General features: G+C 69.8%; 41 protein-coding genes and 3 tRNA genes (2 of these 44 only partly in view). 21 read left to right on the plus strand and 23 right to left on the minus strand.

The features are described from left to right. Window positions 1-787, plus strand: partial view of a glycoside hydrolase family 9 protein gene (locus FHT37_RS03220; RefSeq protein ID WP_183478820.1) — the 3' end only. It extends 1,385 nt beyond the left edge of the window; the window shows 787 of its 2,172 coding nt (coding positions 1,386-2,172); its start codon lies beyond the left edge, outside the window; its stop codon occupies window positions 785-787. A gap of 86 nt (window positions 788-873) precedes the next feature. On the opposite strand, the gene FHT37_RS03225 is transcribed toward FHT37_RS03220, so the two are convergent. Both FHT37_RS03225 and FHT37_RS03230 read right to left on the minus strand, forming a co-directional pair. Continuing rightward, complete coding sequence (locus FHT37_RS03225) at window positions 874-2,580, minus strand: jacalin-like lectin (RefSeq protein WP_183478822.1); 1,707 nt, start codon at window positions 2,578-2,580, stop codon at window positions 874-876. A gap of 42 nt (window positions 2,581-2,622) precedes the next feature. Further along, a complete protein-coding gene (locus FHT37_RS03230) occupies window positions 2,623-2,982 on the minus strand; it encodes a hypothetical protein (protein ID WP_183478824.1) in 360 nt (119 codons plus the stop codon). 58 nt (window positions 2,983-3,040) lie between these two features. Here FHT37_RS03230 and FHT37_RS03235 point away from each other — a divergent pair, with 58 nt between their 5' ends. The 6 genes from FHT37_RS03235 to FHT37_RS03260 all read left to right on the plus strand — a co-directional run bounded on the left by FHT37_RS03235 (window position 3,041) and on the right by FHT37_RS03260 (window position 12,932). After that, window positions 3,041-6,061 carry a two-component regulator propeller domain-containing protein gene (locus FHT37_RS03235; protein WP_183478826.1) on the plus strand — a complete coding sequence of 1,007 codons (3,021 nt, stop codon included), beginning with the start codon at window positions 3,041-3,043 and terminating at the stop codon, window positions 6,059-6,061. A gap of 101 nt (window positions 6,062-6,162) precedes the next feature. Beyond that, complete coding sequence (locus FHT37_RS03240; RefSeq protein ID WP_183478828.1) at window positions 6,163-6,546, plus strand: hypothetical protein; 384 nt, start codon at window positions 6,163-6,165, stop codon at window positions 6,544-6,546. Between the two features lie 77 nt (window positions 6,547-6,623). Beyond that, a complete protein-coding gene (locus FHT37_RS03245; protein ID WP_183478830.1) occupies window positions 6,624-7,856 on the plus strand; it encodes a TolC family protein in 1,233 nt (410 codons plus the stop codon). Then, complete coding sequence (locus tag FHT37_RS03250; protein WP_183478832.1) at window positions 7,853-9,400, plus strand: efflux RND transporter periplasmic adaptor subunit; 1,548 nt, start codon at window positions 7,853-7,855, stop codon at window positions 9,398-9,400. The genes FHT37_RS03245 and FHT37_RS03250 overlap by 4 nt, the downstream gene beginning before the upstream one ends. Then, entirely contained in the window at window positions 9,397-12,582 is a 3,186-nt protein-coding gene (locus FHT37_RS03255; protein ID WP_183478834.1) for an efflux RND transporter permease subunit, read from the plus strand. Before FHT37_RS03250 ends, FHT37_RS03255 begins: the two co-directional genes overlap by 4 nt. Before the next feature lie 11 nt (window positions 12,583-12,593). Further along, window positions 12,594-12,932: a copper-binding protein gene (locus FHT37_RS03260; protein WP_147242277.1), complete on the plus strand. Its 339-nt coding sequence runs from the start codon at window positions 12,594-12,596 to the stop codon at window positions 12,930-12,932. Window positions 12,933-13,148: 216 nt separating this feature from the next. Here FHT37_RS03260 and FHT37_RS03265 read toward each other — a convergent pair. From FHT37_RS03265 to FHT37_RS25770, 3 genes are all read right to left on the minus strand, one after another. Continuing rightward, window positions 13,149-13,224 (minus strand) — tRNA-Ala (locus tag FHT37_RS03265). A 91-nt stretch (window positions 13,225-13,315) separates the two neighbouring features. Beyond that, a complete protein-coding gene (locus FHT37_RS03270; RefSeq protein ID WP_183478836.1) occupies window positions 13,316-14,725 on the minus strand; it encodes a hypothetical protein in 1,410 nt (469 codons plus the stop codon). Window positions 14,726-14,857: 132 nt separating this feature from the next. Further along, entirely contained in the window at window positions 14,858-16,006 is a 1,149-nt protein-coding gene (locus FHT37_RS25770) for an NlpC/P60 family protein (RefSeq protein WP_409072688.1), read from the minus strand. Between the two features lie 248 nt (window positions 16,007-16,254). On the opposite strand from FHT37_RS25770, the gene FHT37_RS03280 reads away from it, so the two are divergent. After that, entirely contained in the window at window positions 16,255-18,195 is a 1,941-nt protein-coding gene (locus FHT37_RS03280; protein WP_310739710.1) for a propionate--CoA ligase, read from the plus strand. A gap of 79 nt (window positions 18,196-18,274) precedes the next feature. On the opposite strand, the gene FHT37_RS03285 is transcribed toward FHT37_RS03280, so the two are convergent. After that, a complete protein-coding gene (locus FHT37_RS03285; RefSeq protein WP_147241259.1) occupies window positions 18,275-19,123 on the minus strand; it encodes an HAD family hydrolase in 849 nt (282 codons plus the stop codon). Window positions 19,124-19,203: 80 nt separating this feature from the next. On the opposite strand from FHT37_RS03285, the gene mdtD reads away from it, so the two are divergent. After that, window positions 19,204-20,667, plus strand: coding sequence for a multidrug transporter subunit MdtD (gene mdtD / locus FHT37_RS03290; protein WP_183478841.1), 1,464 nt, complete (start codon window positions 19,204-19,206; stop codon window positions 20,665-20,667). A gap of 83 nt (window positions 20,668-20,750) precedes the next feature. On the opposite strand, the gene FHT37_RS03295 is transcribed toward mdtD, so the two are convergent. The 3 genes from FHT37_RS03295 to FHT37_RS03305 all read right to left on the minus strand — a co-directional run bounded on the left by FHT37_RS03295 (window position 20,751) and on the right by FHT37_RS03305 (window position 23,858). Further along, window positions 20,751-22,475: a PhoH family protein gene (locus tag FHT37_RS03295; RefSeq protein ID WP_183478843.1), complete on the minus strand. Its 1,725-nt coding sequence runs from the start codon at window positions 22,473-22,475 to the stop codon at window positions 20,751-20,753. A gap of 372 nt (window positions 22,476-22,847) precedes the next feature. Beyond that, window positions 22,848-23,327 carry a peroxiredoxin gene (locus FHT37_RS03300; protein ID WP_091723931.1) on the minus strand — a complete coding sequence of 160 codons (480 nt, stop codon included), beginning with the start codon at window positions 23,325-23,327 and terminating at the stop codon, window positions 22,848-22,850. 156 nt (window positions 23,328-23,483) lie between these two features. After that, complete coding sequence (locus FHT37_RS03305) at window positions 23,484-23,858, minus strand: Mth938-like domain-containing protein (protein WP_091723934.1); 375 nt, start codon at window positions 23,856-23,858, stop codon at window positions 23,484-23,486. 116 nt (window positions 23,859-23,974) lie between these two features. Between FHT37_RS03305 and FHT37_RS03310 the strand changes: the two genes are divergently transcribed. Genes FHT37_RS03310 through moaD form a run of 5 tightly spaced genes read left to right on the plus strand, consistent with a single transcriptional unit; the run spans window position 23,975 to window position 29,527 of the window. Next, window positions 23,975-25,201 (plus strand): pyridoxal phosphate-dependent aminotransferase, encoded by a 1,227-nt coding sequence (locus FHT37_RS03310; RefSeq protein ID WP_091723937.1) that lies wholly within the window; start codon window positions 23,975-23,977, stop codon window positions 25,199-25,201. A gap of 29 nt (window positions 25,202-25,230) precedes the next feature. Then, window positions 25,231-26,541, plus strand: a complete 1,311-nt coding sequence (locus tag FHT37_RS03315; RefSeq protein WP_091725148.1) for a homoserine dehydrogenase — start codon at window positions 25,231-25,233, stop codon at window positions 26,539-26,541. Then, a complete protein-coding gene (gene thrC / locus FHT37_RS03320; RefSeq protein ID WP_183478845.1) occupies window positions 26,538-27,947 on the plus strand; it encodes a threonine synthase in 1,410 nt (469 codons plus the stop codon). Before FHT37_RS03315 ends, thrC begins: the two co-directional genes overlap by 4 nt. Continuing rightward, window positions 27,940-29,223, plus strand: coding sequence for a gephyrin-like molybdotransferase Glp (gene glp, locus FHT37_RS03325; protein WP_255488624.1), 1,284 nt, complete (start codon window positions 27,940-27,942; stop codon window positions 29,221-29,223). The genes thrC and glp overlap by 8 nt, the downstream gene beginning before the upstream one ends. A 52-nt stretch (window positions 29,224-29,275) precedes the next feature. Further along, window positions 29,276-29,527 carry a molybdopterin converting factor subunit 1 gene (moaD, locus tag FHT37_RS03330; RefSeq protein WP_091723943.1) on the plus strand — a complete coding sequence of 84 codons (252 nt, stop codon included), beginning with the start codon at window positions 29,276-29,278 and terminating at the stop codon, window positions 29,525-29,527. Between the two features lie 7 nt (window positions 29,528-29,534). Here moaD and FHT37_RS03335 read toward each other — a convergent pair whose 3' ends face one another. The 3 genes from FHT37_RS03335 to FHT37_RS03345 all read right to left on the minus strand — a co-directional run bounded on the left by FHT37_RS03335 (window position 29,535) and on the right by FHT37_RS03345 (window position 33,365). Next, window positions 29,535-31,181, minus strand: coding sequence for an FAD-dependent oxidoreductase (locus FHT37_RS03335; protein ID WP_183478847.1), 1,647 nt, complete (start codon window positions 31,179-31,181; stop codon window positions 29,535-29,537). Next, window positions 31,163-32,689: a polyamine aminopropyltransferase gene (locus FHT37_RS03340; protein WP_255489563.1), complete on the minus strand. Its 1,527-nt coding sequence runs from the start codon at window positions 32,687-32,689 to the stop codon at window positions 31,163-31,165. The genes FHT37_RS03335 and FHT37_RS03340 overlap by 19 nt, the downstream gene beginning before the upstream one ends. 169 nt (window positions 32,690-32,858) lie before the next feature. Next, entirely contained in the window at window positions 32,859-33,365 is a 507-nt protein-coding gene (locus FHT37_RS03345; protein ID WP_091723949.1) for a GNAT family N-acetyltransferase, read from the minus strand. Window positions 33,366-33,608: 243 nt separating this feature from the next. Here FHT37_RS03345 and FHT37_RS03350 point away from each other — a divergent pair, with 243 nt between their 5' ends. Beyond that, window positions 33,609-35,546 carry a diguanylate cyclase domain-containing protein gene (locus tag FHT37_RS03350; RefSeq protein ID WP_183478851.1) on the plus strand — a complete coding sequence of 646 codons (1,938 nt, stop codon included), beginning with the start codon at window positions 33,609-33,611 and terminating at the stop codon, window positions 35,544-35,546. A gap of 29 nt (window positions 35,547-35,575) precedes the next feature. Here FHT37_RS03350 and FHT37_RS03355 read toward each other — a convergent pair whose 3' ends face one another. Further along, window positions 35,576-36,436 (minus strand): metallophosphoesterase, encoded by an 861-nt coding sequence (locus FHT37_RS03355; protein WP_183478853.1) that lies wholly within the window; start codon window positions 36,434-36,436, stop codon window positions 35,576-35,578. Window positions 36,437-36,685: 249 nt separating this feature from the next. On the opposite strand from FHT37_RS03355, the gene FHT37_RS03360 reads away from it, so the two are divergent. From FHT37_RS03360 to FHT37_RS03375, 4 genes are read left to right on the plus strand one after another with little or no spacing between them, the layout of a single operon-like run. After that, window positions 36,686-38,794, plus strand: coding sequence for a type VI secretion system Vgr family protein (locus FHT37_RS03360; RefSeq protein ID WP_183478855.1), 2,109 nt, complete (start codon window positions 36,686-36,688; stop codon window positions 38,792-38,794). Between the two features lie 13 nt (window positions 38,795-38,807). Then, complete coding sequence (locus FHT37_RS03365) at window positions 38,808-40,349, plus strand: hypothetical protein (RefSeq protein ID WP_183478857.1); 1,542 nt, start codon at window positions 38,808-38,810, stop codon at window positions 40,347-40,349. Beyond that, window positions 40,346-44,467 (plus strand): RHS repeat-associated core domain-containing protein, encoded by a 4,122-nt coding sequence (locus FHT37_RS03370; RefSeq protein WP_183478859.1) that lies wholly within the window; start codon window positions 40,346-40,348, stop codon window positions 44,465-44,467. The genes FHT37_RS03365 and FHT37_RS03370 overlap by 4 nt, the downstream gene beginning before the upstream one ends. 43 nt (window positions 44,468-44,510) lie before the next feature. Beyond that, the gene (locus FHT37_RS03375; RefSeq protein ID WP_183478861.1) at window positions 44,511-44,966 is read left to right on the plus strand and encodes a hypothetical protein; all 456 of its coding nucleotides are present in this window, start codon (window positions 44,511-44,513) and stop codon (window positions 44,964-44,966) included. A 41-nt stretch (window positions 44,967-45,007) separates the two neighbouring features. On the opposite strand, the gene FHT37_RS03380 is transcribed toward FHT37_RS03375, so the two are convergent. Then, window positions 45,008-45,084: transfer RNA gene (locus FHT37_RS03380), tRNA-Arg, on the minus strand. 172 nt (window positions 45,085-45,256) lie between these two features. Further along, a complete protein-coding gene (locus FHT37_RS03385) occupies window positions 45,257-47,242 on the minus strand; it encodes an OPT family oligopeptide transporter (RefSeq protein ID WP_183478863.1) in 1,986 nt (661 codons plus the stop codon). A 346-nt stretch (window positions 47,243-47,588) separates the two neighbouring features. Here FHT37_RS03385 and FHT37_RS03390 point away from each other — a divergent pair, with 346 nt between their 5' ends. Continuing rightward, complete coding sequence (locus tag FHT37_RS03390) at window positions 47,589-49,064, plus strand: bifunctional diguanylate cyclase/phosphodiesterase (protein ID WP_183478865.1); 1,476 nt, start codon at window positions 47,589-47,591, stop codon at window positions 49,062-49,064. 87 nt (window positions 49,065-49,151) lie between these two features. On the opposite strand, the gene FHT37_RS03395 is transcribed toward FHT37_RS03390, so the two are convergent. From FHT37_RS03395 to FHT37_RS03405, 3 genes are all read right to left on the minus strand, one after another. Next, window positions 49,152-49,228 (minus strand) — tRNA-Pro (locus FHT37_RS03395). Between the two features lie 82 nt (window positions 49,229-49,310). Further along, the gene (locus tag FHT37_RS03400; protein ID WP_183478867.1) at window positions 49,311-50,393 is read right to left on the minus strand and encodes a phosphotransferase family protein; all 1,083 of its coding nucleotides are present in this window, start codon (window positions 50,391-50,393) and stop codon (window positions 49,311-49,313) included. Window positions 50,394-50,463: 70 nt separating this feature from the next. Beyond that, entirely contained in the window at window positions 50,464-51,168 is a 705-nt protein-coding gene (locus FHT37_RS03405; protein ID WP_091723982.1) for a Crp/Fnr family transcriptional regulator, read from the minus strand. A 237-nt stretch (window positions 51,169-51,405) separates the two neighbouring features. On the opposite strand from FHT37_RS03405, the gene FHT37_RS03410 reads away from it, so the two are divergent. Next, window positions 51,406-53,499: a hypothetical protein gene (locus FHT37_RS03410; RefSeq protein WP_183478869.1), complete on the plus strand. Its 2,094-nt coding sequence runs from the start codon at window positions 51,406-51,408 to the stop codon at window positions 53,497-53,499. Between the two features lie 34 nt (window positions 53,500-53,533). Here the strand turns inward: FHT37_RS03410 and FHT37_RS03415 are convergent, their stop codons facing one another. From FHT37_RS03415 to lptF, 5 genes are all read right to left on the minus strand, one after another. Then, window positions 53,534-54,703 (minus strand): pyridoxal phosphate-dependent aminotransferase, encoded by a 1,170-nt coding sequence (locus FHT37_RS03415; RefSeq protein ID WP_183478871.1) that lies wholly within the window; start codon window positions 54,701-54,703, stop codon window positions 53,534-53,536. A 97-nt stretch (window positions 54,704-54,800) separates the two neighbouring features. Then, window positions 54,801-55,745, minus strand: a complete 945-nt coding sequence (locus FHT37_RS03420; protein WP_091723991.1) for a CysB family HTH-type transcriptional regulator — start codon at window positions 55,743-55,745, stop codon at window positions 54,801-54,803. Between the two features lie 19 nt (window positions 55,746-55,764). Further along, window positions 55,765-56,190 (minus strand): sirohydrochlorin chelatase, encoded by a 426-nt coding sequence (locus FHT37_RS03425; RefSeq protein WP_091723994.1) that lies wholly within the window; start codon window positions 56,188-56,190, stop codon window positions 55,765-55,767. Between the two features lie 88 nt (window positions 56,191-56,278). Then, window positions 56,279-57,442, minus strand: a complete 1,164-nt coding sequence (gene lptG, locus FHT37_RS03430; RefSeq protein WP_183478873.1) for an LPS export ABC transporter permease LptG — start codon at window positions 57,440-57,442, stop codon at window positions 56,279-56,281. Then, window positions 57,439-57,671: the 3' end of an LPS export ABC transporter permease LptF gene (gene lptF / locus FHT37_RS03435; RefSeq protein WP_091723999.1), read on the minus strand. Its footprint extends 967 nt past the window's final position; only the last 233 of its 1,200 coding nucleotides appear in the window; the start codon falls outside the window, past its right edge; it ends in the stop codon at window positions 57,439-57,441. The genes lptG and lptF overlap by 4 nt, the downstream gene beginning before the upstream one ends.

The raw sequence follows: 57,671 nt of genomic DNA on the forward strand, positions 1-57,671 counted from the left end.
GGCGATCAAGCTGTTCGCCGCCACCGGCGACGCCACCTACCGCAGCTACGTCGACACGCATTACACCGAGGCGCCGATGTTCTCGCAGTGGTACGTGTCGGCCTTCAATGCCGGCAACGCGCGCAACCTGCTGTACTACGCCTCGCTGCCCGGCGCGACGGCGGACGTCGCCACGGCGATCCGCACCCGCTTCCTCGACCTGTGGGGCCGCAGCGATTACGGCGGCTGGGGCGCCATCGACGCGCAGACCGATCCCTACCGCGCGTACATCTCGTCCTACACCTGGGGCAGCAACGGGGTGAAGGCCAACGCCGGCACGTTGTTCACGGAGGAGGGCTACTACGGCATCAGCCGCCACACCGCCGACCAGGTGGCCACCGCCGCGGCCGACTACCTGCATTACCTGCATGGCGTGAACCCGCTGGGCAAGGCCTACCTGACCAACATGACCAGCTTTGGCGCCGAGAACTCGGTGAACCAGATCTTCCACATGTGGTTCGCCGACGGCAGCGCGAAGTGGGATGACGCCAGGACCTCGACCTACGGGCCGGCGCCCGGCTACCTCGTGGGCGGGCCCAACTACAACCAGTGGGACTGGGACTCGCGCTGCCCCGGCATTTCTTCGGCCTGCGGTTCGAGCCGGCCGACGCCGCCCTACGGCCAGCCGCCGCAGAAGTCCTACCTGGACTTCAATACCGGCTGGCCGTTGAACTCCTGGCCCATCAGCGAGCCGTCCAACGGCTACCAGACGGCCTACATCCGGCTGCTGGCCCGCTTCGTGAAGTAAGGCGCCCGAGCGCCTCACGCGGCCACGTGCCCTCGGGCCGTGGCCGCGTGCCTCGTCGTGGCGAGGCGCTCGAGCGCCCCGGGCGCTCAGGGCTTCTGTTTCCAGAGTTGGTTGCTGGCGCCCTGGTAGCGGCTGGCCTTGATGGCGCTGCCCGCCGTGCCGGTGCCATCCACCGCCTGGTCGGGCGCGGTGCGCAGCGTGAAGCGGCCACTCGTGGCATCGAAGCTGAAGCGCTGGTTGGCGCTGCCGGTGCACTGCGCCACCACGAGGGCGGCGCCGTCGGCATAGCCGCCGCCGTTGTCCAGGCAGAAGTGCGGGTCGAGCATGCTGCGCACCAGGCCCGTGGTGGCGTCGTAGTTCCAGGTCTGGCTGACGCTGCCGCTGCAGCTGGACTGCAGCACGGCGTTGCCGTCCGCGGCCCGCGACTGGTTCAGGTCCATGCACAGGCCCGACTGGACGTTCACCAGGCGCGTGGCCGCGGCCTTGGCGCCGGTGTTCGAGACCACCGGCGCGTATACCGCGCCCAGCTTGTCCACCTCATCGCCATCGCGACCGTGGAAGCCGACGATGGCCCAGCCCGACGGCGCGGTGAAGGTGGTGCAGCTGCCGCTCGTGCTGCCACCGGCCAGCGTGCGGTGCACGCTGGTGGTGAAGGCGGCCGAGAAGATGCGGGTCTGTCCCTTGTACTGATCGGCGCACAGGCTGGCCGAGGTCAGCACCTCGCCATCGGCCAGCGTGAGCGCCTGCTCGTTGCCGCCGGTGCCGCCGTGTCCGAGCGGGAAGCCGTTGGACAGCACCACCTCGACCCGGTCCACGCGGCTGCCGCTGCGGATCTTGAGCTGGCGCACCGCCGGGCTGGCGGGCAGCAGGTTCACGTCGTTGAAGCTGGTGCCGTGCGGGCCGCCGACGGTGTCGCTCAGGCGGCGGTTGTCGGCGGTGCTCCACTTCCACTGCGTGGAGACCGGACGATGGTCCGACAGCTCGGTGCCGTTCGAGTCCACGGCGTCGGTGCGTACCGCGTAGCCGGACGGCGTGAGCGTGATCAGGCCATTGCCGCGGAACAGCACCTTGTCCACGACCTCGCAGTTGGCGCTGGTGACGGCCGGCTCGCACAGGAGCGCGTCGCCCGCCGGCGGCACGCTGCCGCCGCGCACGCCCTGGATCCAGGCGTCGGTGAAGCCATGGCGCAGGAACTGGCCCATGTTGTCGCCACCGCGCGTGTAGCGGGTGTTGGTGTCGCCGAACACGATCACCGCGTTGCCGGCCGATTCCGACTCGATGTAGGCGAGCATCTGCTCGACGTTCTTGCGGCGCGCGGCCAGGTCCGCGGTCTCCACCTGGGCCTGCGCGTGCAGGTTGTAGATGTCGACGTAGACGCCTTCGGCCAGGCGCGTGCGCGCCATCGTGAAGCCCTTGGGCGTGAGGCAGTCGACGCCGTTGCAATCGCTCCAGCGCACGCGCGCCAGATCGTCGAACGGGAAGCGGCTCATCGTGTTGAGACCGCTGCCGAGGCCGGCGCCACCGCTGGTCGGGGTGCGGAAGGCATGGTCGTCGCAGGCGTCGTACAGGTCGGCGTGGTAGTTGAAGTCCTCCTCCACGTTGACGATGTCGAAGGCCTTGACGTAGCAGCTGATCTTCCTGGTCGCGGTGGCGCGGTCGCCCGCCGCGCTGGAGGCGCCCTGGGGCAGGCCCGCGACGTTGTAGGCGAGCGTGCTGAAGCTGCCGCTGGCGGCGAAGGCGCCGCCGCAGGCGAGCAGCGAGGCGAGGGCGAGGGGAAGCAGACGAAGGTGCATGGGGAGTCCTTGGTGGATGCTCGGAAAGCCGGCGCATCTTCTTCACGCCAGGTGACGCCCCAATGGCGGAATCCTCTCCAGGACATCACCGATGCCCGCCGCTTCGCCATGTGGGCAGAGTGGCGGGTCGTCGGCTCTTCGGTCCAGGCGCGAGGCCTTGGCCAACCTGTTCGCGAAGCTCGGGATGGATTCGCTGGCGCAGCTGATACGGCGGTTCGCGTCCATCGCGCAAGCCTGATCCGCGCCTGGGCCGGCGGTTCCGTCGGCTCGCAGTGCCGGATCCTGACGACACCTTGTCCAAAGCATCACCAATGAATCACGCACGATCCGCCGTCGCTGAATGGCCGACAACGATGCCAAGTTCGGGCGCAGGATTGAAGGTTTTCGCGCTTCTTCGTCCATGCGACCCCCGGATTCCCGCAGCCGTTCCGTCAGCCCGGACCCGTCCAAGGCCCCCGCGATGCGCAGGCGCATCGCGGGGTGGGCCCTTGCCGCCCTGGCCGCGGGGCTCGTGCTGGCCGGCGAGGGCGCGCGGGCCGAGCGCATAGTGCTCGAGTCCTACCAGGAAGACCAGGGCCTGACCAACCTCACCTCGCAGTGCCTGGTGCAGGACCCGCGGGCGAGGCTGTGGATCTGCACCGCCAACGGGCTGTTCAGGTTCGACGGTTTCCGCATCCATGCGGAACCGCTGCCGAAGGAGGCGGGAGGGTATTCATACGGGGCTCGCGTGGACGTCAGCGGCCGCCTCTGGCTCCTGACGGAAGGGGGCGTGTTCGTGCGCGACGACGGGCGCAAGGACGGGCAGGACGGCCCCGCCTGGACGGAGCTGCTCAAGCCCGACGGCAAGCACCTGCACGTCACCTCCGGCCAGCAGCTGGAACTGGACCGGCAGGGCAGGGTCTACGCCATCGATGAAGACCGGCTCCTCTGGACCGCCACCGCCGCGGGTGCGCTGGGCAGCTCGCTGATGGTTCAGCGGATGGCCATTCCCCAGCTGCAGTCCCGCCCCGAGCAACTGCTCCCGATGCGGCAACGCGGCGAGGCGCTCTGGTTCGGCTGCGGCTCGCAGCTGTGCGAGTGGCGCGATGGCCGCGTGCAGCAGTGGGGGCCGGCGCAGGGTCTGCCGGAAGACGTGTGGGGCCAGTTCCTCGTGTCGCGCGATGGCAGTCTCTGGACGCGCAGCAGCCGGCGCCTGGCCCGGCTGGCTCCGGGCTCGGCCCGCTTCGCCGTCGTGGCGGCGCCGGCGCGGCAGTGGGTGTATGGCGACAACGGCCTGGCGGAGGACGAGCAAGGCCTCATCCTCGTCCTGACGACCCGCGGCCTTGCCGCCTGGAACGGCGAACGCTGGCGCGAGTGGACCCAGGACGACGGCCTGCCGGAGACCCCGCTGCGCGGGCTGATGTTCGACGCGGAAGGGTCGTTGTGGCTGGGCACCAATGCGCGCGGCGTCCATCGCTGGGTCGGCTACGGCCGGGCGGAGCATTGGACCGGCGCCTCGGGCCTCCCCGCGCCGGCCGTGCTCGACCTGGCGCGCGACGGAAAGGGCCGGCTCTGGGCGGCGACCGCGAACGGCGTGGCCTGGTTCGACGCCGCGGCCCGCAGGTTCCGCAAGGTGAAGCTGCCGACGGCCCGGCCGTCCGGCCTGGTCCATCGCCTGGCGGTGGACCAGGCGGGGGACCTGTGGTGGGTGGACGCCGGCCAGGTGATCCGCGTGAAGGCCGGAGAGGACCAGGGGCGCGTCGTTGCCGGCGATACGGGACTGCAGACGATCTCGCAGGGGGCCGGCCGGGTCTACGCATCCGGCAGCGACGGCCTCGAGCTGATCGAGCTGTCCGAGGGGCGCCTGCGCCGCCACAAGATCGGCGCCGGGCGCTTCGATCCGCGTTATGACATCCGCGTCCTGTCGGACGGCGCGCGGGAGGACTTCGTCGTCAGTGGACGGGATCTGTGGCGGCACCAGCCGGAGGGCTGGGCCCCCGTGGCGGACGCGCAGGGCGATTGGATCGACGCGCTACAGGCGATGGTGCTGGACCACACGGTGTGGGCGGGAGGCACGTTGGGGCTGGGCATCCACGCGCTGTCGGGGGCCACGGCGCGCCAGTTGCAGTTCCTGCCCAAGTCCGTCTTCGGGGGCGCGGCCGCGGCCAGCCTCCACGCCGACCTCGACGGGCGGCTGTGGATGGGCACCGACCAGGGGGTCTTCATCCGCTCCACCGGGGGCGACTGGTCGCGGCTGGATCGCCGCACCGGCCTGGTCTGGAACGACGTGACGCCGGCTTTCCTGGCCGACGCCGACGGCAGCATCTGGATCGGCACCGGCGCCGGGTTGACGCACCTGCTGCCGGGGAACACGCAAGCGCCATTGCCCGCGCTGCGGCTGGAGGACATGGTGTTCGGCAGCACGAGCACCCGGGTGCCGCCGTTGGAGCCGGTGCCGTGGCGGGACCGCACGCTGCGCATCGCGGTGGGGACGGCCGGCTTCTCCCGGGCGCGTTCGCTGCGGATCGAATACCGCCTTGGCGCGGAGTCGCCCTGGCGGACCTCGCAGAGCGCCGTGATCGACCTGGGCGCGCTCGAGTCCGGCGAGCACACGCTGGAGGTGCGCGCCGGCGGGCTGACGAGCGTGGAAGCACCGGGGCCGGTGATGCGCCTTGCGTTCGACGTGCTTCCTCCCTGGTGGAACTCGCGCGAGGCACGCGCCGCGGCCGCCGTGTCCTTGATGCTGCTGTGGTGGCTGTCCATCCGATGGTCGCGCCGGCGCGACCGCGAGCGGCAACGGCAACTGGAAGCCGCCGTCGCGGAGCGCACCGCGGCGCTGGCGGACTCGGAGGCGGCGCTGCTCCGTCTGGGCGAGTACAACGCGCATGCCCTGGAGGAGGAGCGGTTGCGCGTCTCCCGCGAGCTGCATGACGAGCTGGGCCAGCAACTGGCCGCGCTGAAGATGGAAGTGTCCGTGGCGAAGATGCGGCAGAACGCCGGCGGTTCGGCGCATTCCCTGGATCCGGACCTGTTGCTGGGTCGTGTCGACCGGCTGGTGAGCACGGTGCGCGGTCTGGTGTCGCAGTTGCGGCCTTCGGCGCTGGATGGCGGCCTCGAAGCGGCGCTGCAATGGCTGGCGGCTGAGTTCACGTCCAACACCGCGTTGCCCTGCAGCCTGCAGGTGGATCCGGACACGCGCGAGATCCCGTTGCCGATGGCCACGATGGTGTTCCGCATCGCCCAGGAGTCGCTCACCAACGTGCGACGCCATGCCCAGGCCAGCCGCGCCTCCCTGCGCTTGGCGCGCGAAGGCGCCGGCTGGCTGTTGAGCATCGGCGACGACGGCATCGGCTTCGATCCGCTCGCCCGCCGGGACGGCTTCGGGGTGCTGGGCATGCAGGAGCGCGCCCGGCTGCTCGGTGGCAGCCTTCAGGTGCAGAGCGAGCCGGGAATGGGGACGCGGGTGGTGCTGGGCTTCGCGGCGGGGACGGTGGTGGGTTGAGCGCACGGGGCAGAGGGCAGAGGCATTGTCGAGTGCGGCGATCCTCGCGGCGTCGAGGCGCGGCGACGGCGAGCGTCGGTTGCCATACACTCCCCCACTTCATGATGCGTCGCCGCCTCCATCGCTTCACCATCGCGTTCATCGCGATGCTGTCGCTGCTGTTCTCACAGCTGGCACTGGCGAACTACGTCTGCCCGCAAGAGGCGGACATGGCCGCGATGACGACCGTCATGGAAGCCGGCATGCCTTGTGACGGCATGGACCAGCAGCAGCCGGCCCTGTGCCATCAGCACGCCGCCGACCCGGGCAAGACCTTCGAAGCGGTGAAGCTGCCGACGGCCTCCCTGCCGATGGTGCTGCAAGTGCTGGAGCTGCCCCTCGTGTTGGAGGCCGAGGTCGCCCGCACGCTGGCAGTGGCTGAAGCGCCAGAGCTGCCACCGCCTCCGGATCCGCTCTTCCTTTCCACCCTCAGACTCCGAGTCTGACCCGCTCCGTCGATTGACAGGCGCCGGTGCGGCACGTCCGCATCCCGGCGGCCCTCCCGTTCGTCCTCGGAGTTTCCATGCCCACCATGTACTTGCGCGCAGCCGCTCTGGCTGCCGCCGTTCTGCCCGTCCTCGGGTCGGCCGAACCGCTTTCCTTCGACCAGGCGTTGAGCCTGGCGGTGCAACGATCGGAAGCCGCCCGGGCGGGCCGCGCGGCCGCTACCAGCGCGAACGAATCCGCTCGGGCCGCGGGGCAGCTTCCCGACCCGACGCTGCGTGCCGGGGTCGACAACCTCCCCGTCACCGGCGCGGACCGCTTCAGCACGACGCGGGACTCGATGACGATGAAGCGCGTCGGCTTCAGTCAGGAGTGGCTGTCGGCCGACAAGCGCGCAGCCCGCGAGAGCGCTGCTCGCGCTATGGCCGACCGCGAGGCCGTCCAGGCCGCCGCGGCCGAGGCGGACGCCCGGCTGCAAGTGGCGCTGAGCTACGTGGACGCCTGGTATGCGGGCGAAGCGCTCAAGCTCACGACCCAGACCGAGCACCATCTGCACGAGGAGTTCGAGGCCGCCCGGGCGCGATTCGCCGCAGCGACTGGTGCAAGTCCCGAGGTGCTGCAACTGGCCGCGGCTGGCGGCCTGGCGCAAGACGAGAGCGACGAAGCGCGGCAGCAGCAGGCCGCCGCCGCAGTGAATCTGCAGCGATGGGTCGGCTTCGCGCCCGATTCGCTGAGCACGCCCCCGGTGTTCGTCATTCCGCCGGAAGACGACTTCCTGGCTCGAAGTCCGAGCATCGCGAGCCTACAGCGCGATGTGGAAGTGGCCAGGCGCGCCGTGGCCGTCGCCGCGAAGGAGCGCACACCCAACTGGACCTGGGAAGTCTCCTACGGTCAGCGCAACGGGTACTCGGACATGGTCTCCGTCGGCGTCAGCATTCCCCTGCAGGTGGCGCCGTCCCAGCGCCAGGACCGCGATACGGCCGCCAGGCTGGCCCTTGTCGAGAAGGCAGAAGCGGAACTGGCTGAAGCCACTCGCGCCGTGACGGCGGACTACCGCGCGCTGTGCAGCGACGTCGCCAGACTTCAGCAACGCATCGCGCGCTACCGGGTGGCCGTGCTTGAGCCGGCACGGCAGCGGACCGCCGCGTCGTTGGCGGCCTATCGCTCGAACCAGATGCCCTTGTCCGCGCTCTTCGAGGCTCGCCACGCCGAGGTGCAAGCGCAGCAGCGGCTGCTCGCGCTCGAGCGAGACCTTGCCCGCGCGCAGGCGCAACTGACCTTCAAGCCGCTTGCACAAGGAGGCGCCCAATGAATCGCGCCGCACCCGCCATCTTCCTGGTCATCGCTGGCGGCCTGCTGGCCGGCGGCGGCTTCGTTCTGGGCCGGTCCACGGGCCACGCCCTGACGGCCCCCACTGCCGCCGCGCCGGCGGCCAGCTCGGCCGCTGAAGGGGAGCGCCGCGTCCTGTACTGGCACGACCCCATGGTCCCCGGCCCCCGCTTCGACAAGCCGGGCAAGTCGCCGTTCATGGACATGCAGCTCGTGCCCGTGTACGCGGACGAGGCCGGAGATGCCGGTGATGCCGATCACTCCGGCGTGAAGGTCAGCCCAGCCATCCAGCAGAACCTGGGCATCCGGACCGCTCGCGTCAAGCGCTCGGACATCAGCGCCTCCTTCGATGCCGTGGGCACGGTTCAGTTCGATGAACGCCTCAACGTCGCCGTGCAGACGCGAGTCGCCGGCTATGTGGAGCGCCTGGCCGTCCGGGCGCCGATGGAGCAGGTGCGCAAGGGCCAAGCGCTCGCCACCGTCTTCGCGCCGGAATGGCTGGCGCCGCAGAACGAGCTCCTGGCGCTCAAGCGGGCCGGCGTGAGCGCCGATCTCATCGCTGCCGCGCGGGACCGCATGCGCGCCATGTCCATCCCGGACGGCCTGATCCGGCAAAGCGAGGAGACCGGCATCGCGCAAGCCCGCTTCACCCTCAGCGCGCCCGCCACTGGCGTGGTCGCGGAGCTCGGTGTTCGAGAAGGCGTGCAGGTGCAGCCCGGCACCACGCTCTTTCGCATCGCGGGCCTGGAGAAGGTCTGGGCCGTCGCGGAGATTCCCGAGACGCAGGTCTCGCGGCTCGCGCGCGGTCAGAAGGTCAAGGCCGTTCTGCAAGCCGACCCCGCGCAGGCCTTCGATGGGGAGCTGAAGGAACTCCTTCCTCAGGTCAGCGCGAACACGCGCACGCTGCAGGCGCGCTTCGAGGTCGACAACAAGGCGGGCAGGTTGACCCCTGGGATGCTGCTGCGTCTGCAGGTCACCGGCGCTCCGGCGTCGCGCCTGGCCGTGCCCTCCGAGGCGGTCATCCGCACCGGGACTCGCGCGGTCGCCATCGTCCGCAACGGCAACGGCGGCTTCTCGCCTCGCGACATCCAGCTGGGTGCCGACCTGGGCGACCAGCTCGAGGTGCTGGAGGGCTTGCGAGACGGTGACGAGGTGGTGGCCAGCGGTCAGTTCCTCATCGACTCGGAAGCGCGGCTCAAATCTGTGCTCGATGCCATGGCGCCTCCACAGCCCAAGGCCTCGGCGGCGTCATCCGCCGGCAGCGACGCTGGCGCAGGCGCCGGTGTTCCGGCAGGCGGCTCCTATTCGGCGGAAGGAAAGGTCGAGGACGTCGAGGCCGACACCCTGACCATCTCTCACGGCCCCATTGCCGCGCTCAAGTGGCCGGCGATGACGATGGGCTTCAGCAAGCCCCGGGCCAAGGCCTTCCCGGAAGTGAAGGCGGGCGACCGGGTGCGCTTCGAGTTCAAGAAGGCCGGTGATGACTACGAGCTCGTCGCGGTCTATCGGATGGGAGATGCCAAGTGATTGCGGCGCTCATTCGCTGGTCCATCGGCAATCGATTCCTGGTGCTCATCGCCACGGTCTTCCTCGTGGCGGCAGCGCTCTTGTCGATCCTGCACACGCCGGTCGATGCGCTGCCCGATGTCGGCGACACGCAAGTGGTTGTGCGCACGACCTATCCGGGCAAGCCGCCTCAAGTGGTCGAGGACCTGGTGACCTATCCGCTGACGACGACCCTGCTCAGCGTGCCGGGCGCCAAGACGGTTCGCGGCTACTCGTTCTTCGGCGATTCGTTCGTCTACATCCTGTTCGACGACAAGACAGACCCCTACTGGGCGAGGTCGCGCGTGGGCGAGTCCCTGACCCAGGCCCAGAGCCGTCTTCCTTCGGGAGCGACGGCCGCCTTGGGGCCGGATGCGACTGGCGTGGGCTGGGTCTACGAGTACGCGCTGGTCGACAGGACTGGGCACACCGACATCAGCCAGCTTCGCGCGCTGAACGACTGGTTTCTGAAGTTCGAGCTCAAGACCGTGCCGGACGTGGCGGAGGTCGCCAGCATCGGCGGCATGGTGCGCCAGTACCAGGTCGTCCTGGATCCGGACCGCATGCGGGCACTCGGCATCACGCAGGCCCTGGTCGTCGATGCGCTGAAGAATGCCAACCAGTCCTCGGGAGGCTCGGTGGTCGAGATGGCGGAGGCCGAGTACATGGTGCGCTCGCGCGGATTCCTGAAGACCCTGGACGATTTCCGGACCATCCCGATCAGCCTGTCAGGGTCGACACCCGTGATGCTGCGGGATGTCGCCACGGTCCAGCTGGGGCCGGAGATGCGCCGCGGGGTCGCCGAACTGGACGGACAGGGCGAAGTCACCGGCGGTGTCGTCGTCATGCGCTCCGGCAAGAACGCGCGCACGACCATTGAAGCGGTGAAGGCCAGGCTCGAGCAGCTCAAGCCCAGCCTGCCCCAGGGCGTGGAAGTCGTGGAGACCTACGACCGCTCCAAGCTCATCGACCGCGCCATCGACAACCTCAAGCTCAAGCTCTCGGAGGAGTTCATCGCCGTCGCGCTGGTGTGCGTGCTCTTCCTGTTCCACCTGCGCTCGGCCCTGGTGGCGGTGCTTGCGCTGCCGATGGCCGTAGGCGTCGCCTTCATCGTGATGCGATGGCAGGGCCTCAACGCCAACATCCTGTCGCTCGCCGGCATCGCGCTGGCATTGGGTGCCGCGCTGGATGGCGTCGTGGTGCTGCTGGAGACCGTCCACAAGCACATCGAGGCCTTCGAGCACGACCGGTCCCGCCCGCCGACGACGCAGGAGCGCTGGGCCCTGGTCGCGGACGCCTGCAGCGAGGTCGGGCCGGCGCTGTTCTTCTCGCTCCTGGTCATCACGCTGTCCTTCCTGCCGGTGTTCACGCTGGAGGCGCAGGAGGGACGCCTCTTCTCTCCCCTGGCCTTCACCAAGACCTACACGATGGCGGCGGCGGCGGCGCTGTCCGTGACCCTCGTGCCGGTGCTGATGGGCTATCTGGTCCGAGGCCGCATTCCCAGGGAGACCGCGAACCCGCTGAATCGACTCCTCATGGCGGCCTACCGGCCCGCCCTGGAGGCAGTGCTTCACTTCCCGAAGGCGACGCTGGCGGCCGCCGGCGTCGTGCTCGCCCTGACCGTCATTCCGCTGATGCGGCTGGGCGGAGAGTTCATGCCGCCACTGGACGAGGGCGACCTGCTCTACATGCCGTCGGCGCTGCCGGGCATTTCGGTTTCCAAGGCGGCGGAGCTGCTCCAGCAGACGGACCGGCTCATCAAGACGGTGCCCGAGGTCGCGACGGTCTTCGGCAAGGCCGGCCGCGCGGACACCGCCACGGACCCGGCGCCGCTGGAGATGTTCGAGACCACCATCCAGTTCAAGCCGCGCGAGCAGTGGCGGGCCGGGCTGACGCCAGACAGGCTGGTCGAGGAACTGGACCGCGCCGTCAAGGTGCCGGGCTTGTCCAACGTCTGGGTGCCGCCCATCCGCAACCGCATCGACATGCTGGCCACGGGCATCAAGTCGCCGGTGGGCATCAAGGTCGCGGGCGCAGACCTGCAGACCATCGACCGCCTGACGACCCGGATCGAGGCCGCGGTCAAGCAGGTGCCCGGCGTTTCATCGGCGCTGGCGGAGCGGCTGACTGGCGGGCGCTACATCGACGTCGATGTCGACCGCGCCGCCGCGGCGCGCTTCGGCCTGTCGGTGGCGGATGTGCAGGCGGTGGTGTCGACGGCGGTGGGCGGCGAGAACGTCGGCGAGGTCATCAGCGGGCGCGAGCGCTTCCCGCTCAACGTCCGCTATCCAAGAGAGGTCCGGGACTCGCTGGAAGGATTGCGCACGCTGCCCTTCGTGACCGGGAAGGGGGCGACCCTGCTGCTGCAGGACGTGGCGCGCATCACCATCGAGGACGGGCCGCCCATGCTGCGCAGCGAGAACGCTCGCCTGTCGGGATGGGTCTACGTCGACGTGCGGGGGCGCGACCTCAGCTCGGTCGTGCGCGACATGCAAGCCGTGGTCGCCAAGGAGGTCGCCCTGCCTGGCGGGTATGCGCTCTCCTGGTCCGGGCAGTTTGAATACCTGGAGCGGGCGGCGGCGCGCATGAAGGTCGTCGTCCCGGCGACGCTGGCGCTCATCTTCGTGCTGCTCTATCTGCTGTTCCGGGACGCGACCCATGCGGCGCTGGTCATGGCGGCCGTGCCGTTCTCGCTGGTGGGCGGGTTCTGGCTGATCTGGCTGCTGGGTCACTCCGTGTCGGTCGCGACGGCCGTGGGGTTCATCGCGCTGGCTGGCGTGGCGGCCGAGTTCGGCGTGATCATGCTGGTGTACCTGGAGAACGCCTTGTCTCGACGTCTTGCCGCCGGCGAGGCGGACAACCAGGACACGCTGCTTGCCGCCATCCGGGAAGGCGCCGTGCTCCGTGTGAGGCCCAAGGCCATGACCGTCGCGATTGTGCTGGCGGGCCTCATCCCGATGCTCTGGGGACAGGGCGCCGGGCACGAGGTGATGGCGCGCATTGCCGCGCCCATGGTCGGCGGCATGGTCACGGCGCCGCTGCTCAGCATGCTGGTGATGCCTGCGGCGTGGTACCTCGTTCATCGCCGGCGGCTCGCGTCGGCGCTCTTTTCCTCACCACCCGGCTCGCCCTCGGGCGAAGCCGTTCACTCCCAAGCCCTCTGAAAAGAGCATCCATGAAAGCCACTCTCATCCTCTGCGCCGCCCTGGCGCTCGGCGCGGTATCGACAGCCAACGCTCAAGGCATGAGCATGCCCATGAAACCAGAGAGCGGCGCCTCCGAGGCGTCCATGCCGCTCGTCGACGCGGAAGTGCGCAAGGTCGACCTCGGCAAGGGGCTCATCGTGCTGCGCCATGGGGACATTCCGAACCTGGCCATGCCGGGCATGACGATGGGATTCGATGTCGCCGACAAGAAGATGCTCGACGGCCTGAAGGTCGGCGACAAGGTCAAGTTCCAGGCGGAAATGATCAAGGGCAAGGCCACCGTCACGGCGTTGAAGTTGGTGCGCTGAGATAGCGCGCAAGCGCATGATCCTGCGGCTGAGCCGCAGAAAAAGCCGCGACCCTTGCAGGTGGCGGCTTGTTCAAGAGGGCTCGGCGTCTTCCCACAAAGATCAGGACGCCGGCGCCATCCAGCTTTGCAGATGCGCTTCAAAAACAAAAGGCTGCCGAAATGGCAGCCTCATGAAGCGAGGCCCCAGAGGTTTCCCTCTGAGGCCTGGATGTGTTGGTGGAGAGGAGGAGGATCGAACTCCCGACCTTCGCATTGCGAACGCGACGCTCTCCCAGCTGAGCTACCCCCCCAACGAAGACTCGGACTATAGCAGAGATTCTTGCGCCGACGGCAAGTGGGCGGGGACTGGCGCGGCATTCGCACCGCCGCTGGTTGCGGAGGTCACCAGCGGCACCCCTTGTCGCGCGCAGCGTCGCGGACCAGCGGGACGACCGCCAGCAGCCCCTTGTCCGCGTAAGCCTTGCGGCAGTCCTGCTGCCCAGCCTTGCGCATCTCCTCGGCCAACGGGTCCTTGTCCTCGGGCGGCTTGGGCAGCGCCTGGATCACGCCGGACGGCGAGCCGCGCGGTCGCATCGGGCCGCGCGAAGGATTCATGTCGAGGTTCAGCTTGGGAGCGTTCGGCGGCGTCGAGGCGGGCGTCGCCACGTCGTGACCGACGCGCGCGCCAGCGTCCGGCGCGCCGACGCTGGGCTGCGTCGTCGTCGCTGTGGTCGAGCCGTCCAGCGAGACGCGGTTGGCCGGAGTGGGCGACGGCGTGGTCGCCGCTGTTGGCTGTGGAGGCGTCGTCTGGGCCGACGGCGTGGACGTTGCCGCGGGCGCCGGGGTCGGCGTGGGCGTGGTCGTGGTCGTGGGCGGGGCCGTCGGCGTTGGCGCAGGAGTCGGCGGTGCGGGCGCGGGGCTGGGTGCCGGTCGCGGGACCGGCGCTGGCGCGGCGGTCAAGGGCGGCAGTTCGGCAGGTGCCTTCAGTTCCGGCGGGAGCGGCGCGGGCGCCGAGCGCTCGATCGGCGCGCGCTCGATCCGCCGCACCGTGGTCGGCGTCTCGCTGAGGATCGGGGCCGGCCGCTCTGGCAGCTGCAAGGTCGGCGAGGGCGCCTGGAGCGCGTCCGTCGGTGCCGCGGGGCGCAGTGGCGCGGCCTCGCGGGACGGCGCGATCGGCGTCGGTGCCGCGGTCATCGCCTCGCCGGGCGTCGTGAGCGTGGTGATCGACGGGGCCGGCTCGGGCGAAGGCGCTGGCGCCGCGGCCGGAGAGGGGGCTGGAGCGGGCGGCGGGGCCGGTGTGGGCGAGGGCGCCGGCACCCGCGCCGGAGTCGGTGCGGGCGTCGTGAGCGCGGGCGGCGGTGGGGCAGGTGTCGGTGTCGGAGCGGGCTTTGGCGTCGGCGTCGTTGCCGCCGGCGGTGCGCTGCGATCCGCGGGAGCGTCCCCCGTCAATTCATCGCCGGGCTGTTGCCGCCACTGGCCCTGGCGAGCGGCGCCCGGGGCTTTCCGCTGCTCGGGCGTCGGTGGCGTCTCCCGGACCGCGCCGCCGGAGCGCGGCTGCTTCGCATCGCCGACCGGGCCCCGCTCGGGCAGCACGACCGCGGGCGCGCCGGAGCCCGGCTCGTAGCGGTCGCCCTGCAGGCGCACGTTCAGCGGGCCCCAGACGCCTTCGCCGGGCTTGGCGGCGCCGCCCGGCGCATTGCCCACGACCAGCAGCACCAGCACGTGCAGCAGCACGGCCAGCAGCAGGGCCTGCCCCATCTGGTCGGGTGCTCGCAGCAGCGGTGTCGAGGCGGGATCGAGGACGGCGGACAAGGTGGATCGCGGCGGTCAGCGCTGGGGCGCAGCATAGCCGGGATCCCAAAGGCGCCGTGTCAGGGCTTGCCTTCGGGGAAGCGTCGTTGGGAAGCGGGCGCAAGAACCGCCGCGACTGCGGCGGGTGCGGGTTCAGGTGCCTGCGTTGGCCTGGTTCAGGTCGGCGCGACGGGCGCCGGTGAAGCGCTTGGCCCAGTAGGCCTCGCGCATGTCCTCGACGCGGACCGCGCCGCCGACGCGCGGCGAGTGGATGAACTTGCCTTCGCCGACATAGATGCCGACATGCGAGAAGGTCGCGCGCATCGTGTTGAAGAAGACCAGGTCGCCCGGCTTCAGGTCTTCCTTCTTGATCGGGACCAGGCTGGACAGCTTGGCCTGCTCGTCGGCGCGGCGCGGCAGCACCAGGCCCACGCTCATCTCGAAGATGTGGCGGGTGAAGCCGCTGCAATCGAAGCCGTTGCTGACCGAGTTGCCGCCGCGCTTGTACGGCACGCCCAGGAAGTTCATCGCCGACAGGACCAGGTCGGAGGCCTTGTCGCGCACCTGGTTCAGCAGGCCTGGCGCGGCCGGATCGGCGCTCGGCGACATCTGCTGCGCCTGCGCGACGATGCCCCGCTGCTGCAGGAAGCGGGCGACCGAGTCGCTGGCATTGGCATTGGCGTTGCCGACCGCGGCGCCCATCAGGGCGGTGGGCGGCAGCGCGGACGCGTTGGTGGTGGCGACGGGGGCAGGCGTTGCCGGTGCGGTGGCAACCAGCGCCGCGGTCGCGCCAGCGACGGCGGTCGTGGCGGCGGCGGTGCCTGCCGGCGTGCGCATCAGGCTCTGGCCGTAGGCGCCCATCATCGTGCCGGCCGGCGGCGCGGCTTCGGCGCGGGCATCGGCCTTGGCGTCCGGCGTTTTCGCCTCGGACCTGGCCGGCGCGGTTTTCTCCGAAGTCTTCTCTGCGGCTTTGTCTGCGGTCTTTTCCGCGACCTTCGCCTCCGGCTTGGCCGCGATGGCCTTGTCCGTGACAGCCTCGGAGGCGGTCGACGCCTTGTCTTCCTCGGCCTTGGCCTTGGGATCCTTGGCGCCGTTCTTCGACGCGACCGGCTTGGCGGCCTTCGTGTCCTTCGAGGCCTTGGCGGCGGTCTTCGCGCTCTTCGCTTCGGGCTTCTTCTTCGCGGCCGGCTTGGCCGGCGCGGCCTTGGCTTGCGCCTTGGGCTTGTCGGTGGTGGACGACGTCGACTGTTGCGCCCAGCAACTTCCGCTCGCCAGGACGCAGATCAGCCCCAGTGCGGCCATGGCGCGCTGGAGCGAATTGCGAGAGGGAGCCGAGCGGGAGGGACGAACAGTTCTCATCGTTGTTGGGCGCGGAGACTAGGCACCATCTCCGTACCGGTCAAGCGCGAATGCCCGTGGGGCAGCGCCTGGCTAGGGAAAGTCCGGGCGTGGCCACGAGACCCTTCCCAGGAAAAACCCGGATTGGACCACAGGCCCTCCGCCAAACGTTGTGAACGAAAGTTTCAGCAAAGCTCGCGGTGCGAGGATCCGTGCGGAAGTCGCGCATTCGACATGAGGAGACCCCGATGACCGACAGCTATGCGGCGATGTACCGGCGCTCGATCGACGATCCGGACGGCTTCTGGACGGAGCAGGCCAGGCGCATCGACTGGGAACGCCCGTTCGACCAGGTCTGTGACACCAGCCACCCGCCCTTCGCGCGCTGGTTCGTCGGCGGGCGGACCAACCTGTGCCACAACGCGGTCGATCGCCATGCCGCCACGCGGCCGGGCGACGCGGCGCTGATCTGGGTCTCCAGCGAGGTCGGGCAGGAGCGCGTCTACACCTTCTCCGAGCTCCAGGCCGAGGTCGAGGTGATGGCCGCGATCCTGGCCGGGCAGGGCGTGCGCGCCGGCGATCGGGTGCTGATCTACCTGCCGATGATTCCCGAGGCGGCGTTCGCGATGCTGGCCTGCGCCCGCCTCGGCGCGGTCCATTCTGTGGTGTTCGGCGGCTTCGCGAGTCATGCGCTGGCCAACCGCATCGACGACGCCGAGCCGGTGCTGATCGTCAGTGCCGACGCCGGCAGCCGCAACGGGCGCATCGTGCCCTACAAGCCGCTGCTGGACGAGGCGATCCGCCTGGCCGCGCACAAGCCGGCGAAGGTGCTGATGATCGACCGCGGCCTGAGCCCGTTCGAGCGCGTCGCGGACCGTGACCTGGATCACGCCGCGCTGCGAAAGCGCCTGTGGGGCACGCGCGTGCCCTGCGAATGGCTGCCGTCGGCCGCGATCAGCTACACGCTCTACACCAGCGGCACGACCGGGCGGCCCAAGGGCGTGCAGCGCGATGTCGGCGGCCATGCGGTCGCGCTGGCCACCAGCATGGCGCTGATCTACGACGGCCGCGCGGGCGAGACCTTCTTCTCGACCAGCGACATCGGCTGGGTCGTCGGCCACAGCTACATCGTCTACGGACCGCTGATCGCCGGCATGGCGACGCTGATGTACGAGGGCACGCCGGTCAGCCCCGACGCGGCGGTCTGGTGGCGGCTGGTCGAGCAATACCGGGTGACGGTGATGTTCAGCGCGCCCACCGCGGTGCGGGTGCTCAAGAAACAGGACCCGGCCTGCCTGACGCGGCACGACCTGTCCTCGCTGCGGGCGCTGTTCCTGGCCGGGGAACCGCTGGACGAGCCCACCGCGCGCTGGATCGCCGACGCCATCGGCAAGCCCGTCATCGACAACTACTGGCAGACCGAGACCGGCTGGCCGATCCTGACGCTGGCGCGCGGCGTCGAGCCGGCGGCGCCGAAGTTCGGCTCGCCGGGCGTGCCGATGCCCGGCTACCGCGTGCAGCTGCTGGACGAGCAGACCGGCGCGGTGCTGGAGGCGCCGAATCAGAAGGGCCTGCTCGCGATCGCGTATCCGCTGCCGCCGGGCTGCATGCAGACCGTCTGGCGCGACGACGAGCGCTTCGTGCGCACCTACTGGTCGAGCGTGCCCGGCCGGCAGGTCTACTCGACCTTCGACTGGGCGCTGCGCGACGAGGACGGCTACTACTTCATCCTCGGCCGCAGCGACGACGTGATCAATGTCGCGGGCCATCGTCTCGGCACGCGCGAGATCGAGGAGTGCATCGCCGGCCATCCGGCGGTGGCCGAGGTCGCCGTGGTCGGGGTGGCCGATGCGCTCAAGGGCCAGGTCGCGATGGCCTTCGCAGTGCTGAAGGACCCGGCGCGCGCCGCGACGCCGCAGGCGGCGCTGGCCCTGGAGGGCGAGATCCTCAAGCGCGTCGACCAGCAGCTCGGCGCGGTGGCGCGGCCGTCGCGGGTGCGCTTCGTCCAGCTGCTGCCCAAGACCCGCTCGGGCAAGCTGCTGCGGCGCGCGATCCAGGCGGTGTGCGAGCAGCGCGATCCGGGCGACCTCATCACGCTGGACGATCCAGCCGCCCTGCAGCAGATCCGCGAGCTGGTCGCGGGCGCCGGCTGAACCCGAGAGCGGCCGTTCGATGGCGTGCTGAGGGCGAGGGCGCCGGCGCGCCGTTCGCGCGATGCGAGCCCCGCCGCCGTCAGCGGCCCAGCAGGGCGCGCCAGTCCTCGCGGATGAAATGCACCACGGCGTCCTCGTGATGCGCACCGATGATGCGGTGGGCGGCCAGCTTCACGTCGTCGCTGGCATTCGACACCGCGATCGCATGGTGCGCTGATCGCAGCATCGTCAGGTCGTTGACCTGGTCGCCGAAGACCACCAGCTCGCGCTCATGCAGCGCGTAGCGCTGCGCCAGCGATGCGATCGCCTGGTCCTTGCTGGCGCGGCGGTCGTGCACGTTCAGCCAGGGCCAGCCCGGCATGTAGATGTCCTCGGCCAGGTGCGTCGTCACCAGGTCGCCGCAGGTGGCGAGGATCTCGGCCTGCAGCGCCTCCAGGGGCTCCGCGCGGCCGACGACGAGCAGCGTCACCAGCGGATCCGCCAACTGGTCCTGCAGCCGGTCCACATGGCGCAGCCGCGGATCGGCGTTGCGCTGGCGCTCGGTGACGAAGCGCTGCTGGCCCTCGTTCTGGACCTCCTGCCAGAACAGCTGGTCGCCCTTGACGCCGTGCGTCGCGATGAACGGCATCAGGCCGTGGCGGCGCACCAGCGCGAAGATCGCCTGGCCGAGCGCCGGCTCCATCGCGTTGACCAGTTCATGGCGGCCGGTGCGCAGGTCGCTGATGTAGGCGCCGTTGGACGAGACGACCGGCAGCGAGATCGGCAGCCCCTCGAGGATGCGGGCGATCGAGACCACGTGCCGCGCGCTGGCGACGGTGAAGGCCAGGCCTTCGGCCAGCAGCTCGGTCAGGCCGGCCCGGGTGGTGTCGGAGAGCCGGGCCTGCGGATCGAGCAGGGTGCCGTCGAGATCGGAAACGTAGAAGCGCATGGGTCGTGGGCGGCCGGATGAGCGCCGCGATAGGCGCACATCCTACGCTGGCCCGGTTCGATACTTGCCGGATGCCGCCCATGCCTCCCACCTCGACGACACCGCTGGACGCGCTCGGCCGACCGGCCCTTGACGACGCCACGCGCCGCTGGCTGCCGTGGGTCGTCGCGCTCGCGTTCTTCATGCAGACGCTGGACACGACCATCCTCAACACCGCGTTGCCCGGCATGGCGCGCGACCTCGGCGAGGACCCGCTGCGGATGCAATCCGCCGTCGTGGCCTACCTGCTGACGGTGGCCTTGCTGATCCCCGCTTCGGGGTGGCTGGCGGACCGCTTCGGGACGAGGACGGTGTTCTTGTGGGCCATCGGGCTGTTCAGCCTGGGCTCGCTGGCCTGCGCGGTGTCGCCCAGCCTGCACGTGCTGGTCGCGGCGCGGGTGGTGCAGGGCGTCGGCGGCGCGCTGCTGGTGCCGGTGGGGCGGCTGGTGGTGCTGCGGGCCTTCCCGAAAGGCGAGTTCCTCGCGGTGATGACCTTCATCAGCCTGCCCGGGCTGGTGGGGCCGCTGCTGGGGCCGACGCTGGGCGGCGTGCTGACCCAGTACGCCAGCTGGCACTGGATCTTCCTGATCAACCTGCCGGTCGGCGTGGCGGGCGCCTGGGCCTGCCGGCGCTACATGCCGCAGATCAAGGGGCCGCTCGGCCGGCGCTTCGACTGGGGCGGCTACGGGCTGTTCAGCGTGGGGCTGATGCTGCTGTCGCTGGCGCTGCAGGGCTTCGGCGAGCACGTGGTCAGCGTGGCCGTGTGCTTCGTGATGCTGGTGGCGGGCGTGGCCTGCATGATGGCCTACTGGCTGCATGCGACGCGCGCCGACGAGCCGCTGTTCCCGCCCGCGCTCTTCGCCGTGCCGACCTTCCGCATCGGGCTGCTGGGCAATGTGTTCGCGCGGCTGGGCAGCGGTGCGACGCCCTTCCTGACGCCGCTGTTCCTGCAGGTGGGGCTGGGCTTCTCGCCCAGCGAGGCCGGCTTGTCGATGATCCCCTCGGTGCTGGGCGCGATGTTCACCAAGACGCTGGCCATCCGCCTGATCAAGCGCGCCGGCTACCGCCGCGTGCTGATCGTCAACACGCTGCTGCTGGGCGTGCTGATCGCCAGCTTCGCGCTGATTCCGCGCGGCGTGGGGCATGTCTGGCTGGCGATCCACCTGGGCCTGTTCGGCATGGTCAACAGCATGCAGTTCACGGCGATGAACACGCTGACGCTGGGTGACCTCGACGAGCGCACCGCCAGCGCGGGCAACAGCCTGCTGGCGGTGGTGATGCAGCTGTCGATGAGCCTGGGCGTGGCGACCTCCAGCGCCTTCCTGCTGCTGTTCTCGCACGGCCTGGCGCGCACCGAGGGCGCCGCCATCGTGCCGGCCTTCCACGGCACCTACCTGGCGCTGGGCGCGATGGCCGCGATGGCGGCGTTCATCTTCCACCAGCTGCGCCGCGACGAGGGCGCGGCCGAGGAGACCGTGCGGTCCAAGCTCACGCCCGAGGACTGATCGCGCCCCACTTCGCCCCCTATTCGCGGGCAAGAAAAAGCCACCCCGAGGGGTGGCTTTGTCGTCATGGGGCAGGGCAAGGCTCAGAGCACCTCGGACGCGAAGTCCGCGAGTCTGGAGCGCTCGCCACGGGCCAGCGTCACATGGCCGCTGTGGGCCCAGCCCTTGAACTTGTCGACCGCGAAGGTCAGGCCGGAGCTGCCTTCGGTGAGGTAGGGCGTGTCGATCTGCGCCAGGTTGCCCAGGCAGACGATCTTGGTGCCCGGACCCGCGCGCGTGATCAGCGTCTTCATCTGCTTGGGCGTCAGGTTCTGGGCCTCGTCGATGATCACGTACTTGTTGAGGAAGGTACGCCCGCGCATGAAGTTCAGGCTCTTGATCTTGATCTTGCTGCGCACCAGGTCGTTGGTGGCCGCGCGACCCCACTCGCCGGCGGTGCTGTCGCCGCGCGCCAGCACTTCCAGGTTGTCGTCGAGCGCGCCCATCCACGGGCCCATCTTTTCCTCTTCCGTGCCCGGCAGGAAGCCGATGTCCTCACCGACCGGCACGGTCACGCGGGTGACGATGATCTCGCTGTAGCGGCGTTCGTCGAGCACCTGCGACAGGCCGGCGGCCAGCGTCATCAGCGTCTTGCCGGTGCCGGCCGAGCCGGTCAGCGTGACGAAGTCGCAGTCCGGATCCATCAGCAGGTTAAGCGCGAAGTTCTGCTCGCGATTGCGCGCGGTCACGCCCCACACCGAATGCTTCTGGTGGCCGTAGTCCTTCAGCGTGCGCAGCACCGCGGTCTTGCCGGTGATCTCCTGCACCTTGGCGTACAGCGGCGCGGCGCCGGGCGCCTCCAGGTAGATGAGCTGGTTCACGAGCAGCGTCGGCACCAGCGGGCCGCTGATCCGGTAGAAGGTGGTGCCGCCTTGCTGCCAGCTCTCCATCGTCTTGCCGTGGCGCTCCCAGAAGTCCGCCGGCAGCGCCTGCACGCCGGTGTAGAGGAGGTCGGAGTCCTCCAGCGTCTTGTCGTTGCGGTAGTCCTCCGCCGGCAGGCCCAGCGCGCGGGCCTTGATGCGCATGTTGATGTCCTTGGACACCAGCACCACCTCGCGGCCGGGTTGCTGCGCCTTGAGCGCCTGCACCACGCCCAGGATCTGGTTGTCCGCCTTGCCTTGCGGCAGGCCCTGGGGCAGTGGAGTGTCGAACAGCGTGGTCTGGAAGAAGAGCTTGCCGCCGGCCTCGCGGTGGCCGGTCTGCTCCAGCGGCAGGCCCTTGGACATCTCCTCGATCGAGCTCGACTTGAGCGAGGCGGCCAGCGCGTCCAGGTCGCGGCTGACCTGGCGCACGTTGCGGGCGACCTCGGTCATGCCCTTCTTGTGGCCGTCCAGTTCCTCGAGCGTGATCATCGGCAGGTAGATGTCGTGCTCCTCGAAACGGAACAGCGACATCGGGTCGTGCATCAGCACATTGGTGTCGAGCACGAACAGCTTGGCCTCGCCCGCCGGCTTGCGCGCCTTGGCGCGGCCGGTGGCGGTCTTCCTGGCGGGGGCCTTGGCCGGCGCCGGCGGCACCAGCGCCAGCGACGGAGATCCGCCGCCGCGGGCCTCGACCGGCTCGGCGCGCGAGCGCGCGGCGGCGGGCGGCAGGGCCGGGGCGGCGGCCGGCAGGGCGGTCTCGGCGAGGCTCGCCGCGCTGTGGGCGGCGATGGTGGCGGACGGTTTGGCCTCGAGCGCGGGAGGGCGTTTGCTGGGCGACAGGTCGGTCGCGTAGGCGTCGGAATCTAGGCGGCTGGCGCGCTTGGTCGGAGGCTTGGGCAGTGGCATGTGCGGGGGTGGCGGGCTGGCGTGATGAGCCTGGGTCCACGCGGACCAGGGGTCATGCCCCAGGCCTGACGGGCGGTGGCGATGCCGGAGGTATCGGCGGCATCGGGGGCCTCGAACTCGCCAGCGGGCCCCAGAAGACAAAAAGCCGCACCGGGGGCGGTGCGGCTCGTCCTTGGGGATTCAATCGCTGCGATCAGGCACAGGGGCATGCGGCCGATTATGCACAACTCGCCGCGCGTGCCCATGACGGACAGATGGCGGCGTTGCTGTCAGACGGCGCCTCGCGCGAGTCAGCGCAAACCCGGGATGCGAGGCAGCGGAATCGGTGGTCCGATGCGAGATTCCGCGACCCTGGCCGGCTCGCGGCGTCGATCAGGCGGCTTCCTTCTTCAGCGCCTTGACGGCCTTGAGCACTTCGTCGACGTGGCCGGCGACCTTGATGCCGCGCCATTCCTCGCGCAGGATGCCCTGGGCATCGATCAGGAAGGTCGAGCGCTCGATGCCCTTGACCTTCTTGCCGTACATGATCTTGTTCTTCACCACACCGAACATGTGGCAGAGCTTTTCCTCGGTGTCGGCGATCAGTTCGAAGGGCAGTTCCAGGTTCTGCTTGAACTTGTCATGCGAGGCCATGTTGTCGCGGGACACCCCCAGCACGACGGCGCCGGCCTTCACGAAGTCCTTGTGATGGTCGCGGAACTGCATCGCTTCGGTGGTGCAGCCCGGGGTGTTGTCCTTCGGGTAGAAGTACAGCACCACGACCTTGCCCAGAAAGGCTTGGGGTGTGAACTTCACGCCTCCCGTGGCAAGAGCTTCAATGTCCGGGAGGGGTTTGTTGAGCGCTGGCGTCATGTGGCGTTCTTCAGAGAGATGTGCCCGGGCGGGCATAGCCAGCGATTATACGTTGAATGGGTCGTCTCTCTCCCCGGCTGACCTGGACGAGCCAATGCGCTCCCAGAGAGAGGGAGGTCGGACGGGGAGCCGCGGGCGGTCGCGGCCGGCGGGCGCTCAGGGCTCGATGAGCAGCGCGGCCAACACGGCGCGGCCTTCGCTCGCCAGCACGTTGTAGGTGCGGCAGGCGGCGCCGATGTCCATGGTCTCCATGCCGATGCGGGCGTCGATCAGCGCGCGATACAGCGCTGGCCGCGCGAAGCGGATCTTCGATCCGCTGCCGAAGATCACCAGCTCGGGCTTGCGTTTGAGGATGCGCTCGAAGTGCGCTTCGGTCAGGTCCTCGAAGCGGGTGACGTCCCAGTCCTCGGGCTGCCCTTGCCAAGGGACGAGCACGCTGTGCGCCTGCTCGACACCATTGACCCACACGTGGTGCAGGTCGTGCTTGGAGATCATGTTGCCGCCCAGCGGCTGGTCGGGTTGAAATTTCATTGAGGCTGATTCTGGCAGCGACGGAGGGTGGCGCCGCGCGGCCGTGCGATTACCCGCGATAACCCTGTGTTTAAATCGACGGTCCCGATTTTCCCCTGTGTATTCCAGGAGCCATCTTGAGAACCGTCACCAAGTCCAGCAAATTGGCCAATGTCTGTTATGACATCCGCGGACCCGTGCTGGACAAGGCCCGGCAGATGGAGGAAGAGGGCCAGAAGATCATCAAGCTGAACATCGGCAATATCGCCGCCTTCGGCCTGATGCCGCCGGACGAAATTGTCCAGGACATGATCCGCAACCTGCCCGACGCGGCCGGCTACACGGATTCCAAGGGCCTGTTCGCGCCGCGCAAGGCGGTGGTCCATTACTGCCAGGAAAAGGGGATTCGCGGCGTCGCGGTCGACGACGTGTACCTGGGCAACGGCGCGTCCGAGCTGATCGTGATGGCGCTCAACGCGATGCTGGACAACGGCGACGAGGTGCTGCTGCCGGCGCCCGACTACCCGCTGTACACCGCCGCGGTCGCGCTCTCGGGCGGCAATCCGGTGCACTACGTCTGCGACGAATCCAGCGACTGGTTCCCCGACATCGCCGACATCAAGTCCAAGATCACGCCGCGCACGAAGGCGATCGTCGTGATCAACCCGAACAACCCGACCGGCGCGCTCTATCCGGAGCCGCTGCTGCGCGAGATCGTCGAGATCGCGCGCCAGCACCAGCTGATCATCCTGGCCGACGAGATCTACGACAAGACGCTGTACGACGGCAACCTGCACACCAGCATCGCGGCGCTGTCCGACGACGTGCTGACGCTGACCTTCAACGGCCTGTCCAAGAACTACCGCAGCTGCGGCTACCGCGCCGGGTGGATGGTGGTCTCCGGCGACAAGCGCCATGCGCTGGACTACATCACCGGCCTGAACATGCTGGCCTCGATGCGGCTGTGCGCCAACACGCCGGGCCAGCTCGCGATCCAGACCGCGCTGGGCGGCTACCAGTCGATCAAGGACCTGGTGGCGCCGGGCGGCCGCCTGGCGCGCCAGCGCGACCTCGCCTACGAGCTGCTGACGCAGATCCCGGGCGTGAGCGTCGTCAAGCCCAAGGCCGCGCTCTACATGTTCCCCCGCCTCGACCCCAAGATCTATCCGATCGAGGACGACCAGCAGTTCGCCTACGAGCTGCTGGCCGAGGAGAAGGTGCTGATCGTCCAGGGGACGGGCTTCAACTGGAAGTCTCCCGATCATTTCCGGCTCGTGTTCCTGCCCAACACCGACGACCTGCGTGAAGCCGTCGGCCGCATCGAGCGCTTCCTGGGCACCTATCGCAAACGCCACGGCCGCTGACCCCTCGACCTCCTGAAAGACACATGACGATGAACCCGATCAAAGTTGGCCTGCTGGGCATTGGTACCGTCGGCGGCGGCACGTTCCAGGTGCTGCGCCGCAACCAGGAAGAGATCCGCGGCCGCGCGGGTCGTGGCATCGAGATCGCGATGGTGGCCGACCTGGACGTCGAGCGCGCCAGGAGCATCGTCGGCGACGCCTGCACCGTGGTGGCGGATGCGCGCGAGGTGATCGCGAATCCGGAGATCGACATCGTCGTCGAGCTGATCGGCGGCTACGGCATCGCGCGCACGCTGGTGCTGGACGCGATCAAGGCCGGCAAGCACGTGGTGACGGCCAACAAGGCGTTGCTGGCGGTGCATGGCAGCGAGATCTTCGCCGCCGCGCGCGAGCAGGGCGTGATGGTCGCCTTCGAGGCCGCGGTGGCCGGCGGCATCCCCATCATCAAGGCGCTGCGCGAGGGCCTGACCGCCAACCGCATCGAGTGGATCGCCGGGATCATCAACGGCACGACCAACTTCATCCTGTCGGAGATGCGCTCCAAGGGGCTGGACTTCGCGACGGTGCTGAAGGAGGCGCAGCGGCTGGGTTATGCCGAGGCCGATCCGACCTTCGACATCGAGGGCGTCGATGCCGCGCACAAGGCCACGATCATGAGCGCGATCGCGTTCGGCATTCCGGTGCAGTTCGAGCAGGCCCATGTCGAAGGCATCACCGCGCTGCAGGCGACCGACATCAAGTACGCCGAGCAGCTCGGCTACCGCATCAAGCTGCTGGGCATCGCGCGCCGGCGTGACCGGGGTATCGAACTGCGCGTGCATCCGACGCTGATCCCGGCGAACCGCCTGATCGCCAACGTCGAGGGCGCGATGAACGCGGTGCTGGTGCAGGCCGACGCGGTCGGCACGACGCTGTACTACGGCAAGGGCGCGGGCGCGGAGCCGACGGCTTCGGCGGTGATCGCCGACCTGGTCGACATCACGCGCCTGGCCACGGCCGATCCGGACCACCGCGTGCCGCACCTGGCCTTCCAGCCGGACGCGATGAACGACACGCCCATCCTGCCGATGGAGCAGGTGCAGACCGCGTTCTACCTGCGCCTGCGCGTGGCGGACCAGGCGGGCGTGCTGTCGCGCATCACCACCATCCTGGCCGAGCACGAGATCAGCATCGACGCGGTGCTGCAGCGCGAGTCGGCCGAAGGCGAGAGCCAGACCGACCTGATCATCCTGACGCACGACACGCAGGAAGGCCGCATGAGCGAGGCGCTGGCGAAGATGCAGGCGCTGGAGACGGTGCTCGCGCCGATCGTGAAGCTGCGCAAGGAAGAGCTGGCGTGAAGTACCTGAGCACCCGCGGCGACAAGACCGAGCGCCACTTCTGCGACATCCTGCTGGAGGGCCTGGCGCCCGACGGCGGGCTGTACCTGCCGACCGCCTATCCGCGGATCGACGCCGCGACGCTCGCGCGCTGGCGCGGGCTGTCGTACGCCGACCTGGCCTTCGAGATCCTGTCGCTCTACATCGACGACATCCCGGCCGCGGACCTGAAGGCGATCGTGCATCGCACCTACACCGAGGCCGTCTTCGGCACGCCGCAGATCACGCCGCTGAAGCCGCTGGCGCCAGGGCTGGCGCTGGTCGCGCTGTCCAACGGGCCGACGCTGGCCTTCAAGGACATGGCGATGCAGCTGCTGGGCCAGCTGTTCGAGTACGAACTGGGCCGCCGCGGCGAGACGCTGAACATCCTGGGCGCGACCTCGGGCGACACCGGCAGCGCGGCCGAGTACGCGATGCGCGGCAAGGCCGGCATCCAGGTCTTCATGCTCAGCCCGCACGGTCGCATGAGCCCGTTCCAGCAAGCGCAGATGTTCAGCCTGCAGGAACCCAACATCCACAACATCGCCGTGCAGGGCGTGTTCGACGACTGCCAGGACATCGTCAAGGCGGTCTCGAACGACCTCGCGTTCAAGCGCGGCCATCGCATCGGCACCGTCAATTCGATCAACTGGGCGCGGCTGCTGGCGCAGGTCGTCTACTACTTCGCGGCCTACTTCCAGGCGACGAAGACCGACGCGGAGCGGGTCAGCTTCACCGTGCCCTCGGGCAACTTCGGCAATGTCTGCGCGGGCCACGTGGCGCGCATGATGGGCCTGCCGATCGAGCAACTGGTCGTCGCGACCAACGAGAACGACGTGCTCGACGAGTTCTTCCGCACCGGCGTCTACCGTCCGCGCGGCGCCGAGCACACGCTGGAGACCTCCAGCCCGTCGATGGACATCTCCAAGGCCAGCAACTTCGAGCGCTTCGTGTTCGACCTGCTGGATCGCGACGCGGCGCGCGTGAACCGCCTGTTCGGCGAGGAGCTGGCGGCCAAGGGCTGCTTCGAGATCACCGCCGAGGAGCGCGCGCGCATCGGCGAGCGCTACGGCTTCGTCTCGGGCCGCAGCACCCATGAAGACCGCGTCGCGACGATCCGCCAATGCCATGCGCAGTACGGCGTGATCATCGACACGCACACCGCCGACGGCCTGAAGGTGGCGCTCGACAAGCGCCAGCCCGGCGTGCCGATGCTGGTGCTGGAGACGGCGCTGCCGGCCAAGTTCGCCGCGACCATCGAGGAAGCGCTGGGCCTGGTGCCGCCGCGGCCCGCCGCGCTGGACGACCTGGAGTCGCGCCCCAAGCGCGTGACCGTGCTGCCGGTCTCCGTCGACCAGGTCAAGCAGTTCATCGTCGACCATGTCTGACGCCAAGCCCGCTCCGACCGCTGGCGCCGTGGCGCAGCGCGCGCCGATGCTGCCGATGGAGGACGCGCTGCAGCGTCTGCTGTCGCAGGTGACGCCGCTGGGGCGGACCGAATCGGTGGCGACGCCGCTGGCGCGGGGGCGCGTGCTGGCGCAGGACCTGGTGTCGCCGCTGGACGTGCCGCCGTACGACAACAGCGCGATGGACGGCTACGCGATGCGCGCGGCCGACGTGGCCGCGCTCGGCGGCGAAGGCGCGGTGCTGCCGGTGTCGCAGCGCGTGGCGGCGGGCTCGGTGCCGTCACCGCTGCAGCCCGGCACGGCGGCGCGGATCTTCACCGGCGCGACAGTGCCGGAAGGCGCCGACGCGGTGCTGATGCAGGAGATGTGCGAGGCCTTGCCCGAGAGCGGCGCCGGCCTCGGCCGGGTGCGTATCAACGCGCCACTCGTCGCGGGCCTGCACATCCGCCGCCGTGGCGAGGACCTGCGCCTCGGCCAGCCGGTGCTGGGCGCCGGCATGCGGCTGAATGCCGCCTCGCTGGGTCTGGCCGCGACCGCCGGCGCGGCGGCGCTGACGGTGGCGTCCCGGCCGCGCGTCGCCCTGTTCTCCACCGGCGATGAGCTGGTGCTGCCCGGCGAGCCGCTCGGCCCCGGCCAGATCTACAACTCCAACCGCACGACGCTGCATGCGCTGCTGCTGGCGATGGGCTGCGAGGTTCGGGACCTGGGCATCGTGCCCGACACGCTGGACGCCACGCGCGCCGCGCTGCGCGACGCGGCGAAGGATGCGGACCTGATCCTCAGCTCGGGCGGCGTCTCCGTCGGCGAGGAAGACCACCTCAAGCCCGCGCTGGAGCGCGAAGGCCGGCTGGACCTCTGGCAGATCGCGATCAAGCCGGGCAAGCCGCTGGCCTTCGGCGAGGTGACCAGCCAGGGCGGCCGTACCTGGTTCATGGGCCTGCCCGGCAATCCGGTGTCGAGCTTCGTGACCTTCCTGCTGTTCGTGCGGCCGGTGCTGCTGCGCCTGCAGGGCGCGACGCAGCTGACGCCGCGCGGTTTCCTGCTGCCGGCCGAGTTCACCTGGACCAAGGCCGACAAGCGCCGCGAGTTCCTGCGCGCGAAGCTCAGCGACGCGGGCGGGTTGCAGTTGTTCGGCAACCAGAGCTCCGGCGTGATGAGCTCGGCCGCCTGGGCCGACGGTCTGATCGACCTGCCGCCGGGCAGCACCGTCGAGCCCGGACAGCTGCTGCGCTTCCTGCCGTTCAACGAGCTGTTCTGACCAACCGCGCTGCTGCGGCCGGACCGCGATTTCCTTCGACAAGCTGACCGAGATGACGATCACCGTGCGCTACTTCGCTTCGCTGCGCGAGGCCCTGGGGACCGACGAGCGCATCGCGCATCACGCCGGCGCGACGCTGGGCTCGATCCGCGACGCGCTGATCGCGAGCGACGCGGCGCATGCCGAGGCGCTGGCGCGCGGGCGGGCGATCCGCTGCGCGCTGAACCAGCAGATCCTGCCGGAGGACACGCCGGTGAAGGACGGGTCGGAGGTCGCGTTCTTCCCGCCGGTGACGGGCGGGTGATCCGCGCTCAGCGCGACGCCCCGGCCTGGATCCGCGCCGCCACCGCCTCGCCCTGCGTGAACGCCTCCTCGAAGACGGAATAGCCGGCGAGGTCCGCATGCGCGAACTGCAGCCGGCCCTGCGCCCGCTCGCGCAGCGCGGCCAGCGCGGGTGAGCCGCGCAGGCCCGGATGCGGGATGCTCATCGCGTGGCCATAACGCATCAGCTCGATGCGCTGCAGCCGTTCCGGCAGATCGGGGTGCAGCGGCGCGAGATCCGCCAGCACGCGACCGGCCCAGGCGCGCCAGTCGCCCTGCAGCAGGTCGCGGCGCTGCGACTCGCGCAGCGCGCGGTAGGCGGTCAGCACCAGCGGTCCGCGGCTGGGATCCAGGTCCTGCTGGCCGGCATTGACGTAGCCTAGCGCCTCGCCGCCATAAGCGACGTTGTCCCAGGACAGGGGCGCGCCCAGCCGCTCCAGCGGCGGCGCGTCGAGCAGCAGGTTGGCGACCAGCCACGGCGCGTAGCGCATGCCGCGCGCGGCCTCGGTCAGCGCGGCCGGCGGCTGCTCCACCAGCCGCGCGGCGATGAACAGCGGCATCGCCATCACGATCTGGTCGGCCTCCCATCGCTCCGCGCGTCGCGCGGCCTCGTTCCAGGCCAGCACCTGCACGCCGTGCCGTTCCTCGCGCACGCGCAGCGCCGTCCGGCCGCCGTGGAAGGCCTCGGCCAGCGGCGCGGCCAGGCGCTCCGACAACCAGCCGTTGCCTTGCGGCCAGGTCAGCACGGCCTCGCGCTCCTCGCCGCTCATGAAGCCATGGCGGCTGCCGAAGTAATGCAGGCCGGCCCAGGCCGACACCTGCGTGGCGTCCGCGCCGTAGTCGTCGCGGCAACAGTAGTCGAGGTACCAGCGCAGCGGCGCCGCGGTCAGCTGGTGTTCGTCGAGCCATGTGGCGAAGGTCCTGGCATCGAGCGCCTGGTGCGCCGCGGTCCACGCGTGATGCGTGCTGGGCATCGCGAAGCCGACCTCGCGCCGCGCCTGCTCGACCAGCTCGCCGAAGCGGCGGTACTGCGCCTGCACCTCGGGCGACTCCGCGGGCGGCAGCAGGCCGTCGACCCATTGGTCCCGCCACCACAGCCGCTCCTGCGGGCTGTGGCACAGCCAGCGCTCCTCATAAACCCAGCGGCCGTGTTCCTCGCGGGCCAGGCCCAGGTCCTCCAGCAGCGCCCGCACCTCGACGGCCTCGGGCCCGGGCGTGGGCAGGTAGTGCGCGCCGAGCGGGCAGCGCAGGCCCTCGCCGAGCGCCGCTCCGGCGCCGATGCGGTGGCCGCGGCTGTTGCCGCCGGGGACGTCCTCCACGTCCAGCAGCGCGACGTCGACACCGCGCAATCGCAGCCGCCGCGCGCAGGCCAGGCCGGCGATGCCGGCGCCCAGCACCAGCACCTGCGCGCGCCGGGGCGGCGCGGTGGCGGTCGACCAGTCGGGCAGGGCGCCGCGCAGCCGATGGCCACGTTCCCAGTTCGCGCCGGTCCAGCCGCCGGGCAGCCTGGCCAGCCGCTCGGCCAGGCGATCCGCGACGGGCCGCGCATCGCGCCCGCAGGCGGACAGCATCGGGAGCAGCGCGGCCGCCGTCGCGCGCACGAGCAGGTCGCGCCGCTTCAATGCAGCTTGCCCCATTCGCGTTCGAACTCGTGGACCAGCACCTGGTTGGACAGCCGGTTCACCTCCAGGCCCGAGGGGCGCGCCATGTCCGGCGGGAAGCTCATCAGCGCGGGCAGGCTCTCCAGGCTCAGGAAGCGCAGGCCCGGCGGCAGTTGCCGGGGCATGGACCACGGCCGGCGGCTCGCCAGCACATAGCCCCATTCGCCGAAGCTCGGCACATGCGCGTGGTACGGCGTCGCCGTCAGGCCCACCGATTCCACCGTGGTGACCACGGTCCAGTAGGCGCGCGGCGCCACCAGCGGCGAGGTCGCCTGGATCACCGCGTAACCGGAGACCGCCAGGTGCTGGTCCACCAGCCGGTAGAAGCTGGCCGTGTACAGCTTGCCCAGGGCGAAATTGCTGGGGTCGGGGAAGTCGATGACGATGACGTCGAAGCTCGCCTGCGAGGCCTCGAGCCAGCCGAAGGCGTCGGCGTTGACGATCTCCAGCTTGGGGCTGCGCAGCGCGTCCTGGTTGAGCTGGCGCAGCAGCGGCATCGTCGAGAACAGCGTGGTCATGTGCGGGTCCAGCTCGACCAGCGTGACGTGCTCGACGCTCGGGTAGCGCAGGATCTCGCGCACCGCCATGCCGTCGCCGCCGCCCAGCACCAGCACGCGCCGGGGGGCGCCCTGCGCGGCCATCGCGGGATGGACCAGGGCCTCGTGATAGCGGTACTCGTCGCGCGAGTGGAACTGCAGGTTGCCGTTGAGGAACAGCCGCGTGCCGCCGGCGCCCTGCGTGACGACGATGCGCTGGTAGCTGCTGCTCTCCTTGAACACGATCTGCTCGCCGTAGAAGCGGTCTTCGGCCCAGGTGCTGAGGCGGTCGGCGCCGGCCATCGCGGCGCCCAGCAGCGCGATGGCCACGGCGCAGGTCAGCGCATGGGAGCGCCAGGCGCGCAGCTCGGCGCGGAACAGCCACAGCGCCCACACCGCCACGGCGACGTTGAGCAGCCCGAAGAACAGGCCGGTGCGCACCAGGCCCAGCTGCGGCACCAGCAGCAGTGGGAAGGCGACGGCCACCAGCAGCGCGCCGAGGTAGTCGAAGGTGAGCACCTGCGAGACCAGTTCCTTGAGCGCGTAGCGCTGGCGGAAGTGGCGCTTGAGGATGCGCATGACCAGCGGGATCTCCAGCCCGACCAGCGTGCCCACCAGCAGCACCAGGCCGTAGAGCAGCACGCGGAAGGCCAGCGCCTGAGAGGGCGGCAGCAGGCTGTGCACCGTGAACAGCGCCGCCGGCATCAGGCCGCCGATGACGCCCACCAGCAGCTCCAGGCGCAGGAAGTGCGCGACCAGTTGGCGGTCGATGTAGCGCGACAGCCAGGAGCCCAGGCCCATCGCGAAGAGGTAGGCGCCGATGATGGTCGAGAACTGCAGCACCGAGTCGCCGAGCAGGTAGCTGGCGAGCGCGCCGGCGGCGAGCTCGTAGACCAGCCCGCAGGCCGCGATGACGAAGACGCTGGCCAGCAGCAGGACCTCGGCCATCGAGGCGCGGGCGCGCGTGCTGCCGGGGAGCTCGGTGTCGCCGGCGGCGTCCGTCGGGGACGCTGCGTCGACAGTGGGGTCTTGGGACATGGGGCGCGAGGCTATCACGCGCCCGAGGGGCGCCCGGCCTCGGCGTGCGCTGCCGTTCGGCGAGGGGCAGGGCCCGCGTTCAGGCGGCGGGAGGGATCTCGAAGAGATCGCGCCTCTCGCCATCGGGGAAGGCGCGTCGCTCGACCAGGCGTCCGCCCAGACGGGCCACCAGGGCGCGGGCGGCGTGGTTGTCGTCGCGCATGTAGGTCTGCACCGAAGGCCACTGCCAGACGCGATGGGCGTGGGCGACGACCAGCCGGGAAGCTTCCAGCGCGAGTCCTTGTCCACGCGCCTCGGGCAGCAGCCACCAGGTGAGCTCGACCGGCCATCCCGGCCCCTGCCAGAAACCGCACATGCCGAGCACCGCGTCCTCGTCGCGGCGGCGGATCGCCCAGACGCCGAAGCCCTGCAGCGTCCAGACGCCGATGTCGAAGGCCAGCCGCGACCAGATGGCCGCCGGCGCCAGCGGGCCACCATAGGCGCCCGACGCGTCGGCATCGGCATAGAAGCGCCGGTAGGCGTCCTCGCAGCGGCGGTCCGGGGGCGACAGGACCAGGCGTTCCGATTCGAGGGTGGGAATGTGCATCGTGAGTTTTCTCCTGGTGCTCCGTGGCCGCCGGCGCTCGGGACGGGACAGGGGCGGAAGCGGGGGAGGGAGAGGGCGGAAATGGACAGCGAACGGAGGCAAAAGGGTAACGCCCGTCGTGGATCGACCTACACGAGGTTCATCCGGTGCTGGATGGCGCGCCGATCGAGACGCCCGTACAACGGCGACACGGACCCGCCGGCCTGGATCGCCATGCCCGGGGCTCCGCCTCAAAGGACCCCCATGCTCGATCGACGCGCGATTGGAACGACTTCCCCGGCCCGGCTGCGCCGTTGGCTGGTGGCGGGCAACCTGGCGTTGGCGCTGACCCTGAGCGCGGCCGCCTGGCTGAGCCTGCGCAATGCCCGGGAAGGCGACGAAAGCGCGGCGCAGCTGACCGCGGAGAACCTGGCCGCGAGCATGAGCGGCGAGGTCGCCGCCGAGCTGCGCCTGATCGACAACGCGCTGGCCACGGTGGCCGAGCGTTATGCGAAGACGGCGCACGCCGCCGACCGGACCCACGTCCTGGCGCAGATGCTCGACGAGCAGCGCGAGCTGCTCAGGCACGTCAGCGCCCTGCGGGTGGCGGATGCGACGGGCGAGGTGGTGGTCCACGACGAGGCGCCGTCCACGACGCCGATCCGCCTGGGCGACCGCAGCTACTTCGACCGGGCGCGCGCCCGTGACGCCACCGTCGTGTCCGAGCCGCTGCGCTGCCGCGTCACCGGCGAGTGGTGCATCGTGGCCGCCCGTCGCCTGATCAACGCGGACGGCCAGTTCGACGGCATCGTGCTGACCGAGCTGACCTCGGCCCACTTCGCCCAGCTTTTCTCCGGCATGGAACTCGGCCGCTCGGGCGCGATGGCGATGCGCACGAACGACAGCTTCCTGCTGGTCGCGCGCCACTCCGTGTCGGAGCCCGGCTCGGTCAAGGGCCTGGGCGAGGCCATCGTCTCCGACGCCCTGCGCACCAACCTCAAGCGCAATCCGGACCGCGGCTGGTACGTGACGACCACCGCGCTGGATCGCGTCGATCGCATCACCGCCTACCGCCGCGTGCCGGGCTACGCGTTCACGATGTACGCCGGCCTGAGCACCGGGGAGTACCTCGGCGCCTGGTACCGGCAGTGCGCGGAACTCGCCGGGCTGGTCGCGCTGATGGTGGGTCTGATCGGCGGCATCTCGGTGCTGCTCTACCGCGGCCAGAAGCGCGAGCATGACGGCCGGCTGGCCGCCGACCGCACCGCCCGCGAGCAGGCGCTGATGCTGGAGAACGACCTGATCGGCATGGCGCGGCTGAAGGACCGCGTGGTGCTCTGGGACAACCGGGCGCTGGGCCGGATCTTGGGCTATGCGCCGGGCGAGCTGCGCGGCCAGTCGATGCGCGAGCTCTACCTGGACGAGGCCACTTTCGACCACATCGGCCGGGTCGGCTACGCGGCGCTGCGGGCCGGCGGCCGCTTCCGCACGCAGGTGCAGATGCGCCGCAAGGACGGCACGCCGCTGTGGATCGACCTGAGCGGCAGCCTGGTCTCCGAGGACGAGAGCCTGTGGATGCTGGTCGACATCGACGCGCTCAAGCAGAGCGAGGAGAAGGCCTACGGCATGGCCTTCCGCGATGCGCTGACCGGGCTGCCGAACCGGCGGCTCTTCGAGGAGAAGCTCGTGGACGCCCAGGCCGCCGCGCTGCGGGCGGACCGGGGACTGGCGGTCTGCTACCTCGACCTGGACGGCTTCAAGCCGGTCAACGACCGCCATGGGCACGAGGCCGGCGACGAGGTGCTCCGGCAGGTGGCCGAGCGGCTGCAGCAGACGCTGCGCGCCAACGACATCGTGGCCCGCCTGGGCGGCGACGAGTTCGCGATCGTGCTGCCCGCCAGCGGCGACACGGCCGGCGCGCGCGCGGTGCTGCAGCGCTGCCTGGCGGAGATCGAGCGGCCGATCGCGATCGGCGGCGGACACCGGGTGACCATCAGCGCCAGTATCGGCATCGTGCTGGCCCTCGGCACCTGCGACACGGCGGCGGTGATGCGCGGCGCGGACGAGGCGATGTATGCGGCCAAGCGGGCCGGCAAGGGCCGTCTCCATTTCGGCGTGGCCGCAGGGCCGGCGGGCGGTCCGCGGCGCGGCGCGTCGGCATCAGCGCCGGCGCCGGCCGCCCGCGCGCTGTGGGTGGCATAGCGGCTCGTCGACGCGTGACGCGTGACGAGTCAATGCGCCTTCGCACTGGTCGAGCCCATCGTGAACATCACCCACTCCGGCCGCACGTTGATCCGGATCGGGTAGATGCTCACGCCCAGGCCGCTGGTGATGTAGACCGGCTGCCGGCCGACGTCGACCCATCCCCGCGTCTTGTCCTTCGGCCACCCGTGGGGCGCGACGACGGAGCCGTAGAACGGCACGCGCACCTGACCCCCATGGGTGTGGGCCGCGACCGTGAGGCCGGGGAGTGCCGGCAGGTCGAGCGCGCTGGCCGGGTCGTGCATCAGGACGAGGGCCTGCGCGCCGCGCGGCAGGCCGCGCACGGCGCGACGCGGGTCGCTGTGCCCGGACATGCGGTCGCCGACGCCCACCACCCACACCGCCGTGCCCGGCAGCGGCACGGCCTCGTTGAGCAGCATCCGGATGCCGACGGCGCGCAGCGCACGCGTGAAGCGCGGGCCGTCGGTCCACCAGTCGTGGTTGCCGAGCACCGCGTACACGCCATGCCGGGCGCGTAGCCGTCCAAGGATCGCGGCGATCTGCTCCGGCGTGGTGCCGTCCTCGCCGCGGCCGTGGATGAAGTCGCCGGGCAGCAGCACGACGTCCGGCGCCGCGGCATTGATCGCGTCGACCACCGCCTGGGCGCGCGCCATCGTCATGACGTGGCGGAACTCGTGAGCGATGTGCCAGTCCGAGGCGACGGCGACTTTCAGCCCCGGAGGGCCTTGCCAATCGGGCACCGCAACCTGGACTTCCCGGGCGGCCACCCAGCGGGGTTCGATCAACAGGCCCCAGGCGGCCAGCAGCGCGGCGGCGAGAAGCAGGGACAGCAGCAAGGTCAGGAACTGGCGCAGCGCGGACAACAGCATCGAGGGGCTTGGAAGCGGCGGACGGTGGCGAGTATGCGGTGCAAACGACGGAAAGAATCGCAACGCGTCGCAACGCGTGGACGGTCCGCGGGCGCCGCGGCGGACGCCGGCGCGCCCGGGCGTGCCCATGCGGAAGGTCACCCCTTGGCGGCGCCGTCGCGCTGGCGTGCCGGCCGCTGGTGACTTTCGTCGCTTTACCCCCTCGGGGGGCGCTGCCTCTAATGCAGGCCCCACCGAGCACCGCGCGACATGACCGCTTCCCTCCGGCTTGAATCCCCCTTGCCCGACGGCACCTTCCGCGTGCACGAGTGCCACGCCACCGAGGCCTTGAGCGAGCTCGGCGAGATCCAGCTCCGCCTGCTCAGCGAGCGGCTGGACATCGCCGCCGGCGACCTGCTCGGCAAGCCGGTGGCCGTCGTCATCGCGCTGCGCGATGCGGCGCCACGCCGGCTGAGCGGGCATGTCGCGCGCTTCGCGCAGGGCGGCTTCGAGGGCCGCCACGCCGTCTACGAAATGACGCTCAGGCCCTGGCCGTGGCTGCTCACGCGCACCGCGGACTGCCGCATCTTCCAGGACATGAGCGTGCCCGACATCGTGGCCGCGGTGTTCCAGGACCATGCGGCGGCGCGCTTCGAGTTCAAGCTGATGCGGCCGTACCGCCCCTGGACCTATTGCGTGCAGTACCGCGAGACGGACTTCAACTTCGTCGCGCGGCTGCTGGAGCACGAAGGCATCTACTGGCACGTCGAGCATGACGAGCGCGGCCACAAGCTGGTGCTCTGCGACGCGGCCAGCGCGCACGACAGCGCGCCGGGGTGCGAGTCGCTGCCGTTCTACGGCAACGTGGAGCAGGCGCCGCCGCTGCTGGAGCACATCGGCCGCTGGACCAGCGAGCAGCGCATGCAGCCCGGCAAGGTCGTCCTCACCGACTACGACTTCGAGCGGCCCTCGACCTCGCTGCTGACCGAGCAGTCGCGGGCCCATGCGCACGACCTGGCCGACGGCGAGATCTTCGACTTCCCGGGCGGCTACCTGCAGTCCGCCGACGGCGCGCAGTACGCGGAAGACCGCCTGGACGAACTGCACAGCGCCTTCAGCCTGCTCGCGGGCAGCACCAATGCGCAGGGCGTGTGCGTCGGCCGGCTGCTGGCGATGACGCGGCATCCGCGCGATGACCAGAACGGCCAGTACCTGATCACGTCGACCCGCCTGACCGTCCGGCAGGCGGCGAGCGAATCGGGCAGCGGCGAAACCGACCTGCGCTGCGAGTTCGCCGCGATCCCGGCGGCGCAGCAGTTCCGGCCGGCGCGCCGCACGCCCAAGCCGATCGTGCCGGGGCCGCAGACCGCCACCGTGACCGGGCCGGGCGGCGAAGAGATCCACACCGATGCCTATGGCCGGGTGAAGGTGCAGTTCCACTGGGACCGGCGCGGCCGCCGCGACGAGCGCAGCTCGTGCTGGATCCGCGTGTCGCAGCCCTGGGCCGGCAAGGGCTGGGGCGGCGTCTCCATCCCGCGCATCGGACAGGAGGTCGTCGTCGACTTCCTCGAGGGCGACCCGGACCAGCCGCTCATCGTCGGCCGCCTCTACAACGCCGAGCAGATGCCGCCCTACAGCCTGCCCGAGGGCGCGGTGGTCAGCGGCATCAAGTCCAGGACGCACAAGGGCGCCGGCTACAACGAGCTGTCGATGAACGACACCGCCGGGCAGGAGCAGATGACCCTGCATGCGCAGTACGACATGTCCACGACGGTGCTGCACGACCAGACCAACACGGTCAACAACAACCGCACGACGACCGTGTCGGTCAACGACACCCTGACCGTCAATGCCGACCGCACGATGAGCGTGGTGGGCAAGCTGGCAGAGACGGTGAACGCCGGGCATGAGATGACGGTCACCGCGGGCGGCTACACGCAGACGATCACCGGCGTGACCGCGCGCACCGTGCATGGCGATGTCACCAACACCGTGAACGGCAAGCGCGAGAACACCGTCAACGGCCAGTTCGTCGAGACGGTCACCGCGGGCGAGGAAAAGACGGTGAGCGCGGGCAAGCGCCTGACCGTGACCGGCGGCTACACGCAGTCCGTCACCGGCGGCTACAGCCAGGCCGTCACCGGCCCGCTCGCGGTCCAGGCGAGCGGCCCGCTGACGCAGGGCGCCACCGAGACCATGGCCCTGCATGCGACCGGCGCGGGCAGCTACACCTCGGCCAGCGCGCTGACCCTGGGCGTGGGCTCGTCGACCGTCGTCATCGACGCCGGCAGCATCACGATCAGCGCCGGCGGCTCCGTCATCAAGGTCGATGCCAGTGGCGTGTCGGTCAACGGGACGGAAATCTCCCTGAACTGCTGAAGAAAGGATGGCCATGGCCATCAATCCGGTGCAGCGCCGGCTCGCCGAGTTGCTGCAGCACTGGCAGGCGTTCGTCGACCAGCCCGACAAGCGCCTGCTGCTGTGGCAGGTGCCGGACGGCGGCAGGCGCCTGCTCGACGCCTTCCTCGAGATGCAGCGGCATGCGCCCGCGGGCGACGCCACCGGCGGCGTCGGCGGCGACACCTTCGTCGTCTTCGATGCGCCGTTCGAGCAGTCCATCGCCTATTCGCGCGCACTCAAGGAAGCGCTGGCCGGCCAGTACGCCGCGAGCCACGACGAGTTGCGCCAGGCCGGGCAGACGCCGGATTGGCGCTTCGAACCGGACGAGGTCCCCGACACCGCCGCGGCCTTCATGCGCGCGCTGGCCGCGCTGGCCGGGCATCACCCGGTGTTCGGGCAGCTCGTCGCCGTGCTCTCGCCCGCGAGCGTGACCGACGACGAGGCCTGGGCCGCCTGGGTGGCCCGCGCGCTCGACGCCGGCGCGCCCGATGGCGTGCGCCTGCTGGTGCCCGATGCCGATGGCGCGCCGCGCCTGGAGCGGCTGGCGCGTGAGGATCGTCCTGATGTGCTGGTGCAGCCGCTGGCGCTCGATGCCTGGGCGGTGGCGCAGGAAACCTTCGCGCAGGAGCCCGCGGTGGGGCCGGGCGGCGTGTTCCGCAGCCTGCTCACGGGACTGTTCGCGCTCGCGGAGAAGGGCTCCGCGGACCAGGTGCAGCTCAAGGCGCGGGACGCGCTGGCCTTCGCGCGCCAGCAGGGTTGGCCCGACCAGGAGGTGGCGGTGCGGCTGCTCACCGCCGGCGTGATGCTCAAGGAGCGGCGCTGCGACGAGGCCGTCAACCATTACCGCCATGCGCGCTCTGCCGCCGAAGCCGCTCGCGAGGCGGGGCATCCGGCGGGCGGTCAGCTGGTGCTGCAGTCCTGGTTCGGCGAGGCCGCGGCGCTGATCGCGGCCGGCGAGCCGCGCGCGGCGGTGCCGTGCTACCAGGCCGCCGAGCAACTGGCCGCCGCGCTGCCCAATCCCTTGATGCGCCTGGAGGCGCTGCGCATGGGCAGCTTCTGCCTGGCGCGTGCCGGCGATGCCGATGCGGCGCTGGCCTTCGGGCGTCCGGCGCTGGCCGTCGGCGAGGGGCTGCGGCCCGCCTCGCGGCCGATGACGACGCTGCCGCTGCATTGCTTCGAGCTGCTGCGGCTCGTCGATCCGGAGCGCGCTGGCCGCATCGAGGCGATCCGGCGCGACCTCGACCGCGAGCAGCTGAGCCGGCGAGGGCGTCTGGACCAGCAGGCCGCGGCGCTGGAGTCGTCCGCCGATGTGGCCGAGTTGCGCCGGGTCGAGCGCGAGCACCTCGACGAGGAGCAGGCGCTGCAGCATGCGGCGCAGGCGAGGGCGGACGGCGAGGCGGCCGGCGGCAGCGCCGCCTTCCTCGAGCTGTTCGAACAGGCACGAGGCCTGTTCGGTCCATCCTGGCCGATCGCGATGCCAGGCGCCATCGGCCCCGCCGCGGCGCCGTCGACCGCCCAAGGATCCGCCGCATGAATCTCTCCGCCAAGCACGGTGACCCGCAGCTGGGCATCGACATCCATCTGTGCACCACGCCGGCCGGACCGGTGCCGCTGCCGACGCCGCATCTGTCGGTGGTGTTCGATCCCTTCGACTACCTGCCTTTCATCGGCGCGACCGTCAAGGTGATGGGCATGAAGCGCGCGACGGCCGGCACCTCGGCGATCGTGGTGCACATCCCGCCCGGCTTCCCGTTCGCGCCGATGATTCCGGACAAGGACGACGAGCTGTTCATGGGCAGCGCCACCGTGGTGGCCGACGGCGATCCGCTGTCCTACCTCGCGCTGCCGGTGCTGGGCTGCCAGATCGCGGGCATGCCCAGCCCGCCGCGGCCGAAGAAGAAAAAGCTCAAGCTGCCCAACCTGCTGCCCACCAGCTTCAACCTGGCGATCCCCAACACGGTGAAGGTGGGCGGCGCGCCGACGATCTCGATGGCCGGCATGATCGCGCGCGGCGCCTTCGCGGGCCTGGGCAAGCTGGCCAAGTCCCGGCTCGGCAAGGCGATGGGCGCGGGCTTCAAGAAGTTCCGGCAGAAGCTCTTCAAGAACATGGACCCCGGCTTCCTGAAGTGCAAGGTGCTGCGCGCGGAGCCGGTGAACATCCTGACCGGCGAGGTCAGTGTCGAGCAGGTGGACTTCAGCCTGCCCTGGCGTGTCCCGATGGACTGGGTGCGCAATTACGCCTCGGGGCGCGAGCGGGTGGGGGCGTGCGGCGTCGGCTGGGAGAGTCCGGCCGATGCGCGGCTGGAGATCGATGCGGCCGACGGCAGCGTGGTGTTCTTCCATCCGGATGCCGGGCCGGCACTCTTCCCCGCGCTGCCGGCCGCGCAGGGCGACGCGGCGGCGGTGCTGGAGCTGATGGATGGCGCGCGGCTCAGCGACCACGGCGACGAGTGGCGGGTGCGCACCAAGGGCGATCTGACCTATCACTTCCCGAAGTCGCTGACGGTCCCCGTGACCGGGCAGCTGCGGGAAGTGCCGCTGGGCCGCGTCAGCGACCTGTGCGGCAACTGGCTGCTCTACGAATGGGTGGAGGGCCGGCTGAGCGCGATCCGCGAATCGGGCGGACGACATCTGCTGGTCGAGTACGCCGGGCGCTTCATCCGGTCGCTCTCGCTGTACGTGGCCGAGGCCGAGTTCAGCCACACCTTCGTCAGCTACGAGCACGATGCGCAGGGCTGCCTGACGGCGGTCCGCGATGAACTGGACCACCCCTACCGATTCGCCTACGACGGCCGCCACATGGTGCGGCACACCAACCGGACGGGGCTGTCCTTCCATTACGAGTACGACAAGCGCGGCGAAGGCGACGAGGAGTGGCAGGTCGTGCGCGCGTGGGGCGACGGCGGGCTGTACGACTACCAGTTCGCTTACTGGCCCGCGATCCGCGAGGTGCGGATCACCGATTCGCTGGGGCATGTGTCCACGGTCCAGTGCGACGAGCACGGCCTGCCGATCCTGGAGATCGATCCGCTGGGCGGCCGCACGATCTTCGAGTACGACGAGGTGGGCCGCACGACGGCGGTGGTGGACGCGGCGAACCACCGGACCGAATACGCCTATGACGAGCGCGGCAACCTGCTGAAGCTCACGCGGCCGGACGGCAGCGCGATGTCGATCGAGGTCGACGCGCGCGACAAGCCGGTGGCGATCACCGATCCCAATGGCGCGAGCTGGCGTCAGCGATGGGATGAACGCGGGCTGCTGGCCGAGCAGACGAGCCCGCTCGGCGCGGTGACGGCCTACGAGTACAGCGCGGACGGCTTGCTGCTCAGCGTGAGCGACGCGCTGAAGGCGACGACGCGGCTGGGCTATGACACCGATGGCCAGCTGGTCAGCGTGAGGAATGCGCTGGGACATGTCTCCCGGCTCCAGCGAGACCTGCTGGGCAATGTGCTCGAGCGCTCGGATCCCATGGGCCGTGCCACGCGTTATCGCTACGACGGCAAGGGGCGGCTCGTCGAGGCGACCTTGCCCACGGGCGCGCGCATCCGCTGCGCCTACGACGCCCAGGGCAACCTGACGCATCACGAGGACGAGAACGGGGCGCGCACGCGCTTCGAGTACTTCGGGCAAGGCCTGATCGCCAAGCGCCATCAGCCTGACGGCCACGTGGTGCAGTACCACTACGACACGGAAGAGCAGCTCATCGGCGTGAGCAACCAGCGCGGTGAGATGTATGAGCTCAGGCGCGATGCGCTCGGGCGCGTGGTCGAGGAAGTGGACTACTGGGGGCAGGCGACGCGGTATGTCTTCGATGTGGCCGGGCATCTGAAGCAGAGCGTCGATCCGCTGGGGCGTGTCATCGACTTCACGACCGACAAGCTCGGCCGGGTCCGGCGCAAGCGCTTCGAGCATCCGTTCGCGGCGGGACGCCAGTTCGAGGAGACCTTCGACTTCGACGCGAATGGCAACCTCACCGGCTGCGCCAACGAGCATGTGACGGTGAAGCGGGTGCTCGATGTCGAGGGACGCTTGATCGAGGAGCAGCAGGGCGACTTCGTCATCAAGAACGGATTCGATCTGCTGGGCCGTCGCATCCGGCGCGAGACCAGCGCCGGCAACACGGTGGCCTACGAGTACGACGCGCTCGGACAGCCCACGGCCATCCGCATCAACGACGAACCGCCGATCACGATCGAGCGGGACGAGAACGGGCAGGTGGTGAAGGAGACGCTGGCACCGGGCCTCGAGCGGCAGTACCAGTACGACGCCGAGGGCCGGCTCACCGGTCAGGGCGTGCGGCGCGAGTCGGAGTGGCTTTTCAGCACGCAGTACGCCTACGACGCCGCCGGCAATCTCACGCACCGCAAGGACAGCCAGTACGGCCTGGACCAGTTCCGCTACGACCCGCTCGGACAGATCGTCGAGCACATCGATCCGCAGGGGAAGCTGAAGAAGTTCTTCCAGGATCCGGCCGGGGATCGGCTGACGACGGGCGTGAAGCGGGACGGCACCTGGCGGCGCGAGGGCTGGTGCGAGGGCGTGCATTACCGCTTCGACGCGGCGGGCAACCTGATCGAGCGCCGCGATGAGCGGCAGTTGGACGGCGAGGAGCCGAAGACGCTGGCGCTGGCGTGGGATGCGAATCAGCGGCTGGTGCGCAGTCGCAGGCGAGCGACCTTCGGTGACGCGGAGCCGGACGAGGCCGAGACCGTCTACGGCTACGACCCGATGGGGCGGAGAGTCTTCAAGCAGACAGCGGGGAAGGCGATCCGATTCGCGTGGGACGACGACGCGTTGCTGGCGGAGACGAGCCTGCCGTCAAAGCGGGAGTTCGTCTACTACCCCGACAGCTTCGAGCCGTTGGCGCTCCTGGACGACGAGGGCAGCTACCGCTACCACAACGACCTCAACGGGTGTCCAACGCGGCTGACGGCCGACGACGGGCGCGTGGTGTGGGCGGCGGCGCATGAGGTCTGGGGGCAGGCCAATGTCCGGGTGGATGTCGTCAGCAATCCGATTCGACTGCAGGGGCAGTACTGCGACCCGGAGACGGGCCTGCACTACAACCTGCACCGCTATTTCGATCCGATCGCTGGGCAGTTCACCGGTCAGGATCCGATCGGACTGTTTGGCGGGATCAATGGCTATGCCTTTGCGCCCAATCCGCTGGGTTGGAGCGACCCGTTGGGGCTCTACCCCTTTCCGCCGGGCACGCGGGCCGACATGAGCCCGGCCCATTCGGTCAACAAGATCAAGAGCAATACTCGATTCGGTGACGGCGGGAAGAAGGTGCTCAAGAGCGTTGCGCTCGGACATACGGACGTCGACGCCGACCTCAGGGAAATCGAAGCGGGCCAAGCGCACGACGTCGGTGGCCATACCCTCAGAGCGTCCTCAGGAAGGACCTATGGGTATCACAACGATAGAATGAAAAATGGCCGTGTGCAGGTATTTCTCAAAGAGGGTCCCGGGGTAATTCGAATCAGTCAGGCTGAATTCAAGATCCTGACCTCCATGATGAAGGATGGAGGAATGAAGGGCGGCACCAGGAAAATGGCGGAGTCCTATCTGCGGGTCGGCAATATCGATCGTGCCGGCGTGAAGCGGCTGCAGCGACTCTTCGACAGCGCTTCGTCATGCGGCGGTTAGCGCGTCACTGCCTCCGACCATGAGCGATTTGCGGGAGTGAAGAATGGAATTATGGGAAATTTCCTTGAGGAAACAGGTTCCTCACGAGAGCCTCAAGTGTGAACTGGCGGCGCACTTTGGCGTGGAAGCCGATCTCGTTGTTTCTTCGGAAGAATTCATCGACTCTCTCATGCGCGACGGCGGGGCGCAATTTGGGCTTTCCGTGAATCACGCGGATGAAGGATATGGAACCCTGTGCGATATTTCTCTCGCGCATGATCGGACCGATCTGGATTGCGTGAACTTCGCCGCTCATCTTGCGTCGGTCTTTGACACCGAGGTCGCAATCGGAGACCCGACAGGCGAAGGCGAATTCTCGGAAGGCCGTTATCTGGTGATACTTCCCGACGGCCATTGGAAATTCGCCGGCGAACTCGCCAACGGAGATGTCTTTGAGCTTGGCTCATATTCCGAGCCGCATGCATTCGATGACCTGAAGGCGCTACTGCAGAAGCAGTGATCGCACGGTGCCAAGGCCATGCCATGAGTGCGAAGCCACGCTGGCCTGCCCGGAGGGACTCGAACCCCCGACCTGCTGCTTAGAAGGCAGCTGCTCTATCCAGTTGAGCTACGGGCAGACGGAAATCGGTAGACCGATCGATGCCTTCGTCCAGAACGGACTTCGGGCCCCGGGAGGGCGTTCCCACGCCTCCGAAGGGCCCGAATTGTGCCATGCGAACCGCCGTTACCGACGGCCGGGGAACGGTTCGAAGTCGATCCATGGTCGATCGACTGTCGACAAGCTGAAGATCAGATCAGCACGTTCACGATCGCGTTGCCGATGCCCATCAGCGCCGCGCCCGAGATCAGCCCCGCGCAGATCGGCTCGCAGCCATCCACCCAGCGCTTCCAGCCCGACGTGCCCGGCGTCTTGTGGACCTTGCCCATGACGAAGAAGATCATCGCGCCGACCCACATCGCGAAGGTCGACTCCGGCGGCAGCACCACGCCCAGGCCGATCGCCACCGACGACAGCGGGAACTTGCCCTTGGTCGCCATCTTGATCAGCTCGATCACCACCGCGCACACCGCCGCGATCGCCATCGTGATCAGCGCCGACGCCGGCAGGCTGTGCAGCCCGTTGGCGATGATCTCCGCCACGCCGCGCCATTGCACCGCCGCCGGCATCGAGAACTGCTCGGAAATGATGGTGGACGTCGAACGCAGGCCCTCGGCGTTCTTCGGCACGAACAGCAGGAAGAACAGCGGCACGCAGAACAGCACCCCCGCCACCACGCCGATGACGTGACCGATCGCCTGGTGACGCGGCTTGCCGCCCAGCATGTAGCCCGGCTTGATGTCGCTCAGCAGGTTCGCCGCGTTCGACGAGATCTCCGAGGTCATGCCCGCCGGGATCAGGTTGGACGCCGGATTGGTCCGGTCGATCGCGCCCATCGTGAACTGCGTGATCTTGGACAGCGCGCCCGTCGGCGTCCACGAGGTCAGCGCCATCGAGTTCGTGCAGATCACCGTCAGCACCAGGATCAGCGGCAGCGAGATCAGCGCCATGCCCACCGGCACGCCGAAGAACAGGTGCGCGATGTAGGCCGTCAGCACGCCCATCACCGGCACGCCGACGAAGGAGATCCACAGCGGTACCTCGATGTCCTTGAGCAGGTCGCTGCCGCCGCCGGCCTGGCCTGGCTTGCGGCGGAAGGACTTGAACACCGCCACGAACAGGTCGGGCTTGGCCAGCAGCGTCGTCAGCGAGCCCGCGACCATCATCGCCACGCCCCACCACATCGACCACTGGTTGACGATCTCCGCCCGCGAGATCGGGATCGGCGCGCCGTTGGGCGCCACGCGCTGCACGATGTCGCCGGCCTGGATCATGATCGGCGCCAGCACCACGAAGTTCACGAACGCGCCCAGCAGGCAGCTTGTCGCCACCGCGATGCCCATCAGCCCGCCCACGCCCAGCATGGCCGCGTCCAGCGTCAGGCGCAGCCCCAGCGCGCGGATGTCGGTGCCCAGGATCTTCGGGATCCAGATCTCGGCCTTGGCCGCCATGCCGTAGTAGTACTGGTCCAGCCGCTCATGGAAGGTCCAGGGCTCGGTCATGCCGGCCCACTTGTCCATGCGCAGCAGCTTGAACTGCAGCAGCTTCATCCAGCCATCGCTGATCAGCGCCTGGTAGATCGCGGCGCCCGCCGCCACCTTGGCCAGCAGCTTGGCTTTGTACATGCCTTCGCCGCCCTCGCCGGTGTAGAGCGAGTCCAGCACCACGCCGCAGGCGCGACCCTCGGGGAAGGGGAGCTGGTCCTCGTTGATGAAGCGCCGCTTCATCGGGAACGCCACCAGCACGCCCAGCACCGCGATGACGATCATCCAGATCATCATCTGCCACCACGGCACGATGTGGTCGACGAACAGCATGTACGCCGCCAGCGACGAGAACAGCGGCGAGACCACGTAGCCCGCGGCCGTGGCGATCGACTGGGTGCAGTTGTTCTCCAGGATCGTGTAGTCCTTGGCCCAGCCCAGCGACGCGAAGATGCGGAACATCGCGAAGGCCAGGATCACCGAGGTCAGCCCCACGCCGACGCTGATGCCGGTCTTGCCGCCGATGTACAGCGAGGTCGCGGCCAGGATGCCGCCCAGCATGAAGCCGGTGAAGCCCGAACGCAGCGAGAGCTGCGCCATGTCGCCGCGGAAGACGTTCTTGAACCACCACTCGTCCTTCTGCGCGCGCGACCAGGTCTGCACCTGCTCGTCGGTCAAATGCTGTAGCGCCATGCTGTGCTCGATCCTCTTCCGGGGTTGCCCGTTGCCGCGCCCGGCTCCAGGCTCGTGACCAGGAAGGACGCTCTTTTGAAACAAAAAAACAGCGCGCATTGTCCCTGCCTGACATCGCGCTGACACGAGCCCTCGCATGGGGTTTCCCCTGATCGCCACCCGCCTATCGCCCTGACGGGTGGGGTGTCGCGCTGAGGCTGCGAACCCCGTGTCCGTCGGCGCGGACGACGCCCGCGCCACGCCGAGTTCTTCACGCCCGGACCGCGCGCCGATCGGACGGGCCCCCGCATTCCGGTGCTGCCGCCGCACGAAAGTGCGTTCAGCGCCTAGCATCCCCACTTCCTCCTTGCTGCATCTGGAGCCGCTGTTGACGCTGATGTGGGTTCTCCTGGGCGTCCTGCTGGGCGTGGTCCTGACCTTGGTCCTGCTGATGGCGGTCCAAGGAAAGTTCGGCCGCGCGTCCGGTGCCCGGCGTCGGGACCGGCTCACCGGGCTGCTGCCGGCGCGCCGCTTCGAGGACGAGTTCGCCGCGCTGCTGGACGCGCTGCAGCGCCGCGGCGGCGAGGGCAGCCTGCTCTACATCGGCCTGGATGGCTTCCGGTTGATCAACGAAGAGCACGGCAAGGACCACGGCGACCACCTGCTGGTGCGCACCGCCGAGCGGCTGCGGCAGCTCGCCGGCAAGCGGTCCCTCGTCGGGCGGCTCGCGGGGGATGAATTCGCCCTGTGGAGCGAGGTCCCGGCATCGCAGACCGACGCCCTGGTGCGACAGGTGCTGGAGGCGCTGGGCGAGCCGGTCCTGGTCGGCACGACGCCGGTGACGGTGAGCCTGTCGGTGGGTGTGGCGATGTCGCCCGAGCATGGCCACTCGATCCGGCTGATCCGCCGCGCGCAGACGGCGATGCGCTCGGTCAAGCGCCTGGGCGGCAACGGCCACGCCTTCTTCGACGCGGTCCAGGAGGAGGAACTGCGCGAGGAGCTCACGATGGCGCGCGAGCTGCGGGAGTCGATCAAGAACCGGGAGCTGGAGCTGGTCTACCAGCCGAAGATGGATGCGCGCACGCTGCAGGTGACCGGCGTGGAAGCGCTGCTGCGCTGGCGGCATTCGACGCTCGGCATGGTGAGTCCGTCGCGTTTCATCCCGATCGCGGAGCGCTACGGCCTGATCGATCCGATCGGCGACTGGGTGGCCGACACCGCGCTCACGCAGGCGGCGCGCTGGCGCGAGATGGGTCTGCGCATGCGCGTCGCGATCAACGTGTCGGGCTACCAGATGCGCTCGGACGAATTCATCGGGCGCCTCGAGAAAGGCCTGCGGCGCCATCGCCTGCGGCCCGAGCGCTTCACCTGCGAGATCACCGAATCGGTCGCGATGGAGCACGCCACGGTCACCGGCCGCGCGTTCAAGCGCCTGGGCGCGCTGGGCGTGCATGTGTCGATCGATGACTTCGGCACCGGCTACTCCAGCCTGGCCGCGCTGCGCCAGCTGCCGGCGCAGGAGCTCAAGATCGACCGGGCCTTCGTGGCCGATGTCGCCACCAGCGTCCAGGCGCAGGCCATCGTGCGCGCGGTCGTCGAGATGGCCCGCGTGCTGCACCTGAAGGTCGTGGCCGAGGGCGTGGAGACGGCGGCGCAGCGCGACCAGCTCGTGGCCATGGGCTGCGACGAGCTGCAGGGCTACCTGTTCGCGAAGCCGATGACGGCGCTCGCGATCGAGGTGCTGGCGGCCGAGCCGGACAAGTCGACGGAAGGGCGCGCGGAGGGCTTCCGGCCGTCGATCTTCGTGGAGACCGCGGCGGTGCCGCTGGATGCGAGGCGCTGATCCAGAGCGCCAGAGCGCGGCCGCGCGTCGCCACTCTGAAAAAACGAAGAGCCGCGAGGATTGCTCCTTGCGGCTCTTCTGGAGAAATGGTCGGGGCGGCGGGATTCGAACTCGCGACCCTCTGCTCCCAAAGCAGATGCGCTACCAGACTGCGCTACGCCCCGACGAAGCCGCAGATTGTAGCCTGGAAATTCGCCTGCCCGGGAACTCGCGATCCTCTGCTCCCAAAGCAGAAGGTCGGGGGCCTCAGCGCGACAGCTTCTGCGCGATCTCCCAGCCCAGCTCCGCCATCGGTTTGGCGCCCGCCGCGGCCTCGCGGGCCTGCGCGCTCGAGGCGGTGCCGTCCTCCACCCGCTTGGCGATGCCCTGCAGGATGGCGCAGATGCGGAACAGGTTGTAGGCCAAGTAGAAGTTCCAGTCCTTCATCACCAACTGCGGATCGGCGCGGCCGGTGCGCTCGCAATAGCGGCGCACGTAGTCGAGCTCGCCCGGGATGCCCAGCGGCGCCAGGTCCACGCCGCCCAGACCGCGCGCGGCGCCGGTCTTGCGGATGTGCCAGGACATGCAGTGATAGCTGAAGTCCGCCAGCGGGTGGCCCAGCGTCGACAGCTCCCAGTCCAGCACCGCCAGCACGCGGGGCTCGGTCGGATGGAAGACGAGGTTGTCCAGCCGGTAGTCGCCGTGCACGATCGAGACCTCGCGCTCGTCGCGCGCCGATTCGGGGATGTGCGCGGGCAGCCAGTCGATCAGGCGGTCCATCGCCTCGTTCGGGCCGGTGATCGTGGCCTGGTACTGCTTGCTCCAGCGGCCGATCTGGCGCTCGAAGTAGTTGCCCGGCTTGCCGTAGCCTTCCAGGCCCAGCGCGCGGAAGTCGACGCGATGCAGCGCCGCGATGACCCGGTTCATCTCCTCGTAGATCGCGGCGCGTTCCGCGTTCGACGCGCCGGGCAGCGTCTGGTCCCACAGCACGCGGCCCTGCACGAACGCCATGACGTAGAAGGCGCGGCCGATGACGGACTCGTCCTCGCACAGCGCCAGCATTTGCGGCACCGGCACGTCGGTGCCGGCCAGCGCCCGCATCACGGTGAATTCGCGCTCGATCGCGTGCGCGGAGGGCAGCAGTTTCGCCACCGGCGCGGGCTTGGCCCGCATCACGTAGCTGCCGCCGGGCGTGATCAACTGGTAGGTGGGGTTGGACTGGCCGCCCTTGAACTGCTCGATCGTCAGCGGGCCGGCGAAGCCGGGAATCTCGCGCGCCAGCCAGGCGGCGAGCGCCTGGGCGTCGATCGGATGCGTCGGGGCGCGGGTGCCGGTGAATGCGTCGTCCACAAGGTCTCCTGGAGTTGTCGTGAGATGCGAAACACACGCTCCGGGGACCGGGGGATCGGTCGCCGGGCGCTCAGCGGTTGGCGATGGCCAACAGCTTCTCCTTGCTCAATACCACCAGCCGCGTCGGCTCGACGCGCACCGCGCCTTCGCGCTCGAAGCCCTTGAGCTCCTGGTTCACGCGCTGGCGCGACGCGCCCAGCAACTGCGCGAGGTCTTCCTGCGCCAGCTGCAGGCCGATGCGAACCTCCTCGCCCTGCGACACGCCGTAGCTGCGCGCCAGCAGCAGGATCTGCTTGGCCAGCCGCGAGGCCAGGGGTCGGGTGTTGAGGTCCTCGACCTGGTCGAACATCAGCCGCAGCCGCCGGCAGTTCAGGCGAAGCAGCGCCTCGTACAGCTCGGTGTGGCGTTGCAGCAGGTCCTTGAAGTCGGGCTTGCGGATCACCAGCAGCGTGGTCTCGCCATGGGCGCTGGCGTCGTGCGTGCGGGGCAGGCCGTCGAAGAGGGCGATGTCGCCGAACCAGATGCCGGGCTCGACATAGGTCAACGTCACCTGCTTGCCCGACAGCGAGACCGAACTGACGCGCACCGCGCCCTTGGCCACGCCGATCCATTCCTCGGCCGGTTCGCCGCGCACCGACATCAGCGCGCCGTCGGCGAGGCGACGCACGGTGGCGCGCGCCAGAATGTCGCTGCGCAACGGCAGTGACAGCTTGGAGAACCACGGCCCCGACTCGATGTTGTTGCGTTCGGAAATTGTAAGAACCGAGCTGTTCATGCTTTGTCGCTGGCGTGACAGGCCAGCCGTCTCCTGAAAGATGCGGACGGGTCGCGTGTGTCGCGACCTCATCCGGCCTATTGTGAGGGACCCGCGGCGCGCCCCATGGCGCCGCGCCGATGCGCGCATGATGCGCGGGCGATGCGCGTCGCGGGCGAAGGAGGGGCGCTTTTCCGGGTTTGTCCCGGGGAGCGCCGTGCTAGAGTGAAACGCACTCCAACAGCAATGACAGCGGGCATGGATCGAGATCATCACGACCCGCGCGGCGTGTTGCCGTCGCATAGCGTTCTCGTGCTGGCCATCCTCGTGATGTCGGCGCCCGCGTGGAGTCTCGGCGTGGGCCGACCGCAGGCGGCCTCGTCGCTGGGGCAGCCCTTGAACCTGCTGTTCCCCGTCCAGCTCAATCCCGGTGAGAGCCTCACGCCCGACTGCGTGCGCGCCGAGGTCAGCGCGGGAGAGAACCCGTTGTCCGCCTCGGGCCTGCATTGGCAGATCGAGGGCGACGCCGGACGTCCCACCGGCGTGCGGCTGCGCAGCGTGCAGCGCATCGACGAGCCCATCGTCTCGGTGCAGCTGAGCGTGGGCTGCAGCGCGCGGCTGACGCGCCAGTACACCGCCTTCATCGATCCGCCCGGCCTGAATGCCGAACCGATGGCCGACGCCGGCGCGACGACCGTGCCGCTGGTGTCGCCGGCGCTGCAGGCGCAGCGGGAAGGGCAGCCCGCCCGCGTGACCGAGGCGCCCCGTGCTTCGGCGCCCGTCAGTGCGGGCGAACCGGCATTGGCCGCGGCCGCGGCCGCGACGCCCAGGCCCGCCGCGGCCGAGCGCCCGCGCCGCGCCTCCCGTCGCGTGGTGCAGGCAAGCCCTGGCCCCGAGCGCGACGGTCGCGCCGCGGCGCCGGCCGCTGTTCGCCGCGAAGATCGCGCGACACGGCCGTCCGCGCCCCGATTGAGCCTCGAACCCGCCGAGGCCCTGCAGTCGCCCGCGCCCGCGCTGCTGGCGGCCGAGGCCGCCGCCAGCGCGGCCAGCGCCGCCGAGGAGGCCCGCCAGCAGGTGCTGGCGATGCAGAGGCAGATCGCCGACCTGCAGGCGGAGCAGAAGCGCACGCTCGCCGCGATGAACACGCTGCGCCAGGACCTGCAGGCCGCGCGCGAACGGGCCGCCGAGACGGGCGGATCGTCCTCGACCTGGGTGTTGGGGCTGAGCCTGCTGAGCCTGGCGCTGGCCGCGAGCAGCCTGCTGCTGTGGCGCAGCAACCGCATGCAGCGGCGCGAGGCGGAACAGCACTGGCTGACCGATTCGCGTCAGGACGCCGAGGCGGAGATGCGGGGCGTCGCGACGGTGCCGCCGCCTATGCCCACGGGACCGTCGCCCTTCACGCCGACCGATCCGCACAGTTCGCCGGCACCGTTGATGTCGCACCTGTCGACCGACGGGCCGCCCGCCTCGTCGGCGCCGACGACGATCCCGATGCCGCTCACCGCCGTCGAGGAACCGACCCGGCCCGGTCCGCTGACGCCGCCACCGGCGCGCGCGTCGACGCGGACACCGACCACCGCCGCCGACGACGCGCTGGAGGCGCTGGCCGCGCTCGAGGCCATGGAGGCGGTCGAGCCGCTGAGCCTGCAGTTCGATCGCGACGACACGCGGCCGGCGCCGTTCACCTCCGACCTGGGCGGCGTCGGCAACCTGGTGACCGTCGAGGAATTGATCGACCTGGAGCAGCAGGTCGATTTCTTCATGGTCCTGGGCCAGGATGACGCGGCCATCGAGCTGCTGTCCTCGCGCCTGAACCAGCGCGACGCGGCCAGCGGCCTGCCCTTCCTCAAGCTGATGGAGCTCTACCAGCGCCGCGGCGACCGCGAGGCCTTCGATCGCGTCGGTACGCGTTTCGCGGAGCAGTTCCATGCGCGCGCGCCGTCGTGGAGCGACGACCTGAACGAGGGCGAGGGGCTGGAGGCCCATGACGAACTGATCGATCGGCTCGAGGCCGCCTGGGTGGACGCCGAGGGCAGCATGAGCCTGCTGCAGGACCTGCTGTCCAAGCATCAGGAGTACAGCGGCGACCTGGGCCTGCCGGCCTACCGCGACCTGCTGCTGCTGTACGCCGTGGCCCGGGACCGCGCGGAGCACGAGGTCGACGGGCAGTCAATCGATGTCGTGCTGCCGCTGGATGCGACGGCGCACGCGGACCAGATGGCGACCATGGTCTGGCAGTCGCCACCGCCGCCGCCGGGCATGCCGGCCCCGCGGTCGGTGCTCACGCAGTCGGTCGACCTGGACCTGTCTCTGGTGGACGACGAGCCGCCGAGAGACGCCAAGAGCCGCTGACGAGCGTTGCGGGCCGCCCGCGGCCGGCCCGGCCTCAGATCCGCTTCAGGCGGTCGAGCGCGAGGTCCAGCGTCTCGTCCTTCTTCGCGAAGCAGAAGCGGATGACCTTCGCGTCGCTGCCGCCGCCGTAGAAGGCCGACAGCGGAATCGCTGCGACGCCGATCTCGCGGGTCAGCCACTGGCACATCGCCATGTCGTCGAGCGCGGCCAGATCGGGCCGCAGGCCGCCGTAGTCCACGCACTGGAAATAGCTGCCCGGGCAGGGACGCAGGGCGAAGCCCGAGTCCGCCAGTCCGGCGCGGAAGCGGTCGCGCTTGCGCTGGTAGAAGTCGCTCAGGCCGAGGTAGGGCGCCGGATCGCGCATGTAGGCGGCGATGCCGTGCTGCATCGCCGAATTGACGGTGAACACGTTGTACTGGTGCACCTTGCGGAACTCCGCCGTGAGCGCGGCCGGCGCCGCCACGTAACCCACCTTCCAGCCGGTCACGTGGTAGGTCTTGCCGAAGCTGGAGACCACGAAGCTGCGCGCCGCCAGCTCCGGCAGGCGCGACACGCTCTGGTGCATGTGGCCGTCGTAGACCATGTGCTCGTAGACCTCGTCGCTGATCACCAGCACCTCGGTGCCGTCGAGCAGCTCGGCCAGCTGCCGCAGTTCGTCCGCGCTCCAGACCGCGCCGCTGGGGTTGTGCGGGCTGTTGATCATGATCGCCCGCGTGCGCGGCGTGAGCGCGGCGCGCAGCCGGTCGAAGTCGGGGCGGAAGGTCTGGGGATCCAGCGGCACCGCCACCCGCACGCCGCCCGCCAGCGCGATGTTGGGCGCATAGCTGTCATAGGCGGGCTCCAGCACGATCACCTCGTCGCCGGGATGCACCACCGCCAGCAGCGCCGTCAGGATCGCCTGCGTCGCGCCGGCGGTGACGGTGATCTCGCTGTCCGGGTCATACGCATGGCCGTAGAGCGTCTGGATCTTGGCGGCGATCGCCTGGCGCAGCGCCGGCACGCCGGGCATCGGCGGGTACTGGTTGTGGCCGGCGCGCATCGCGGCGTCGACGGCATCCAGCAAGGCCGGATCGCCGTCGAAGTCGGGGAAGCCCTGGCCCAGGTTGACGGCCTGGTGCTGCTGCGCCAGCGCCGACATGACGCTGAAGACCGTCACCCCCAGTTGGGGCAGGCGGCTCGCGGGAACGGGGGTGTGAACACGCATGGTGGGATCAATGAAGGGGCGGGTCGGAAGCGGGGGAGGCGCTGGAGGTGGCCGTGATCGGATCGGGGGAAGGCGTCGGGTGGGCGCTTGTTGCGCGTCAGAGGTCGTAGTCGCTGGCCTCGCCGCTCATCGCGCGCTGCAGCAGCGTGCGGTTGAGCCGGTCGGACAGCAGCTCGGCGAAGCTGTAGACGTAGTTGCGCAGGTAGGCGCCGCGCTTGAAGGCGATGCGCGCGACGTTCTGGCCCAGCAGGTGGCCCAGTGGCCGCGACACCAGTTCGCCGCCGGGCGGGTCCTCGCGCACCGCCATCTCGGCGACGATGCCGATGCCCAGTCCCAGCCGGACATAGGTCTTGATGACGTCCGAATCGATCGCCTCGAGCACGATGTTGGGCGTCAGATGCCGCTGCGCGAAGGCCCGGTCGATGCGGGTGCGGCCGGTGAAGCTGGGGTGGTAGGACACCAGCGGCTGCTGGGCGAGCTGCTCCAGGTCGATGCGCTCGACCTGCGCGAGCGGATGCTCCGCGCGCATCACCAGCACGTGCTGCCATTCGTAGGCGGGCAGGGTGACGAGCTCCTCGAACTGCGACAGCGACTCGGTGGCCAGGCCGACGTCGGCGGTCTCGTCGATCAGCATCCGGGCGACCTGGTCCGGGCTGCCCTGGTGCAGGCCGATGTTGACCTGCGGGAACTGCCGGCGCAGCTGGGTGACGGGCCCCGGCAGCACATAGCGGGCCTGGGTGTGGGTGGTGGCGATCGAGAGCGTGCCGACGTCCTGCTTGGAGTACTCCTCGCCGATGCGCTTGAGGTTGCCGACCTCGCGCATGATGATCTCGATCGACTTCAGCACCTGGCGCCCCGGCTCGGTGATGCTGCGCAGCCGCTTGCCATGGCGCGAGAAGATGTCGACGCCGAGCTCCTCCTCGAGCTCCAGGATCGCCTTGGAGACGCCTGGCTGCGAGGTGTAGAGCGCCTTGGCCGTCTCGGTCAGGTTGAGGTTGCGGCGCGCGGCCTCTTGGACGAAGCGGAACTGGTGCAGGTTCATGGCGTGGTCATCGCAGGCGTCAGGCCTGGGGCAGCACGGTCGGGGTGGAAGGGTCGAGCGGATCGGCGGGCAAGGTGACGCCGGAGATGAGGTCCAGCGTCGCGCCCGCCATCGCGCGGATGACGGAGGCCTGTTCGCCGATCGCGTCGTGCAGCACGAACAGCACCCGCGGATGCGTCGCGCGCAGCGACTCGACCAGCGGCGGCACGTCCCGCCGCACATGGCCGCTGGCGCCGAGGAACATCGGGACGATCTGGATGCGGCTGCAGCCGCGCGCGGCCAGGGCGCCGGCGGCGGTGGCGATGTCCGGGGCCATCAGCTCCAGGTAGGCCAGTGCGATCGGCAGGTCGGGCCGCCGCGTCTGCAGCTCGGCGGCGATGGCTTGGAACGGGGCGGCCCAGGCCGGATCCCGGGCGCCGTGGGCGAAGAGCAGCAGACCGTCCATCAGCAGTCCTCCGTCGGTTGAAGCGGCCGGGTCGCGGCCGGGGGCAGGGGCCGGCGGGTGCCGGACCGGCGGGCGGCGCTCCCGCCCTTCATCGATAGCGCACCAGCCAGTAGAACGCCGCCATCGAGATGCCCAGGTAGAGCAGGCTGGGCGCGGACGCCACCAGCCAGGGCGTCCAGTCGCGCAGCAGCCCGAGGTGGCCGGTGATCGCGTTCAGCACCACGAAGCTGATGCCCAGCATGATGCCGCCGAAGACCTTGACGCTGATGCCGCCCGAGCGGAAGTGCAGGTAGGCGAAGGGCAGCGCCAGCGCCACCATCACCATGCAGGCGAACGGATAGAAGGCCTTGCGCCAGAACTGGATCTCCGGCTGCGCGGAGGACTGCTCCTGCGAGGACAGGTGGCGGGTGTAGCGGTAGAGCTCCAGCGTGGACATGTTCCAGGTCGGCTGCACCGCCGCGGACACCACGCCCGCCGGCAACTGGCTCTGCCAGTCGAAGCGTGGCAGCAGGACCTCGTGGATGGCGGGGTTCTCGGACAGCTTGTCCTGCGGCGCCGCGGGGTCCCTGGGCTGCGGCGCGTTGGCGGCCGGCTGGCTCAGCGGAGTCGCCACGCGCGACCACTGCGTCAGCCGCACTTCGTTCATCTGCCAGCGGCCGGTGGCGTCGACGGTGGCGCTCCTGGCCGTCAGCCGGGTCGCCATCGCGCCCTTGCTGTCGAACTCGAAGACCAGCACGTCCTCCATCGTCCCGTTCGAGCGGGCCCGCCCGACGTGCACGGCGTAGCTGAAGTCGCCGATGCGGTCCTTCATCCACGCGCCCTGCGCGTTCGTGACGCCGCCGCTGGCGGTGGACTTGAGCAGCTGCGCCTGGCGGTCCGCCCAGGGATTGACGAAGTCGCCCACCACGAAGGCCAGCACCGCGAAGGCCAGCGCCATGACGCTCAGCAGGCCCAGCGCGCGCTGCGGCCCCAGGCCGCCGGTGCGCAGGATGGTGAATTCGCTGGACTGCGCCAGCCGCGCCATGCTGAAGATGGTGCCGATCAGCACCGCGATCGGCATCAGTTCGTAGAAACGGCCCGGCAGCTTCAGCACGCTGGACCACACCGCCAGCCCCAGCCCCAGGCCCAGGCGCTGGAAGCGGTCCAGGTCGTCGATGAAGTCCAGGAAGAAGAACAGCGCCAGGAACCCGGCCATGACCAGGGTGAAGGAGCTGAGGATGTCGCGGTACAGCAGCCGCCGCACGGTTCTCATGTGGGCACTCCCGGCGTGGACGAGGACATCGAGGCCGGCGCGATGACCACGCCCGCCGGGACCGGGCCCAGCACGGTCTCGGCATAGGCCGGGTTCTCCGGCGGCGCCGGCAGCACGCCGCTGCGCGGGGCGCCCAGGCGCGCGCCCTGTTCGCGCCAGAGCAGCAGCAGCATGGTCACGACGAAGGCGCCGCCATGCAGCGCCAGCATCGCGGGCCCCAGCTTCATCT

This window comes from Mitsuaria sp. BK037 (genome assembly GCF_014193045.1).
Taxonomy (GTDB): domain Bacteria; phylum Pseudomonadota; class Gammaproteobacteria; order Burkholderiales; family Burkholderiaceae_C; genus Roseateles.

What these genes read in the sequence shown, in the direction of transcription:
- FHT37_RS25770 (WP_409072688.1), bottom strand. Translation starts at nt 16,006, where the DNA reads ATGGCCGCACTGGGGCTGATCTGCGTCCTGGCGAGCGGAAGTTGCTGG.
- FHT37_RS03295 (WP_183478843.1), bottom strand. Translation starts at nt 22,475, where the DNA reads ATGCCACTGCCCAAGCCTCCGACCAAGCGCGCCAGCCGCCTAGATTCC.
- FHT37_RS03360 (WP_183478855.1), top strand. Translation starts at nt 36,686, where the DNA reads ATGACCGCTTCCCTCCGGCTTGAATCCCCCTTGCCCGACGGCACCTTC.
- FHT37_RS03300 (WP_091723931.1), bottom strand. Translation starts at nt 23,327, where the DNA reads ATGACGCCAGCGCTCAACAAACCCCTCCCGGACATTGAAGCTCTTGCC.
- FHT37_RS03365 (WP_183478857.1), top strand. Translation starts at nt 38,808, where the DNA reads ATGGCCATCAATCCGGTGCAGCGCCGGCTCGCCGAGTTGCTGCAGCAC.
- FHT37_RS03245 (WP_183478830.1), top strand. Translation starts at nt 6,624, where the DNA reads ATGCCCACCATGTACTTGCGCGCAGCCGCTCTGGCTGCCGCCGTTCTG.
- FHT37_RS03340 (WP_255489563.1), bottom strand. Translation starts at nt 32,689, where the DNA reads ATGGCCGAGGTCCTGCTGCTGGCCAGCGTCTTCGTCATCGCGGCCTGC.
- FHT37_RS03315 (WP_091725148.1), top strand. Translation starts at nt 25,231, where the DNA reads ATGAACCCGATCAAAGTTGGCCTGCTGGGCATTGGTACCGTCGGCGGC.
- FHT37_RS03405 (WP_091723982.1), bottom strand. Translation starts at nt 51,168, where the DNA reads ATGAACAGCTCGGTTCTTACAATTTCCGAACGCAACAACATCGAGTCG.
- FHT37_RS03235 (WP_183478826.1), top strand. Translation starts at nt 3,041, where the DNA reads ATGCGCAGGCGCATCGCGGGGTGGGCCCTTGCCGCCCTGGCCGCGGGG.
- FHT37_RS03250 (WP_183478832.1), top strand. Translation starts at nt 7,853, where the DNA reads ATGAATCGCGCCGCACCCGCCATCTTCCTGGTCATCGCTGGCGGCCTG.
- lptG (WP_183478873.1), bottom strand. Translation starts at nt 57,442, where the DNA reads ATGAGAACCGTGCGGCGGCTGCTGTACCGCGACATCCTCAGCTCCTTC.
- FHT37_RS03260 (WP_147242277.1), top strand. Translation starts at nt 12,594, where the DNA reads ATGAAAGCCACTCTCATCCTCTGCGCCGCCCTGGCGCTCGGCGCGGTA.
- FHT37_RS03230 (WP_183478824.1), bottom strand. Translation starts at nt 2,982, where the DNA reads ATGGACGAAGAAGCGCGAAAACCTTCAATCCTGCGCCCGAACTTGGCA.
- glp (WP_255488624.1), top strand. Translation starts at nt 27,940, where the DNA reads ATGTCTGACGCCAAGCCCGCTCCGACCGCTGGCGCCGTGGCGCAGCGC.
- FHT37_RS03335 (WP_183478847.1), bottom strand. Translation starts at nt 31,181, where the DNA reads ATGGGGCAAGCTGCATTGAAGCGGCGCGACCTGCTCGTGCGCGCGACG.
- FHT37_RS03305 (WP_091723934.1), bottom strand. Translation starts at nt 23,858, where the DNA reads ATGAAATTTCAACCCGACCAGCCGCTGGGCGGCAACATGATCTCCAAG.
- mdtD (WP_183478841.1), top strand. Translation starts at nt 19,204, where the DNA reads ATGCCTCCCACCTCGACGACACCGCTGGACGCGCTCGGCCGACCGGCC.
- FHT37_RS03370 (WP_183478859.1), top strand. Translation starts at nt 40,346, where the DNA reads ATGAATCTCTCCGCCAAGCACGGTGACCCGCAGCTGGGCATCGACATC.
- FHT37_RS03225 (WP_183478822.1), bottom strand. Translation starts at nt 2,580, where the DNA reads ATGCACCTTCGTCTGCTTCCCCTCGCCCTCGCCTCGCTGCTCGCCTGC.
- FHT37_RS03425 (WP_091723994.1), bottom strand. Translation starts at nt 56,190, where the DNA reads ATGGACGGTCTGCTGCTCTTCGCCCACGGCGCCCGGGATCCGGCCTGG.
- FHT37_RS03285 (WP_147241259.1), bottom strand. Translation starts at nt 19,123, where the DNA reads ATGCGCTTCTACGTTTCCGATCTCGACGGCACCCTGCTCGATCCGCAG.
- FHT37_RS03355 (WP_183478853.1), bottom strand. Translation starts at nt 36,436, where the DNA reads ATGCTGTTGTCCGCGCTGCGCCAGTTCCTGACCTTGCTGCTGTCCCTG.
- FHT37_RS03385 (WP_183478863.1), bottom strand. Translation starts at nt 47,242, where the DNA reads ATGGCGCTACAGCATTTGACCGACGAGCAGGTGCAGACCTGGTCGCGC.
- FHT37_RS03345 (WP_091723949.1), bottom strand. Translation starts at nt 33,365, where the DNA reads ATGCACATTCCCACCCTCGAATCGGAACGCCTGGTCCTGTCGCCCCCG.
- FHT37_RS03375 (WP_183478861.1), top strand. Translation starts at nt 44,511, where the DNA reads ATGGAATTATGGGAAATTTCCTTGAGGAAACAGGTTCCTCACGAGAGC.
- FHT37_RS03410 (WP_183478869.1), top strand. Translation starts at nt 51,406, where the DNA reads ATGGATCGAGATCATCACGACCCGCGCGGCGTGTTGCCGTCGCATAGC.
- FHT37_RS03350 (WP_183478851.1), top strand. Translation starts at nt 33,609, where the DNA reads ATGCTCGATCGACGCGCGATTGGAACGACTTCCCCGGCCCGGCTGCGC.
- moaD (WP_091723943.1), top strand. Translation starts at nt 29,276, where the DNA reads ATGACGATCACCGTGCGCTACTTCGCTTCGCTGCGCGAGGCCCTGGGG.
- FHT37_RS03415 (WP_183478871.1), bottom strand. Translation starts at nt 54,703, where the DNA reads ATGCGTGTTCACACCCCCGTTCCCGCGAGCCGCCTGCCCCAACTGGGG.
- FHT37_RS03240 (WP_183478828.1), top strand. Translation starts at nt 6,163, where the DNA reads ATGATGCGTCGCCGCCTCCATCGCTTCACCATCGCGTTCATCGCGATG.
- FHT37_RS03420 (WP_091723991.1), bottom strand. Translation starts at nt 55,745, where the DNA reads ATGAACCTGCACCAGTTCCGCTTCGTCCAAGAGGCCGCGCGCCGCAAC.